Below are 57,671 nucleotides of genomic sequence, written 5' to 3' on the forward strand. Positions count from 1 at the left end.
AGCAGCAACGCGGCAATGGACAGCAACAACGCGCGGCGCGGTACGCCGTTGGCCGAGGTCCTGGCAAAACCGGCCGGGGCCTGGCCGTTCTGCGCCAGGCTGTAGAGCATCCGCCCGGTGCTGAAGATGCCGCCGTTGCAGGACGACAGCGCAGCGGTGATCACCACGAAGTTGATGATGCCGGCAGCCGTCTTGATACCCAGGCGCTCGAACGTCATCACGAACGGGCTGCCCTGGGTGCCGATCTCGTTCCATGGGTAGATCGACAGGATCACGAACAACGCGCCGACATAGAACAACAGGATCCGCCAGAACACCGAACCGATGGCGTTGGGAATGGTTTTCTGCGGGTTCTTCGCCTCACCCGCGGTCAGGCCGATCATCTCCACGCCCAGGTAGGCAAACATCACCATCTGCAGGGACATCAATACACCCTGCACCCCATTGGGCATGAACCCACCGTGGGTCCAGAGGTTGGAAATACCCAGGGCCACGCCGTCGTTGCCGAACCCGAAGGCGATGATGCCGACGCCGCCGATGACCATGGCGATGATGGTCACGATCTTGATCAGCGCAAACCAGAATTCGAACTCGCCGAAGGCCTTGACCGCGATCAGGTTGATCGAGCCCATGCTGACCAGTGCGGCCAGGGCCCAGATCCAGCGGGGCACGTCGGGGAACCAGATGCCCATGTACACCGCTACCGCGGTGATTTCCGCCACGCAGGTCACCAGCCACAGGAACCAGTAGTTCCAGCCGGTCAGGAAACCCGCCAGCGGGCCGAGGTAATCCTGGGCATAACGGCTGAACGAACCGGCCACTGGATTGTGCACGGCCATCTCGCCGAGGGCGCGCATGATCACCAGGATCGCCAGGCCGCCGATGATGTAGGACAGCATGATCGCCGGGCCGGCCATTTCGATGGCCTTGGCCGAACCGAGGAACAGTCCGACACCGATGCAAGCGCCAAGCGCCATCAGGCGGATATGCCGCTCGCCGAGTTCACGTTTGAGCGGACCGCCCTGAGCGGTCTCGCCATGGGGCAGATGATTGCCGACAGGCATAGGGATACAACTCCGTTTTGTTATTGGATTAGCCACCGGGTTTCCAAGGCCACAGGCCGATAAGCCTGCCACCTTGCCGAAACCGGGCCTGCCTCGTGGACAGACCGTCCCGGAAACCAGAACGTCAAGACCGGTGGGTCGTGCAGTATAAAAAGCCAAGGATAGAGAGTTTCACTGTAAAACTTTGGAAATTCAGGGATAAGCCACAGCAAAAGTCGGGTTTTTGGAGAAGCATTGACTGGGAATACAGAGGATTTAAGAGCACCGCCCCCCTGTGGCGAGGGGATTTATCCCCGTTGGGCTGCGTAGCAGCCCTGAAACCTGCTGATTCGGTGTGTCAGACAGATTGAGTGCTTTGGGGATGGGGCTGCTGCGCAGCCCAGCGGGGATAAATCCCCTCGCCACAGGGGACTACGCAGATTTCGGAATTTTCGCTCATACGTCTCAGCGTCGTGGAAACACCTACACGGCTAGGCTGCATTGACACCCCCTTCAAAGGAAGCAAGGAATGCATCCACGCCCCAATTCCCATCGCTTGCGCCGAGGTCGCTGTTCGGAGCAAGGGCGCGGCTACCTGGTAACGGCTGTCATTCATCGACGACGTCCAATATTCGCTGACTGGAAAGTTGGAAGATTGTTAGTAGCTGAATTTAAACGAGCCCATGACTCGGGCCAGGTCAACTCCTTGGCCTGGGTGGTGATGCCGGATCATTTCCATTGGCTGGTTCAAATCAACAATACCCCTCTGAGTCGAGTCATTGGTGCCACCAAAGCTCGATGCACACACAGCGTCAACAGTCGGACCGGGGCGTCCGGCCCGCTCTGGCAAAGCAGCTTCCACGACCATGCACTCCGCGACAATAAAGACATCCAGCCCTTCGCCCGCTACATCATTGCCAACCCGGTTCGCGCAGGGCTGGTAAGCCGAATTGGCGATTACCCGCTCTGGGATGCCATCTGGCTCTGAAGCTGTAGCGAGGGGATTTATCCCCGCTGGGGCGCGTAGCGGCCCTAAAACAGTCGACCGGATCTGCCTGATGTACCGAGGTAGTCTGGTTTTAGAGCCGCTGCGCAGCCCAGCGGGGATAAATCCCCTCGCCACAGGGGTTGCATAGTGCCTACAGGATTTCAGAGTGCCGGCCTGTCCACAATTTCCCTCCCCCACGCAAACCACCGTCTAAGCTTCAAGCAAGTCCGATCAATCTGCGTGAATGGATCAGTCGACTATGGGCGCTCTATGGCAAACCGATTCGAACAAACCTATGGTCCCGACTGAACGTATGGAAGAAGCGTCTACACCCCCAAAAAACGCCGCGCGCGGCATGGCTGGCGGGCGTTCTGGTTGCTGCTGCTGATTATCGTCGTGGTGGTCGGGCTCGCGGTGGCCAAGGAAATGCGCACCTCCAGGTTCCAGGCCAGGGAGATCAGCAAATACGCTGCCTCCCTGAGCTATTCGCTGCAACCGGGGCCCAGCGATGCCATTGTCTATCCCGGAGCCGGCCCATTCGACCGGCGGTTGGGCTACAGCTCGCTGGGGGAGTTCCTGCCGCGACTGCTCAAGCGCAACTACGTGATCCAGGCCCAGACCCGCTTTTCGCCAGCCTTGATGGACTACGTCGGAAAAGGCCTGTTCGTGCCCTATACGGAAAAGATCCAGGCCGGCCTGACCATCACCGATTGCCGCGCCGCGCCGCTGTATCAGTTCAAGTATCCACAACAGCTGTATGCCAGTTTCGACGCCATCCCTCCCGTGGTGGTGCAAAGCCTGCTGTTCATCGAAAACCGCTTCCTGCTCGATCCCCACCAGCCCCAGGCCAACCCGGCGGTAGACTGGCCGCGCTTCGGCATGGCGGCGTGGTCGCAAGTGGCCAAGCTGTTGAGCTTACCGGGGCAGTCCGCCGGGGGCAGCACCCTGGCGACGCAACTGGAAAAGTACCGTCACTCCCCCGATGGCCTGACCGTCTCGGGGAGTGAGAAGATCCGCCAGATGATTTCCGCCAGCGTGCGCGCCTATCGGAGCGGTCCGCAGACCCTCGAGGCGCGGCAGCGGATCGTGCGCGATTACCTCAACAGCGTGCCGCTTTCCGCCGTGCCGGGGCATGGAGAGGTCCATGGCATGGCCGAAGGTTTGCGGGTCTGGTACGGCGCCGACTTCAACCGCGCCAATGAGCAGTTGTTCAGCACCGCCACCGATCCGCGGAGCCTGGCGGAAAAGGGTCTGGCCTTGCGGCAGATGCTGTCGTTGATGATCGCTCAGCGGCGCCCTTCCCATTACCTGTCCAAGGGGCATGACGAGCTGGCGAGCCTGACGGACAGCCACATCCGGCTGCTGGCCCAGAACGGTGTGATCGACGCCGCCCTGGCCGATGCCGCCCTGGCGAGTCAGGTCAGTTATCGCGATTGGGTGCAGCAACCAACGATCCAGCCCAACGAAACCAACAAAGGCATCAGCGCCGCCCGCAGTCGGCTCGCCACGCTGCTCGACCGGCCGTTGTACGACCTCGACCGACTGGACCTGTCCGCCACCAGCACTTTGCAAAACGACTTGCAGACCCAGGCCACCGAGTACCTCAAGCGCCTGGCCGACCCGGCCTTCGCGACGGAGATCGGCCTCATGGGAGAACGCCTGCTCACCCCCACCAGCACCACCCAGGTGCGCTACAGCTTTACCCTGCTGGAACTGACCCCGGACGGTTCGCGCGTGCGGGTGCAGACCGATAGCACCGACCAGCCTTTCGACATCAACGAAGGCAGCAAACTCGAACTCGGTTCCACCGCCAAGTTGCGGGTACTCACCACCTATTTGCAGATCATTGCCGAACTGCACGACCGCTATGGCGCTGAAACTCCGGCGGCCCTGAAAAAAGTCGAGGTCGCCGAGCAGGATCGCCTGTCCCGCTGGGCCGTCGATTACCTGATCCAGAACAGCGACCGCAGCCTGCCGAAGATGCTCGAGGCGGCACTGGATCGTACGTACTCCGCCAGCCCCGGCGAGGCATTTTTTACCGGCGGCGGGCTGCACACCTTCCACAACTTCCGCAGCGAGGACAACGGCCGCAACCCCACCTTGCGCGATGCCCTGCGCGAGTCGATCAACCTGCCGTTCATCCGTCTCATGCGCGACCTGGTGCGCTACGCCACTTACGCCGGGCCCAACAACAGCGCAGAACTGCTCAAGGACGACAGCGACCCGCGGCGCCAGGAATACCTGGCCCAGTTCGCCGACCGCGAAGGCACCTCGTTCCTGCTCAGGTTCTGGAAGAAATATCAGAAGAAGGACACCAGCCAGCGCCTCGAAACCTTTCTCGACAGCATGCACCCCACGGCGATCCGCCTGGCCGCCGTGCACCGCTATTTCTTTCCCAACGACAGCCAGGACAGCTTCAACCGCTTCGTGCGTTCACATCTGCAATCGGCCAAGAACGCCGAGAAACTCACCGACGAACGCCTGGAGCGGCTCTACCAGAGCTACGGTCCCGGCGCCTATGACCTGCCGGACCAGGGCTTTATCGCCAAAGTCCACCCGCTCGATCTATGGTTGATGGGTTACCTGCTGAACAACCCGGACGCCAAGTTCAGCCAGATCGTCAAGGCCAGTGAGTTCGAACGCCAGGAAGTCTACAGTTGGCTGTTCAAAAGCCGGCACAAGAGCGCACGCGACAGTCGCATCCGCACCATGCTCGAGATCGAAGCGTTCCTGGATATCCACCAGCGCTGGCAGAAAGTCGGCTACCCATTCGACCATCTCGTGCCTTCGCTGGCCACGGCAATCGGCAGCTCCGGTGACCGCCCCGCCGCACTGGCAGAGCTGGTGGGCACCATTCTCAACGACGGTATCCGTCAACCGGCACTGCGGGTCGACAGCCTGCACTTCGCCGTCGATACCCCCTACGAAACGCAACTGATCAACGACCCGGATAAAGGCAAACGCGTGATGCCGGCGGAAGTGGCCCAGGCCCTGCGCGGTGCGTTGTCCCAGGTGGTGGATGCCGGCACCGCGAAACGGGTGGCCGGCAGTTTCAAACTGGCCGACGGTACGCCGTTGGCCATGGGCGGCAAGACCGGCACCGGCGACAACCGTATCGAAGCCATCGGCGCCGGTGGGCGCATCCTCAGTTCCAAGTCGATCAACCGCACGGCCACCTTCGTGTTCTACATCGGCGACAGCCATTTCGGCACCCTCACCGCCTATGTACCGGGGGCCTCGGCGCAGAACTTCAAGTTCACCTCGGCCTTGCCGGTGCAGGTGCTCAAGGGGATGGCGCCGTTTCTCACGCCCTACTTGCAGCCGGGCAGTCACACCCAGTGCACGCCGTTGGTGGCGCGCCAGGGCGTTTCGTCGCCAGGGTAGAACTACGGGCTCACCCGCGGTACCGCATCGAAGATCACCGTAAAGTCGGCGTTGAACAGGCCTGTCTGGTCGGGGAGCGGTATGGCCGAGGCATAGATGACCATCTCTGCCTGCGTACCTGGGGTGGACGTGGGGTCGTCCACCACCTCTTGGGGCGTGGAGGTCAGGGTGACGTTGTTGAACCGGACAAGCAGGGGAATGGCGCTGCTGCCGTTGGTCAGCGCTGGCTGGCCAGCCGGGAGATAGGCATGCACCGAACCGTCGGTGTTCTTCACATCGAAAGTCTGGCGTATCGGGGACAGTTGACTCTTCACAGCGTCCCAATACATGACCTCATCCTTGCCGAACTCCGGGTCTCGGGGCTGCACATGGAACTGCTGGGTCGGAATATTCGCAGTGATGTGAATCGACGAGCGAGCATCATCCGCCGCGCGCGCCGGCGAAGCACTCAGGGCAACGGCGCCCAGGGCCATTGCAGCTACCTTTTTATTGAACATGCCAAATACCTTTTCAGCCGTAGAAGAACAGGATGGGTCACGCAGAGATCCGCGGCACTGCGTCGTAGATCACGGTGAAGTCGCCGGTATAGAAGCCCGGCCGGCGCTGGACCGGCATGGCATCGGCACGAATCGTCATCTCGACCTGGGTACCGGGCGTGGAGGACGCATCGTCCACGACTTCCCGAGGCAGGCCATCCAGGCGGACTTTGTTGAACCGGACCCGCAACGGGATTCTGGCATTGCCGTTGGACAGGAACGCCGCGCCACCCTCGATGTAGGCGTGGATCGAACCTTCAGTGTGCTTCACGTCGAAGATCTGGCGCAAAATGCCCAGGTCGTCGTTCAACGGGTCGTAATGCATGACCTCGTGCTTGCCGAACTCGGGATCCCGTGGCTGGACATGGAACTGCTGGGTGGGAATGTTCGCCTTGATATGAATGGCGGACCGTGCATCATCGGCCCCGAAGGCCAGCGAAGGACTCAGGGTCGCGACGCCCAGGGCCATGACGGAAACAAATTGCTTGAGCATGCTTGCTACCTTTTTTCATCGTTATTGTTAAAGAAGCGTCCATGCCATTACTGCTAACCCGTGGCGAGGGAGCTTGTTCCCTCACCGCGCAGGTTCTTTACTGCCTCCGGTCGCCCTACGGCGCCGTGGCGTCGAACACCATGTGCACCGTGCCGTAGTAGTCGCCAGGCTTATAGTCGTCATCGGGCTTGATGGCGGCGATTTCCAGCGGCACCTGACGGCCCGGCCGTGCCTCGACGGCCGAGACCACCTGGGCGGAATCCAGGGTCAGTTCGACGCCGTTGAAGCGCACGCGCAAGTCGATGCGATCACGGCCATTGGACAGATAGGCCTCCTCCCCGAGGCGAGCCCCAATGGAGCCGTTGCTGTTTTTCACCTCGTAAGTAGCCCGCAACGGGCTCAGGTCCGAGGTGATGGTGCTGAACGGCAGGCGCTGCTCGCGCTGGACCAACTGCGGGTCGAGGGGCAACACATAAAAGTCGGCCGTCGGGATGGTCACGTAGAGTTCGAAGGTTTCCCGTTCGACAGCCCCCCAGGCCGAGGTCCAGGGCATCAGCAGGGCCGTCAATGCAAGGGGGCGTAGCCGTGTCTTGATCATTTTGATTTACCTCTTGGGTCAACGACGGTTCGGCGACGGTCACCGTCAGCCCTTGATCTCGACGTTCTGGGTCTTGCTGCCTTCGATCAGGGTGAAGCGATATTCACGCCCTGCTTCCTTGTCGAACGAGAACGTGCGGCCGGTCATGACGTGATGCTTGGTGGTCGGCCGGCATTCGTTCTCTTTCTTCGCTTCGCAGTCCTTGAACTCATCGACCACCACCACGCTGTTGCCGTTGTTGCGCAGCACGTAGCGATTGGCGTTGTTATCGATCACGGTGTCGAAGCGGGTGTCCTTGGGCCGTACGAAGAACACCGTGCCGTACCCCGCCAGTACCTTGACCCCGGCCGCCACGCGTTCCTTTTTATACGCTTCGCGCTCCTCCGCGCTGACGGCGAATTCGTCTTCCGCTTCCGGCACCACCGGCACGAAGCGCACACGGAAGTAACGCTCCTTGTCACGGTTGCCCATGAACAGCAACCGCGTGCCCTGCACACCGTTGGCCGGCACGATCAGGCGCGCCGGGCTGGCCATCAGACCATCCTTGGCCTGGGCACTGGCCTGGTTCTGCAGGGGCACCTCGCTGTAGGTGCCGTCTTCGTTGTAGATGATTTCCAGGATGTTCACCTTGACGAAAGCCGTCGACGTGCCGCCGTTGAACACCCGTTTCATGTACGTGGTCTTGTTGCCGTCCAGGTAGTCGTAGACCACCCCGACACCGATCTGCGGACCGGCCTGGGCCACGCCGCAAAACAGGGAAAAACCAACCCATGCCCATAGCTGTTTCATCACTTGCTTAACCTCATGCATTAAACGCAACTCACTAGAAATTTGGCCGGCAGGTCACTGGTGGCCTGTGTGGCTAATTCGTGTACTCAAACTAACCGTACAAACCGCTAGACTTCCGAATCCCAGATCACCGTGACACTGCCGGTGTAGGCCTTGGCGCCGCTGTCCAGCATCGCCTCGACGCTGCCCCGGGCCACTTCGAAGTGCAGCATTCCCAGCCTGCGATCGACATAAAAGCCCGGCTGGAACAGCTCGGTGCCGCTGCCGTCAAGCCGCAACGGGCGCTGGTTGACCGGTTGCCCAGCGGCGTCGGTCAGGCCTTCGGGCAACGTCACCTTGATGTCCACCGGCACGGCATGGCCGGTGCCGGTTTCCGCAATCGCGCAGGTATTGCCGCTGGCGTGCTGGCATTCGAGCCTCATCTTGAAACGAGAAGAGGTCGAGATATGGAAGCGCTGGTCGCGAAACAGCCGCGTCGGTTTGCTCCCGCTGTTCAGCCAGGCTTGCCAGCCTTCCTGGGGCACCAGTTCCACCCGGTTGCCACCCGGGGGCACCTCCACCTTGAGCGTGTGCTCGACGTCGAGTTTGAAATTGAGGGTGATCACCGATTCATTGGGGATCATCACGTCACCGAAGTCGAAGTCCTGCCTCGGACCGAGGCCATAGACCAGGGAGCCGGTGTATTGGCCGGACGACATCTTCAACGGGTTAGGGGTGCGCAGTTCGTAGGCGAAGTCCATGGAGGTGTATTCCATGCCCGGGATCAGGTAACGGGCCCTTTTGGCACAGCTCCCTTCGACCGGGGTTTTCCAGAAGAAGGAATAGGCACGGTCGTTCAAGCTCGATTGGCTGCTGGATCGACAAGGTGCAGGGGCGTACTTCCAGGTGGAGCCCCACAACATCGCATGAGCGGTCCCCATGTCCACCCCCCTCCGACCAGGTCGATCACGCTGACCGGCAGGTAGTACATCGAGCCGATGCCGGCGATGCGTACCTGGACGATTTCAGTCTCGCCCGTACCGGTATGAGTGATCTGCGCCAGACGCCAATTGGCAGGCACATGGAATATCGCCCCTTGCCGCAGATCCGCATGATTGGCCTGGATGGGCGCGTTGGAATAGGAGTTGATGTTCCACTGAAGGCTGGACATGTTCTCCCTTTCACAGTCGGCCGGGTAAAAGGCGCAATAACCCGAGACCGGCGTGGTATTGCGAAAGGTATTCTCGTTGGGCTTCGAGGGATCGGGCCTGAAGATTGCGGTGATCTCCTTGCTCACGGCATGAGCCGTCGATGCGCCGGCCAATAACATCACCGAAACCACACTACGCACTGCTACTGGTAGACCTTTCATCAATCCCTCACCTTCCTTTCGCCTCAGGCTGGCCAATCCATGCCCTTTAAACTTCCGAATCCCAGATCACCGTGACATCGCCGGCGTAACGCGTGGCCCCGGTGTCGAGCATCGCCTCGACACCGCTGCGGTCCACTTCGAAATGCAGCATCCCGAGCCGGCGATCGACGTAGATGCCGGGCTGGAACAATTCGGTGCCACTGCCGTCGCGCAACAGTCGTCGGCGATTGACCGGTTGCCCGGCGCCGTCCGTCACGCCATCGGGCAGGGTCACGCCGACGTTCACCGGCACGGTGTGGCCGGTATCGGTTTCGGCGATCGCACAGGTGTTGCCGCTGATGTACTGGCATTCGATTGCCATCTTGAAACGGGATGAGGCGGAAATATGAAAGCGCTGGTCACGGAACAGGCGCGTTGGCTTGCGTCCGCTGTTGAGCCAGGACTGCCAACCTTCCTGGGGCACCAGTTCCACGCGATTGCCGCCGGGGGGGACTTCGACCTTGAGGGTGTGTTCGACAGTCAGCTTGAAATCGAACGTGAGTATCGGATCGGAGGGGATCATGATATCGCCCATGTCCAGATCCTGGCCCGGCCCGATGCTGTAGGTCAAAGACCCCGTGTACAAACCACTCGACATTTTCAGGGGGTTCGGGGTGCGCAATTCGTAGGCGAAGTCCAGATAGTCGTAGACCAGGCTGGGGATCAGAAAACTACTCTTTTTGGAGCAAGGCGCTTCGACTCGGGTCTTCCAGAAAAACTTGTAAGTCGTCGCGTTCAAACCTCCGTGACCGGTATATCCGCAAGGTGAAGGGGGGTTCACCCAGCTATTCCCATAACCGCCCCATAACCGGTTGTGTGCCAGCGTAAGGTCTATGCTTGGATTACCTATCAGTTCGAGCACGCTCATCGGAAGGCGGTATCTCGAGCCGATTCCCGAAAAGCGTACTTCGATGGTTTCAGTTTCACCCGTACCGGCGTGAGTCACCTGGGCGGTACGCCAGTTGGCGGGTACCTTGAACGTCGCCCCTTGCCGGTAATCAGTGTGATTCGCCTGAATTGGGCCGACCGAACTGAAGCGGATAGGCAACTGAATACTGAATATCTTGGTGGCCGCGCAATCCGCCGGATAGAAGGTGCAATAGCCACTGACCGGGGTGGTATTGGTAAATTGATTCAGGTTTGGTTTCGAAGCATCGGGTCTGAATATCGCGCTGATATTCTGGTTCACGGCATTGGCAGCAGGCACGCAGGCAAGCAACAGCATCGAGACCACGCTGCTCACGGCTACCGATAAGGATTTCATTTATACAACCTCATACATCAAAGCCAATCCCTGCTAGTTTTTGGGAGAAAATTTCACAGTGGGAGCAAGGCTTGCCCGCGATGCAGGCGCCCCGGTCTTCACTCGAACGGCGTTATCGTTCATCGCGGGCAAGCCTTGCTCCCACAACTCATGAACGCTGCTTCGCCAGGTCGGCCGCGGCCAGTGAGCTATCGGCCAGGCTGTCCGGCGTGCAGCGCAGGTCGCCGATCATCAACACATCGCCTTCGTCGCTGGCGTTTTCCGGGTCGAGACGGAAGCGGCAGAACAACTCGTTGCCGTAGCGCACCTCAAGGGTCGGGGACGCGACATTCATCTCCATGGAGAAGAATCCGTCCGCCTCGCTGACGCCGCGGCTGGCGTGGTTGATCACGTGATGGCCCTTGAGCGGTTGCCCCTGTTCGTCCAGCAAGCGTCCGAGCACGGTCACGGTTTTCACCACGCTGACCTTGCGGTAATCGACGCCCCCCTTGTTCAGGTGATAACGGGTGCGTGCCGGCTCGATGCTCGCCGCCGGTGGATGCACACCCTCGAAGTCGAAGGTCACCATGCTGTTGCGGTAGGCGGTGATCGGCACGAAGTTACGGCCCGGATGCAAGGTGGTACTGCCGCCGGTCAGGTCGTCGGCGCGCAGGACGATGTCGTCCAGGTCGGTTTCCACGTCGACGATCATCCCCGCGCCACGGCCCTGGGGCAGACCGGTGAAGACGGCTTTCTCGCCGCCGACGGCCACGGTACTGCTCAGGTTCAGGCCGCCGGTGAGGTTGTCGTTATAGGACGAGCGCTGGAGGAAACCGTCGCCATAGAGCGACTCGGTGCTGAAGCTGGCGATGCCGGACAGGCCCACGCCATAGGTATCGGCCAGCGCTGTGCCGGAGACACTTTGCAGCACGTGATCCTGGAGGTCGCGGCGATAGGTCAGCGACGCATTGTTGTCCCGGTCACCTTCGCGAGACGTGCGGGTGCCGATGCTGCCCGACCAGTATTCCCCCGGCCCGCCCAATGCCACGCTGAAGCTCAGGTCCACGCCGCGATTGCGACGGTCGTTGGTGCTCGAGGTGCCGGGACGATCGAACACCGACAGCCGCCAGTTGGCATCGCTGCCACGCAACTTGCCGCGCTGGGTCCAGCCCAGGTCCAGGCCCGCGCCCTGGACATTGCCTTCGCTATAGGCCAGCCGGCCGTTGATGGAGGACTTGTTGTTCAAGCGATGATTGACCGACAGCGATGAGTTGCTGGTCTGGCCGACGAACACGTTGCGCTGCCGGATGCGGGTGCCGTCCGGCAGGGTCTCGTAGGTGTTGCGGGTGTCCAGCCAACTGCGATTGTGGCTGGCGACGAGACTGCCCTGGCCGTAGCTGTACAGGGCTTGCACGTCCATGCCGTTGCCGTACTGCTCGGTGTGGTAGACGTTGGCGTACAGACTGGTGTGGGAGGCCAGCGTCCAGTCCACCGACGTGCCGAGTTGCAGTTTGTCCTGCACCTGGCGCGTGGAACCGCCGACGATAACCCGTGGGTGCAGCAGGTAATTGACGCCAAACCCCGCCGTCGTGAACCCCGAGGGCTGGTCTTCCCAATTGCTCCAGAGCCGGGTTTCACGACCGGCGAACAGGTTGTAGCGCCAACGCTCCTCGGTGCTGCTCCAATTGTTCGGCTTGTAGACCAGTTCCTGACTGGTGGCAGTGGTTTGTCCGTCCTCGATCAGCCGCACTTCCACTTCATAGATGCCGCCGGGCAATGGGCGGGTGTCCAGGCTCTGCAAACCTGCGCTGACGGCCTGGGTATTGATCAGCAGGCCGCTGCGATAAATCTCCACCGAAGCCTGGCGGCTGGCGGTGACGTAAATGGGGTAGACGCTGGGCTTGGGGTTTTCGATCGCCAGGCTGTCCGAGCTGCCATACATCACGCCCAGAGCAGTGTCCGGGTTGGCGCCAAACGAGCGGATCTGGCGGTTCAAGCCATCGGAGCTGGGGGTGAAATACCCCAGCCGGAAAAAATGCCCTTCCAGTTCACGTTGGGTGAACAGCTCATAAACGGCGTGGTAGAGCTTGTCGTCCGGCCCACCCAGGCGCGAGAGCTGGAGGTCCATGGACTGGCTCCAGTTGCCCACGCTGGAACTGGCATTGAGGCCATAGCGGCCACCGGTGTCCTGTTCCTGGCCACCGTTGAGGTTGAGTTGGTTGTTGAAGATCAGGCCGAGGCTGCCCCCCTGGGGCTGGTCGTGATAGCGCTGGGTTTCGGTACCGCGCTCGACATCCCGAGTGAGGATCGACACCAGTGAGTTTTCAAGACTGTAGTGCACTGCAAGCAGCCCGGCGGTGCAGTTTTTTTCACAGGCACCTAACAGTTGTCCCTGTTTGAGTGTGTGCTCCCATTGGTCCCGCTCAGCGGCTTTGATCGTGCTGTCGTGGGTGTCGGTAAATTCCAGCAGGGTAATGCGATCATCCCGCGTCAAGACCACCATGGCTTCACCGAGATACTGTTGATTGAGCTCAATACGAACAGCCAATGGCACATCGAAGAAGTGGGCTTCAAACTCCGCCGGCAGACCCTTGGCCTGGGACAGCAGGCTTGTCGGTGTAGTACCGGGGGCAGTCGGCGCGGCCAATGCACTCGCGCATAACAACAGCGCAAGCGCACCCGCGATGGGTGTCATCGGTAACATCAACGGACTCTCATAATCAGCGAGCTTTCGGGGTGTTTCAGGTTCAGGCCGACCGGCTGGGGAGATCCGGCCGACCTGCTGCTGGCGAGGTGAGGCTCACCGGGTAACGAATAGCCTTACGGGCGCGGCACGGCGTCGAAGATGACGGTCATGTCGGCGGTGTACAGGCCGTTCTGGGTCGCGAGCGGTTTGGCCGGAACGATGGTCATCTCAGCCTGGGTGCCCGGGGTAGAGGTTGCATCGTCGACCACTTCCTGGGACAGGGCGGTCAGGGTGACGCCATTGAAGGTCGTGGTCAGGGCGATGGCATCGCTGCCGTTGTACAGCGAAGCCGGGCCGCCTTCGATGTAGGCATTGACCGAACCGTCGGTGTTCTTCACGTCGTAGGTCTGACGCAGCGAAGTCAGAGTGCCGCTGACCGTGTTGTAGGACATGGTCTCGTCCTTACCCCAGCTCCCGTCACGTGGCTGCACATGGAACTGCTGGGTCGGGATATTCGCGGTGATGTGGATGGACGAACGTGCGTCATCGAGAGCGAAAGCCAGCGAAGAACTCAGGGCCGCAGCGGTCAGGGAAGCGGCGGTTACGATTTTCATGAGCATTGTTAACACCTGTTCATAGCAATAAAGAGAGAAGGGCCGAAGTTGCACACCAATACAGCTTGGCGTACCCCTTCAACGCCGGTGCATGATCGTCGCTCTTTAATTAAAAATAAGCAGGAAAGTTCGTAGACTCATGTAGTAAATCGCGCATACAAAACGTCGAAAAATACGCACTTTTCGATAAAGCGTAACTTTTAATGTAAGAGACTTCCGACATTTTCACTAGTTGCCGCTAAAACACCCAGACAACCATCCGGTTTCGTCCCGCAGACATAAGGGATTCAGGTAAGGTCTTGTTTCATTTCAAGTATGACGCAACTGAGATATATCTTTTAACAAAGATATATCTATAGTCGAAGATATATCTGAAGTCAAAGATATATCTCGGTTCTATTTATGCAGAACAGAGAGCAGATAGATGACAGTTCCTTATCCTCCTTCCATTCGCGAACAGGGTCATCACGATGGCTTCGAACGGCGCCCGTCGGGCCGTGAGAGAGGTGGGCGCGGTCCACGGGTGTTCGCTGCCGGCGACCTTAAGTTGCTGCTGCTGGCACTGATCGCCGAAAAGCCTTGTCACGGTTATGAGCTGATACGCCAGATCGAGGCCATGTTCGACGGTGCCTATACCCCAAGCCCCGGCGTGATCTACCCCACCCTGACTCACCTGGAAATGAGTAAGATGGTCAGCGGAGACGCCAAGGGCGGGAAAAAATGCTACAGCGCCACCGACGTCGGACGCCTATTCCTTCAAGACCAGGCCGAGGCGCTGGACGGCGTGCGGATACGCATCGAAGCCAGCAAGCGCATCCTGCGCGAGCAGGATCGACCGGCTGAAATCCACGAAGCGGTGGGTAACCTGCGTCGTGCCCTGCAGAGACACCAGGATCGCTGGAGCCCGGAAGAAATCCAGCGGATACGCGATCTACTCAACGACACCGCCAAAGCCATCATGGACGGCCCTGCCCGTCCACCTGTTTCGGAGTCAAGCGATGACTGAAATCGATCCAAACACCATTCACCGCGTCAGCCACGAGATCAAGCGTCGTCGCCTGCAAGTCCTGCGGGTGGTGGACCTGACCCGCGCATGCGCCGCATCACCGTCGGTGGGCCGGAACTGGCCGGGTTCGTCAGCCTGGGCACGGATGATCATGTAAAACTGTTTTTCCCGCAGAACGCCGAGGAACGGGCCGCCCTGGAAACCTTCGATCCCAGCGCCGGCAAGGCCCAGAGCGCGCTGCCGGAAATGCGCGACTACACCCCGCGCCGCTACGACCTGGATACCCTGGAGCTGGACCTCGATTTCGTGCTCCACGGCGACGGCCCCGCCTCGACCTGGGCGGCCCAGGCCGAGCCAGGGCAGTACCTCCACATCGGAGGGCCACGGGGCTCGATGATCGTGCCGGACATCTTCGACAGCTACCTGCTGATCGGTGACGAAACCGCCCTCCCCGCCATCGCCCGTCGCCTCGAAGGCCTGGCGCCCAACCGGCGTGCGCTGGTGGTCGTGGAAGTGGAAAACGGTGCCGAGCAGCAGGTTTTGCAAAGTCCGGCCCAGGTCCACGTGATCTGGGTGCTGCGCGAAGGTCGCCACGACAGCCTGCTGACCACCGTTCGTCAACTGGAAGTGCCTGTCGGCAAGCTGTACGCCTGGGTCGCCACCGAAAGCAAGGTGTCGCGGCAGATTCGCAAGGTGTTGCTGGAGGAGAAAGGGTTGGACCAGAACTTCGTAAAAGCGGTGGGTTATTGGAAGGCGGATGGTAGCGAGGAGGAATGATCCTCCGACAAACCCGGCCTGCCACGGCAAGGCAGGTTTATCTGTGGCGAGGGGATTTATCCCCGCTGGGCTGCGAAGCAGCCCCAAAACCAGCCACCCCGGTGTGTCAGGCAGATTGAGTCTAGAGTGATGGGGCTGCTGCGCAGCCCAGCGGGGATAAATCCCCTCGCCACAGGTGTATCGTTGCCCGAAATTCATCAGGTATTTCCTATTTATGCTTTTCCTGATCGCCTACATCGCCAGCGTCGTGCTGATCAATTACGCCTTTTCTGCCGCACCGCACCTGGACATCATCTGGTCGGCCTGGGGTGGCCTGGTATTCATCCTGCGGGACATGGTGCAGACCCGGTTCGGTCATGGCGCCATCGCGGCGATGCTGGCGGCGCTGGTGCTGTCCTATGTCACCTCGGACCCGACCATCGCCCTGGCCAGCGCCACGGCGTTCGCGGTGTCCGAGTGCATCGACTGGCTGGTGTTCACGATCACCAAGCGTCCGTTGCATGATCGGTTGTGGATCAGCTCGGCGCTGAGCATTCCCCTGGACACGTTCATCTTCTTCGGCCTGATCGACGCCCTGACCCCACCGGTGGTGATCACCGCCCTGGCCTCGAAATTCGCCGGGGTCACTGCCGTCTGGCTGATCATGGCCTGGCGTTTGCGCAAACAGGCCGTCGCCGGCTGAAGCCAAACCCCGTGGTTCATGTAAAATGCCGCGCTTTCTCCCTATGGGAAGCTCGCCCGGCGTGCAACCCTCGATGATCCGCTCCTGTTTGAGGACCTTCAGATGACCCGTATCGGAACTCCCTTGTCGCCCACCGCGACCCGCGTTTTGTTGTGTGGCAGCGGTGAGCTGGGCAAGGAAGTGGTAATCGAATTGCAGCGCCTGGGCGTGGAAGTGATCGCCGTGGATCGCTACGCCAACGCACCCGCCATGCAAGTGGCCCATCGCAGCCATGTGATCAACATGCTCGACGGCGCCGCCCTGCGTGCCGTGATCGAGGCCGAGAAGCCGCACTTCATCGTGCCGGAAATCGAAGCCATCGCCACCGCTACCCTGGTGGAACTGGAAGCCGAAGGCTTCACCGTGATCCCTACCGCCCGCGCCGCGCAGTTGACCATGAACCGCGAAGGCATCCGTCGCCTGGCCGCCGAAGAGCTGGGCCTGCCGACCTCGCCGTACTTCTTCGCCGATACCGTGGAAGACTACCGCAAGGCCGTTGAAACCCTCGGTTTCCCGTGCGTGGTCAAGCCGGTGATGAGCTCGTCGGGCAAGGGCCAGAGCCTGCTGCGTGGCAACGACGACGTGCAGAAGGCCTGGGACTACGCCCAGGAAGGCGGCCGCGCCGGCAAGGGCCGGGTGATCATTGAAGGCTTTATCGACTTCGACTACGAAATCACCTTGCTGACCGTGCGTCATGTCGGCGGCACCACCTTCTGCGCGCCGGTCGGTCACCGCCAGGAGAAAGGCGATTATCAGGAATCCTGGCAGCCCCAGGCCATGAGCCCGGCGGCATTGGCCGAATCCGAGCGCGTCGCCAAGGCGGTGACCGAGGCTCTGGGAGGGCGTGGGATGTTCGGCGTCGAGCTGTTCATCAAGGGCGATCAGGTGTGGTTCAGCGAAGTCTCTCCGCGCCCTCACGACACTGGACTGGTGACGCTGATTTCCCAGGACCTATCGCAGTTCGCCCTGCACGCTCGCGCCATCCTCGGCCTGCCGATCCCGTTGATCCGTCAGTTCGGCCCGTCGGCCTCGGCGGTAATTCTGGTGGAAGGCCAGTCGACCCAGACCGCTTTCGCCAACCTGGGCGTGGCCCTGAGCGAACCGGACACCGCGCTGCGCCTGTTTGGCAAACCGGAAGTCAACGGCCAACGCCGCCTGGGCGTGGCCCTGGCCCGCGACGAGTCCATCGAAGCCGCCCGCGCCAAGGCGACCCGGGCTTCCCAGGCGGTGAAGATCGAGCTTTAAGTTTGGCGACTACCCTGCTGCATTGATCGTTCCCACGCTCCGCGTGGTAACGCCTCTGCGGACGCTCCGCGTTCGGCTCTTTGGGACGCGGAGCGTCCCGGGCTGCATTCCCACGCAGAGCGTGGGAACGATCAACAAGCTCAAAAAAAGGCGACACCCGCAAGGGTGTCGCCTTTTTCATGAGCGCCGATTGGGCTTATTCCGGCAGCTTGTACGCGATGACATAGTCACCCTGCTTGGTACCCAGGGAACCATGACCGCCAGCAACGACCAGCACGTATTGCTTGCCGTCCTTGCCAGTGTAGGTCATCGGCGTGGTCTGGGCGCCAGCGGGCAGGCGGCCTTCCCACAGTTGCTTGCCGTTTTTCACGTCATAGGCACGCAGGTACTGGTCAAGGGTGCCGCTCAGGAACGCCACGCCCCCGGCGGTGGTGAACGTGCCGCCCAGGCTCGGTACGCCCATGCTCAATGGGATCGGCACCGGCGAGCTGTCACGCACGGTACCGTTCTTGTGTTTCCACAGGGTCTTGTTGTTGGTCAGGTCGACCGCTGCCACATAGCCCCAGGCCGGCGCCTGGCATGGCAGGCCCATGGGCGACAGCAGCGCTTCGAGGATCACGCCATAGGGTGCGCCCTTGTTCGGCTGCACGCCTTCGGTTTCGCTCTTGCGACCCGGACCACCGGCCACTTCGGCCGCCGGTACCAGCTTCGACTTGAACGCCATGTAGCTCGGGTTGACGAAAGCGATCTGGCGCACCGGGTCTACCGAGATGCCGCCCCAGTCGAACACCCCGAAGTTACCCGGGTAAACAATGGAACCTTGCAGCGACGGCGGCGTGTACATGCCGTCATAGCGCAGCGACTTGAAGTCGATCCGGCAGAGCATCTGGTCGAATGGCGTCACGCCCCACATGTCGCGTTCCTTGAGGACCGGCGGCACGAAGTTCAGGTCGGACATCGGCTGGGTCGGCGAGGTGTGGTCGCCTTCCACCGCGCCTTGCGGCACCGGGATCTCCTTGATCGGGATGATCGGCTGGCCGTTGCTGCGGTCCAGCACGTAGATGCTGCCCTGTTTGGTCGAGGCCAGTACGGCCGGTTTCACGCCGTCGGCGGTCTTCATGTCCATCAGGGTCGGTTGACCGCCGACGTCCATGTCCCACAGGTCGTGGTGGGTGAACTGGAAGTACCAGCGCACCTTGCCGGTGGCGATGTCCAGCGCGGTCAGGCCGGCGGAGTATTTTTCCGATTCAGGGGTGCGCAAGCCACCGAACTGGTCGGGAGTCTGGTTGCCCATCGGCAGGTAGAGCATGCCGAGTTTTTCATCGACGCTGAACATGGACCACATGTTCGGCGAGTTGCGGGTGTAGGTCTGGCCCTCGGCAATCGGCATAGTGTCGTCCGGCTTGCCGCTGTCCCAGTTCCACACCAGCTTGCCGGTGTGCACGTCGTAGGCGCGGATGACGCCGCTGGGTTCGTCGGTGGAAACGTTGTCGGTGACATGACCGCCGATCACCACCAGGTTCTGGGTGACGGCCGGAGGCGAGGTGGAGTAGTAACCGCCCGCGGTGAAACCACCGATGTTGGCGCTCAGGTCGACCTGGCCTTTGTCACCGAAGTCTTCGCACATCTTGCCGGTGTCGGCATTGAGGGCGATCAGGCGGGTGTCGGCGGTCGGCAGGAAAATGCGACGCGGGCACACGGCGCTGGCCGGCGTGGTGCTGGCAGCACCGGTGGGGCTCTGCTCGGCAGAGGCGTACGCGGCGTCATCGTGATAGCTCACGCCACGGCAGGTCATGTGGGCCCAACCCTTGAAGTTTTCCGCCTTCTGGGTGGAAAGCTTCGGATCGAAACGCCAGATTTCCTTGCCGGTTTCAGGCTCCAGGGCAATCACCTGGCTGTGGGGAGTGCACACGTAGAGCATGCCGTTGACTTTCAACGGGGTGTTTTCAGCGGTGGTCTCGCCCGGGTCGTTCGGTCCCGGCAGGTCGCCGGTGCGATAGGTCCAGGCCGGTACCAGCTTACTGACGTTCTGCGGCGTGATCTGCGCCAGCGGCGAATAACGGTCGCCATGGGCGCTACGTCCATAGGAATTCCAGTCGCCGTCCGGCATTGCCGGCGCGGTGTTCGCCATGCCCGCTACGTTGTCGCGGTCCAGTTGCCCCTTGATTTCACCCGGGTTGGTGAACTGGCTGGCAAGTGCCGCGACACCGGCGATGACCACGGCGGCGCCCAGCGCACGAGTGCCCATGGGTGACGCATCGGCTGTCAGCAACGGACGGCGGAACCATGGCAACAACAGGACGATGCCCAAGGCGAACAGCATCGCCAGGCGCGGCACCAGTTGCCACCAGTCCAGGCCCACTTCCCACAAGGCCCATACCGTACTGGCGAACAGCACCAGCGCGTACAGGCCCAGGGCCGCGTGACGGGCCATGATCAACAGCACACCCGTCAGCGCCAAGCCGATACCGGCCAGCAGGTAATACCACGAACCGCCAAGCGTGCTCAGCTTGACCCCGCCGGCCAACAGGGCCAAGCCCATCAATAGAAGCAGAATGCCGAGCAGACTCGGTAGCAGACGGCCTCGGTTCAAAGCACCTTCAGTGCTCATAGTGTGATTCTCCGTGATATTTAAGGAGTCCCGCGCAAGTAATCACTGTAGATGACGATCTTGCGCAGGCATGGTTCAGTAAAAAGCTGACCCGCTATCAGCAGCCTCTTGTGGGAGCGAGCCTGCTCGCGACTGCGGTGGATCAGCCAACACGCCTGTTGCGTGTGACGCCGCAATCGCGAGCAGGCTCGCTCCCACATGAGGTTGCAGGCAAAGACAGCGCTATCTTTTAAATCCTGATACGTCAGAAGAACCGTTTCAGCAGGGGGCGCAAGAATAATGGCCCGCTACCAATAGAGAAAGCGCTTTTGCCGACATGAATCTTTTCGAATCCGGTAACAGTGTTGCCACTAGACTTCCAACACATGGGCGCCTCGGATAAGGTGCGCGGCTTATTCCTCTTCACGCAAATACCTCCATGACCGAACAGCACAACAACCCCCTGCACGGCGTGACGCTGGAGCAAATCCTCAACGCCCTGGTGCAGCACTACGAATGGTCGGGCCTGGCCGAACGCATCGATATCCGTTGCTTCAAGAGCGACCCGAGCATCAAGTCGAGCCTGACCTTCCTGCGCAAGACGCCGTGGGCGCGGGAGAAAGTCGAGCGGCTGTATATCAAGCTGATGCGTACCAAGCGGCCGGTCTGACTCATGAACCTTCGACAGCGCTTCGTATCCGTGGCGGCGCTGCTGGGCTGGGCGGGATTGAGCATCCAGCTGTATCTGATCCTGCTGGGGCGCTGGGAACTGGGCGCGAGCCTGCTGGGCGGCCTGGTGAATGTCTTCAGCTTCTTCACGGTATTGACCAATACATTGGTGGCCGTGGTGCTGACGTGTGAAGTGACCCGCCGCGAATCGGCAGCCCGACGCTGGTTCCTGCGCCCCGCCGTCAGCAGTGGTATCGCCGCGAGCATCGCCCTGGTCGGCCTGGCTTATAACCTGCTGCTGCGCCATCTGTGGCAACCCGAAGGCTGGCAGTTCGTGGCCGACGAACTGTTGCACGACGTGATGCCACTGCTGTTCATCGCCTATTGGTGGCGGTACGTACCCAAAGGCACCCTGCGCCTGTGGCATATCGGACTGTGGGTGATTTACCCCGTGGTGTACTTCGCCCATGTCCTGTTGCGGGGGAGTTTCCTCGGGGCGTACCCCTACCCTTTCATCGACGTGGCAACGCTGGGTTATCCACAGGTGTTCATCAATGCCGGGGAGATATTGCTGGGGTTTATCGGGATCGCGCTGGGGGTGGTGGGATTGGATCGGTGGATGGGGCAACGGTATTAGAAGACTGCCACAGAGGACTTGTACTCAAGACCTCCCCGGCAACATCCACACCAGCCCACTGGCCTTCGCCCGCTCATGACACAACGCCAATACGCTACGCCGCTCATCGTTGTCCATGCTGCGCCAACGGGTGATCTCGGACACGGTGCGCTGGCAGCCGGTGCAGACATCGTCATCGTCCAGCGAGCAGATGCTCACGCAGGGCGAAGGCACCGGGCGTTCGGGGGTGTTCATGAGTCTTGCTCAGCCAGGTCGCGGGCGTAGCGCTGCGCGTTGTGGACGTAATGCGCCGCGCTGGCCTCGAGCATCTTCTTCTGGGCCTCGGTCAGTTCCCGGACGACCTTGCCAGGCGAGCCCATCACCAGCGAACCGTCGGGGATTTCCTTGTTTTCGCCGATCAACGCGTTGGCGCCGATGATGCAGTTCTTGCCGATCTTCGCGCCGTTGAGAATCACCGCATTGATGCCGATGAGGCTGTAATCCCCCACCGTGCAACCGTGGAGCATGGCGTTATGGCCAATGGTCACACCGGTGCCGATGGTCAGTGGAAAACCCATGTCGGTGTGCATCACCGTGCCGTCCTGCACGTTGCTGTCCTTGCCGATCAGGATCAACTCGTTATCGCCGCGCAGCACGGCGTTGAACCAGACACTGGCGCCTTCTTCGAGGCGGACCTTGCCCACCAGCGTGGCGTTGGGGGCGACCCAGCTCTGTGGGTGGGTTTCGACACGGGCATCGCCCAGGCGGTATTTCATGAGGATCCTCGGGCTCAGGTATTGATGAAGCTTCTGGGTGGTTTGTGCAGGTCAATGCCGGCGTCGAACAGCAGGTTCACCAGCTCGACGATCATGATCGCCGTCAGCCCCCAGATCTTGTACTCGCCAAAACGGTAGCTGGGCACGTACCAGCTGCAGCCCTGGTAATCGATGCGATGGGTGTGTTCGCGGGGATCCTTGCGGAAAAAGTCCAGCGGTACATTGAAGACTGCGGCGATCTCGGCATCGTTGGCCTGATACTCGACGAAATCCGGAATCACTCCGACATAGGGCGTGACCTTGATGCCATGCAACGAAATCAACGGGCTGAGGGGGCCGATCACTTCCACCAGGCCGGGGGGCAGACCGATTTCCTCTTCGGCTTCGCGCAGGGCGGTGAACACCAGGTCCGGGTCCTCCGGATCGCGCCGTCCGCCGGGGAAGGCCACTTCGCCGCCATGGGTCGAGAGCCCGCTGGCGCGCAAGGTCAGTACCAGCTCCGGCTCGTCACTGCGGGTGATCGGCACCAGCACCGCGGCTTCAGGGAAACGTCGGTCGGCCTGCAGATCACGCGGGGTATGGTTGCTTACTCGATGCAGTAGCTCGTCCAGCATGAGACTTCTCGATTCATTCGCTGCCTTGCATCATGCACCAATCGTTCAAGCCGCCCAACCCCCGGACCGCGTCGTGTCGCGAAACGACAACTTGCCGACACCCGTCCCGCACGCCAAGATAGGCGCAGCATTCAGGAACCCAAGCATGAAATTCTGCAGCCAGTGCGGTAACCCGGTGACCCAGCGCATACCCGAAGGCGACTCGCGCCTGCGCTTTGTCTGCGACACCTGCCACACCATCCACTACCAGAACCCCAACATCGTGGCCGGTTGCGTACCGACCTGGGGCAGCAAAGTCCTGCTGTGCCGCCGCGCCATCGAGCCGCGACGCGGTTACTGGACGCTGCCGGCGGGCTTCATGGAAAACGGCGAAACCGTCGAACAGGCCGCCGAACGCGAAACCGCCGAGGAAGCCTGCGCCCGGGTGCGAAATTTAAGCATCTATACGTTGATCGACGTACCGCACATCAGCCAGGTGCATGTATTCTTTCGCGCCGAGCTGGTGGATGAGGATTTCGCCGCCGGACCCGAGAGCCTGGAAGTGAAACTGTTCGAAGAAGCGGACATTCCCTGGGACGAACTGGCTTTTCGCACAGTGGGCCGGACCCTGGAATACTTCTATGCTGATCGACGAACCGAGCATTACCCGGTGCGATCCGAATCGATCCCACCCCTGGCTCAGCCTGCCAAGACCTGAAAAACCATATCGTCACGACCTTTAGGGATACCGTTTCAATGCGCTGGTTGCTTGTGCTGTTCTGCTTGTCGTTCGCTGCTGTGTCCCAGGCTTCTGCGGTGGGGACCTACGACGGCAAGGTCATCGAAAAAGTGCTGGTGCTCAAGTCCGCCCATCAATTGCAATTGATCAATGACGGCAAACCACTCAAGACCTACCGTATTTCCCTCGGCAAGGGTGCCAAGAAAGGCCCCAAGCTGATCCAGGGCGACAAGCGCACCCCTGAAGGTTTCTATTGGATCGACTGGCGCAAGGTCAGTGATCGCTTCTACCTGTCGATGCACATCTCCTACCCCAACATCAGCGACGCCGCCCGCGCCCGGCGCGAAGGCGTGGAGCCTGGGAACATGATCATGATCCACGGCACGCCTGATTCCGAAGAAACCCCTGAACAGCTGTTCCACACCCTGGACTGGACCGATGGCTGCATCGCCATGCGCAACGTCGACATGCGCGAAGTCTGGAACCTGGTGCCGGATGGCACGATGATCGAGATTCGGCCGTAGCCTCTGTCTCTTATGTGGCAAGCGCTTGTTGAGGCATGGAAGCCTTGTTGCGACATGAAAGCTTTTGTGGCGAGGGGATTCAGCGAAACGTCGCACCGCCCCGCTGGGCTGCGCAGCGTCCCTAAAGCCAAACAACCCGGTGCGTCAGGCAGATTGAGTCGCTTGCTTTGGGGCCGCTGCGCGCCCCAGCGGGGATAAATCCCCTCGCCACAGGGGGGCCACACATATGTGAACACCCCCCTGTGGGAGCGAGCCTGCTCGCAATGGCGCCGGCCCTTACGCCATCAAGCCCGTAGCTCCACCCGATCCAGCGCCTTGTCCGCCAACAGCGCGCCCAACTCAATCATCTGCGCCACCCCCAGCGCCACATGCCGCCGCGAGCCGTCGAGGTCGAAGGCCAGGTCGCTGAGCATGGCATTGGCCGAGGCCAGGGTTTCGCTGAGGTTGGCTAGCAGGACTTCGGTGTCGACAGCATCGGTAACGGTGAACAACTGCAGGGAGGGCTTGGGTTCTGACGAGTTGTCCTCGGGTTTGAGGTAATGGTCCAGCGCACGATCAGCGGCTTCTTGCAGCTTTTCGGGGGCGTAGTCGCCGTAGGGGAAATTGGATGCGGGTTTGTCATTTTTCAAAGGGAAAACTCCTTGAATTAATGGAGCCCAGGACAAATCGTCCGGGCCTGTGCCCTGTGATTCTTCGGACGGTCAAACCCGGTCGCTGAATTGGCAGCGACACCCACAGGCTAGAGCCGCCGCTTCCGAGGGACAACCTTAAAAACTTGTCGGAAACTTCGGTGCGTCTGACAGACCGCGTGCCGGATCGTAGATCGGGCTGACAGGGGGTGATGTGCACGGCTCGTTTTGTTGCGCGAACGCCTTCCCTGTGGGAGCGAGCCTGCTCGCGATAGCGGTGGGTCAGTTTGAAAAGTGCTGCATGAACCGACGCCATCGCGAGCAGGCTCGCTCCCACAGGGGGAACACGTACGCTCAAAAAGCAGGTCGGCGGCAAAGCCGCCTTGCTTTTGCTTTTGCTTTTGCTTTTGCTTTTGCTTTTGCTTTTGATCTTCAGGCCCCGTTAACCACGCTGGCCGAACGCAGGTATTGCGTAGTGGGTACCCCGGCATGGATGCCGGGGTAGCCGCGCTGGGCCATGGATGGCCCTTCGCGGCGGGCCCACGGAGCAATGCCGGAGTGAGGGCACACCGAGCCTAGGCGAGGTGCCGAGTGGTGGGGCTAAGACCTTTTGGTTACTTTTGGGGCGTCTGCCAAAAGTAACCCGCTGTAAGAGCGGAACCATAAGTCGCCGTTACCGAAGAAATGGATATACACACCATCCAACTCTCCCTCAAAACAACCGCCGGTCGGCATAAAAAAATAAATCCAACCCCCCATCACCAAAGCGCAAATACCACTTCCCTCAAAGTCCCCCTCAGCAGCTACGGTCCTCTTCCACCAAAACGACCAAAAGTAATACCACTTGAAATCCACTCCAAAAAATCCCCCCGACAATCCCAGAAACCTTAAGGCAACCCTCATTGACATGGTATTCAAGTGGTATTAACTTCCACCCCATCACCGAGCGACAACACCCCCAACAACCGCATCGGACACCCCATGAACGACATCCTGGCCCTGCGCCCCGACGACACCCAAGCCACACCGCTCTACCTGCAACTGGCCCGCAACCTGGAAGCCGCAATACACGCAGGCCAATGGAAAGCCGAACAAGCCATGCCGTCCGAACGCAGCTTGAGCGAACAACTGGGCATTTCCCGAGTCACCGCCCGCAAAGCACTGGAAGTGTTATTCGACCAAGGCCTGATCCGCCGCAACCAAGGCTCAGGCACGTTCATCACCCCGCGCCTGGAACAACCGCTGTCACGCCTCAGCGGCTTCAGCGAGATGTTGCGGCTCAAGGGTTTCGTGCCCGGCTCCCAGTGGCTGGAACGGGAAATCACCCCGCCCACCCACGAAGAACTGATCCGCCTGGGCCTTTCACCCACCGACAAGGTCGCGCGGCTCAAGCGCCTGCGTAAGGCCGACGACACGGTCATGGCCATCGAAATGAGCACCCTGCCCGCCGCCATCATCCCCAAGCCCCAGGCCATTGGCGCTTCGCTCTACGAATTTCTCGACAGCATCGGCAAACCGGTGGTGCGCGCCCTGCAGCACATCCAGGCCATCAACGCCTCGGACGAGTTCGCCACCCTGGTGGGTATCGCCCCAGGCACCGCCATGCTGCTGATGACCCGGGTCGGCTACCTGGAGGACAACACGCCCATCGAAGTCACCGACACCTACTGCCGCAACGATTACTACGACTTTGTCGCCGAGCTCCGGCGCTAGCAGCGCTGCCTCCCCAGACATCAGAGACTGCCCATGTCCGAAGACAACATCCTCACCGCCCACGGCTGGGTTCGCGGCCTCCTGATCCACGCCCACGGCAAGGTCGTGTCCGTCGAAGGCCAACCCTGCGATCCGGCCGACAATGACTTGCCTTACCTGCTGCCCGGCTTCATCGACCTGCATGTCCACGGCGGCGGCGGCAAGGACATCATGGAAGGCGCCCCGGCGTTCGACACGATCGCCCGCACCCATGTGCGCTTTGGTACGACCTCGCTGTTGGCGACCACCATGACCGCGCCAGGCGAAGAGATCACCCGCGTGCTCAAGGCCCTGGGCGAGTTCTGTGAGCAACGGCAGAACGGCAGCGCCCGGATGCTCGGCGTGCATCTGGAAGGTCCCTACATCAACCCCGGCAAACTCGGCGCGCAACCGAACTTCGCCCACACCGCGTTGATGGCCGAAGTGGAAGGTTATCTGGCCCTGGCGCCGATCCGGGTGATCACCATCGCCCCGGAAATCGCCGGCCACGATGCCTTGATCCGCACCCTCAGTGCCCGTGGCGTGCGCATGCAGATCGGCCATACCCTGGGCAGCTACGAAGAAGGCGTCGCCGCACTGGCCGCCGGCGCCAGCAGCTTCACCCATTTGTACAACGCCATGAGCGCGCTGCATCACCGCGAGCCGGGCATTGTCGGCGCGGCGCTGGCCCACGCCCGCTATGCCGAGCTGATCCCGGACCTGCTGCACGTGCACCCCGGCGCCATGCGCGTGGCCTTGCGCGCGATCCCATGCCTGTATTGCGTCACCGACTCCACCGCCGCCGCCGGCATGCCCGACGGCGAGTACAAACTGGGCAGCCACACCGTAACCAAATGCCTGGGCGGCGTGCGGCTGGCCGATGGCACCCTGGCCGGCAGCACCCTGACCATGGACCAGGCCCTGCGTAACCTGGTGAAAATCGGCCTGCCCATCGCCGAAGCCTCGCAACGCCTGTCTCAATTTCCTGCCGACTACCTCGGCCTGCCCGAGCGCGGACGTCTGCAACCGGGCGCCTGGGCCGACTGCGTGCGCCTTGACCGTTCCCTGACCCTGACCGACGTGATGGTCGAAGGAGAAGCCATTGACTTCCAAAATGCTTGAAGAGGCCCTCGCCGCCTGCGAAGCCGTCGAACGCCAGTTGCAGCAACTGGACCCGGCCCTGCAGGAAATCGCCGGACGCCTGCGCCGTCAGCCGCCGCAAGTGGCAATGACCATCGCCCGCGGCAGTTCCGACCACGCCGCCAGCTACTTCGCCTACCTGACCATGCAGCAATTGGGCTTGCCGGTGGCGTCGTTGCCGATGTCGGTGGTGACCATGCAGCAGGCGCCGCTCAAGGTCAGCGGCCAGGTGGCATTCGGCTTTTCCCAGTCGGGCCAGAGCCCGGACCTGGTGAACAGCCTGCGCCTGTTGCGCAAGCGCGGCGCCTTGAGCGTGGCCCTGGTCAACGCGCTCGATTCGCCTCTGGAAGCAGCGTGTGAGTTCAGCGTGCCGCTGTGCGCCGGTGTCGAAAGCAGCGTCGCCGCTACCAAGAGCTTCATCGCCACCCTCAGCGCCAGCGCACGGTTGGTGGCCCAATGGAAGGACGACGCCGAACTACTGGAGGCCGGCAGCGCCCTGCCCGAAGGTTTGCGCGAGGCCGCTCGCCAGGATTGGAGTACCGCCGTCGAGGCCCTGCGCAATTGCCAGCGGCTGATGGTGATCGGCCGTGGCGCCGGATTCGCCATCGCCCAGGAAGCGGCGCTCAAGTTCAAGGAAACCTCGGCGATCCAGGCCGAAGCCTTCAGCAGCGCCGAGGTGCGTCACGGGCCGATGGCGCTGATCGATGAAAACTACCCGCTGCTGGTGCTCGCCCCTCGCGGTGCCGAGCAGGCCGGCGTATTGAGCCTGGCCGCCGACATGCGCCAGCGCGGCGCCCGGGTCTTGCTGGCAGCGCCCGATGACATCGCCGAACGCGACCTGACCCTGACCCGCGCCGAACACCCGGCCCTGGACCCGATCCTGGCGATCCAGAGCTTTTACGGGATGGCCGCCCACCTCTCCGTGGCCCGGGGCCTGAACCCCGACCAACCGCGGCACCTGAGCAAAGTCACCCGTACGCACTGATTAATGACAGCCTGATGAGAGCGCGCCATGCCCAACAATAATAAAGAGTTGACCCTCAGCGCCCCGCTCAGCGGGCCGGTGCTCACCCTCGCCAATGTGCCGGACGCCGTGTTCGCCAGCGGCGCCATGGGCGACGGGATCGCCATCGATCCGCTGAACGACACCCTCTACGCACCCTGCGACGGCGAAGTGATCCATGTCGCCCGCACCGGCCACGCCGTGACCCTGCGGGCCGACAATGGGGCCGAACTGCTGCTGCACCTGGGGCTGGACACCGTCGAGCTGCGTGGCGACGGGTTTTCCATGCTGGTCAAGGAAGGTGCACGGGTCAGTAACGGCCAGCCGTTGCTGCGTTATGACGTGGACAAAGTGGCGCGGCGTTGCAAGAGCCTGGTCAGTCTGTTGGTCATCACCAATGGCGAGCGCTTTCAGGCGCGGCCCGTCACCCTCAAGGGCGTAAAGGTCGGCGAGCCGCTGCTGCATGTCATCGCCGTGGCTACAGGCTCGTCAACGGACGAACCTCAGGACGTCGGCATCGAGGTCTTCGGCCAGATCCGCATCGCCCATCGCGGCGGCTTGCACGCGCGGCCGGCGGCCTTGATACGCCAGACCGCCCAGGGCTTCAAGAGTCGCTCGCAATTGCATTTCGGCGGCAAGTCGGCCTCCTGCGACAGCCTCATGGGGATGATGAGCCTTGCGATCAGCGAGCAGGCAGAAGTGCAGGTCAGTTGCCGTGGCAACGATGCCGAAGCGGCACTGCAAGCATTGTTGACGACCCTGTCCACCGCCCTGGCCGAAGACGCCCACGCCGCAGCGCCTGCACTCAAACCCCATGCTCGTCCTGCCGAAGACGGCGTGCTGCACGGCGTATGCGCCGCCCCCGGCCTTGTGGCCGGGCCGCTGGTCCGGTTGAATGGCATTCAGTTGCCCGAGGACGCGGGCGGTCACAACGTCGAAGATCAGCGCCAGCAATTGAGCAGTGCCTTGGCCCACGTCAGCCGCGATATTCACCTGACCCTGGACAACGCCAAGGCCCGGCGCCACAGCGACGAGGAAGCGATTTTCAGCGCCCATCTGGCGTTGCTGGACGACCCGATCCTGCTCGATGCCGCCCACCTCTGCATCGACCAGGGCAGCGCCGCGACTCACGCCTGGAACCAGTCCATCGACGCGCAATGCCGGGTGCTGGAGCAACTGGGCAGCACACTGCTGGCCGAGCGCGCCAACGACCTGCGCGACCTGCGCCAACGGGTCCTGCGGGCATTGCTGGGGGAAAGCTGGCAATTCGACGTGCCGGCGGGCGCGATTGTCGCGGCCCAGGAACTGACCCCGTCGGACCTGCTGCAACTCAGTGCCCAAGGCGTCGCCGGCGTGTGCATGGTCGAGGGCGGCGCCACTTCTCACGTGGCCATCCTGGCCCGAGGCAAAGGGATGCCGTGCCTGGTGGCGCTGGACGCGGCGCTGTTGGAACAGGAACAAGGCCAGTCGGTGGTGCTGGATGCCGACGAAGGCCGTCTCGAATTGCGACCCAGCGCCGAGCGCATGACCCAGGTGCAACAGGCACATGCCCAGCGAGCCGCCCGTCGCGCTCGACAACAAGCCCAGGCCCACGCACCGGCCCGCACCGTTGATGGCGTGACGGTCGAAGTGGCGGCCAACGTCGCCTCCAGCGCCGATGCGGCCGAGGCCCTGGCTAACGGCGCTGACGGTGTCGGGCTGCTGCGTACCGAATTCCTGTTCGTTGACCGCCGCACCGCTCCGGACGAAGAAGAACAGCGCCAAAGCTACCAAGCCGTGCTCGACGCCATGGGCGACAAGCCGGTGATCATCCGCACCATCGATGTCGGCGGCGACAAACAGTTGGACTACCTGCCGCTGCCGCCCGAAGCCAACCCGGTGCTGGGCCTGCGGGGTATTCGCCTGGCCCAGGTGCGCCCGGAATTGCTCGACCAGCAACTGCGAGCGTTGCTGCAAACCCGTCCACTGGACCGCTGCCGGATCCTGTTGCCCATGGTCACCGAAGTCGACGAACTGCTGCACATCCGCCAGCGCCTCGATGCACTGGGCCGTGAACTGGGCCTGAGCGAACGGCCGCAACTGGGGGTGATGATCGAAGTGCCGGCGGCCGCCTTGCTGGCCGAACAACTGGCCGAGCACGCGGACTTCCTGTCCATCGGCACCAACGACCTCTCGCAGTACACCCTTGCCATGGACCGCGACCACGCCGGCCTCGCCGCCCGGGTCGATGCCCTGCACCCGGCACTGCTGCGGCTGATCGCCCAGGCCTGCGCCGGCGCGGCCCGGCATGGGCGCTGGATCGGCGTGTGCGGCGCCCTGGCCTCCGATCCTTTGGCGACGCCGGTGCTGGTGGGGCTGGGTGTGCGCGAACTGTCGGTCAGCCCGGCGCAGATCGGCGAGATCAAAGCCCGCGTGCGCGATCTTGACGCCGTCAAGTGCGCTTGCCTCAGCGCCGAATTGCTGGGGCTGGGCAGTGCCGCTGCCGTGCGCCAGGCCTGTCATCAACACTGGCCCCTGGGCTGAGTACGTCGAAGAACAATAAGGGAGAACCGCCATGTACCAGCATTTCATCGAAGGACTGCAACGTCTCGGCCGGGCGCTGATGCTGCCCATCGCCATCCTGCCCATCGCCGGCCTGTTGCTGCGCCTGGGCGACACCGATCTTCTGAACATCGCCATCATCCATGATGCCGGGCAGGCCATTTTCACCAACCTGGCGATGATCTTCGCCATTGGCATCGCCGTGGGCTTCGCCCGGGACAATAACGGCACGGCGGGGCTGGCCGGGGCCATCGGTTATCTGGTGATGATCGCCACGCTGAAGGTGCTCGACGCCAGCATCAACATGGGCATGCTCGCCGGGATCATCAGCGGCCTGCTCGCGGGGGCACTGTATAACCGGTTCAAGGACATCAAGCTGCCGGAGTACCTGGCGTTCTTCGGCGGCCGGCGCTTCGTGCCGATCGTCACCGGCTTCAGCGCGGTGGGCCTGGGAGTGGCGTTCGGCCTGGTCTGGCCGCCGATCCAGCAAGGCATCAACAGCTTCGGCGCGCTGTTGATGGAAAGCGGCAGCCTGGGGGCATTCGTATTCGGGGTGTTCAACCGGCTGCTGATCGTCACCGGTCTGCACCACATCCTCAACAACATGGCCTGGTTCATCTTCGGCAGCTTCACCGACCCGCACACCGGTGCGGTGGTGACCGGCGATCTGACCCGCTATTTTGCCGGCGACCCCAACGGCGGCCAGTTCATGACCGGCATGTTCCCGGTGATGCTTTTCGGCCTGCCCGCCGCGTGCCTGGCGATGTACCGCAACGCCCTGCCCCAAAGGCGCAAAGTCATGGGCGGGATTCTGTTGTCCATGGCCCTGACCTCGTTTCTCACCGGCGTCACCGAGCCGGTGGAATTTGCCTTCATGTTCCTCGCGCCACTGCTGTTCCTGTTGCATGCCTTGCTCACCGGGCTGTCGATGGCGATTACCGACTGGCTGAACATCCGCCTGGGCTTTACCTTCTCCGGCGGTTTCATCGACATGGTCCTGGGCTGGGGCAAGTCGAACAACGGCTGGTTGGTGGTGCCGGTGGGCCTGGCCTATGCGGTGATCTACTACACCGTGTTCGACTTCTGCATCCGCCGCTTCGACCTCAAGACCCCCGGTCGTGAAGACGTCCCGACCGCAGACAAACCGGTCTTTACCCAGAATGAACGAGCCGGGGCCTACATCGCAGCGCTCGGTGGCGCCGACAACCTGATCACCGTCGGCGCCTGCACCACGCGCCTGCGACTGGACATGGTCGATCGCAACAAGGCCTCCGATGCACAACTCAAGGCCCTGGGCGCCATGGCCGTGGTACGCCCCGGCAACGGCGGCAGCCTACAGGTGGTGGTTGGGCCGATGGCCGACAGCATCGCCGACGAGATCCGCCTGGCCTTGCCAATGGCCGTCTCGATCGACAACCCGGTGAGTGAACCGGTGCAGGCCGAGTCAACCTCGTTTAGCACCGAGCAGGTCGGGCAATGGCTGGACGCACTGGGCGGCAAGGACAATGTGTTGGCCTTGGAATGCGTCGCCCAAACGCGGCTACGGGTGCAGCTCGAAGACGCCCGACGGTTATCCGAGACGGATCTGAGAGCCCTGGGTTGCCAAGGTGTCAGCCAGATGGAAGGCGGCATCTGGCATGTGCTGGTGGGAAATCGGGCCAGTGCAATGGGTGAAGCGCTAAGGGCAATGCTGAACAACCGTAAAACCTGCGCGCAATCCCTCTAACGATCTCCGCCGGAGCAGCTTGTTACAAGATTGGATCCCAAAAAACGGCTGAAAAACCCGCCGTCGCCTATTCTTTGGACTCACGCGGCGGACCGAGGCGCGCCCCAGCGGCGCCCTCCCGACGCGATCAATCACCAAACCTGTCACGTCGAAGAATAGGTAGTCATGACGTATGTGATTCGACTGGCCCCTCATTCCAGCTGAGGCATTCAATCATGACTAGAAAAAGCACTTTCATACGGGCGGCGACTGTCGCGGCGGTACTTGTAGGCGCCTGGCAAACAGGCCCTTATGCGTGGGCAGCGACCCAAGGCTCTCAGGACCCGAAAGCAGAGCCCTGGTACCAAGCCTGGCTCAAGGTCACGGCGAATCCAGACGTGGATATTCGCAAAACCACACCATCGTTGCGCTGGCGTACCGACATGGACACGCTCTACCGGGGAGATACAACGGGCCAGGGTCTCAGCGCTTTTCAGGACGGTCTGCTGCCCAAAGCCGCGGGCATCCCCGAGAGCGAATGGATATACAACTGGTACAACCATGCGGGTGGCTCCGCCGGGACGGTGTTCAGCAGCACGACGCGCAGTCAGTTCATCGCCCAGCACTACGCCAGCGAGTGGGTGTACGAATTCAAGGCCCCCCATGGGATCGATCAGGAGCAATCAGGAGGCCCCTTCCCCCGCGAGGTGGAAATCAGCTTCCCAGGTGGGGTCAAGGGGTCCTTCATCAATAAGGCCTGCAAGGCAACGAACCTGGCCAATTGCGTGACGAATCCGGACTACCGGGAACCCACCGGCCACGAGACGATGCAGCAGGTTGCTGCGATTCCCATCGATTGGAATCGGCTGGAGCCTCCAGAAGGACTGGCCTGGGTAACGACCAAGGAACCCCTCTGGGCCGTCGGCTCTACGACAATCAACCCCGTGCAGGGCGCGGATGCGCTCAGCCAGGGGTTGCAGGCCTGGAACACTCTCCCGCCGAATTTGAGACTGGCCACCCAGCCGGAGTCTCCCTTGGCTCAATCGGTCGTCGTAGCGTTTCACGACTATGGCGAAGCCAAGCTCTGGGCCACCGAGCAAGCCTCGAACGGCGGCTGGGTCTATGAAGTCAGGCCCAACACCGTGGCGGTTGATCTATCAGGACGTAGCACCGGCGCACGTGAGGGCGCCTACGCATTCATCGGTGGCATCAAGGGCGGGCTGTTGATGAATGCTCGGCGGTTCGAGAAAGGTGTGAGCGAACCGGTCGAGTGCATCGGTATCGAGAAAGAGGTTTGTCGCCTGGAGCGTCGGCATCAGTAGATGGGCCCGGCGTCGCCGCAGGTCGGGACGTCATTGTCTGGTCGGGCGTCATCGCGAGCAGGCTCGCTCCCACAAGGGATTTGCGGTGCTCATAGAAGTCGTGACCTGCACCCTACCCTGTGGGAGCGAGCCTGCTCGCGAAGAGGCCGCCACTGACTGCAACAAACCGTCCACCCAATAAAAACCCGCTGAATCAATCAGCGGGTTTCTCATTTCCACGGGCAGAGGATCAGAAATCCTCCAACCGCCACACCTCATACGCCGGTGTCTCGTAGGGATGGCTCTGTTTCAAGGCCTCCACCACTACGCGAATCAACTCATCGGCCACCACAAGCTCCACCTTCCACTCCTCGACCTGCTCAACCTGACCCACTTCGCCCATGAACGGCTGGCTGCCGTCCAAGGGGCGAAACTGGCCCAGACCCAGCACTTGCCAGGCGCAGTGGTCATAGTCGCCGATCCGTCCGCCACCGGCAGCGAATACGGCGGTTTTGACCTCTTCCACATGGCTGGCCGGGACAAAGAAGCAGAGCTTGTACACGCCTTTAGTTCACCCAGACGCGAGCGTTGCGGAACATGCGCATCCATGGCGCGTCTTCGTTCCAGTCATCCGAACGCCACGAGTTCTGCACCGCGCGGAATACCCGCTCAGGGTGCGGCATCATGATGGTCACGCGGCCGTCGCGGCTGGTCAGGCCGGTAATCCCGCGCGGCGAGCCGTTCGGGTTGGCCGGGTAGGCTTCGGTGACCTTGCCGTGGTTGTCGACGAACCGCAGCGACACGCAACCGGACAGGTCGGCTTCGAGCAACGCCTCTTCGCTTTCGAATTCGGCGTGACCTTCACCGTGGGCGATGGCGATCGGCATGCGCGAACCGGCCATGCCTTGCAGGAAGATCGAGTTCGACTCCTGCACCTGGACCATCGCCACGCGGGCTTCGAACTGCTCGGAACGGTTGCGCACGAAGTGCGGCCAGAACTCGCTGCCCGGGATCAGCTCGTGGAGGTTGGACATCATCTGGCAACCGTTGCACACACCCAGGGTGAAGCTGTCGGTGCGCTCGAAGAAGCCTTGGAACGCATCGCGGGCGCGGCTGTTGAACAGCGCCGACTTGGCCCAGCCTTCACCGGCACCCAGCACGTCGCCGTAGGAGAAGCCGCCACAGGCCACCATGCCCTTGAAGTCATTAAGGTCGACACGGCCCGCGAGGATGTCGCTCATGTGCACGTCGATCGCGTTGAAACCGGCACGGTCGAATGCCGCCGCCATTTCCACCTGGCCGTTGACGCCCTGCTCACGCAGTACCGCCACTTGTGGACGAATGCCTTTCTTGATGTAAGGCGCGGCCACGTCCAGGTTGACGTCGTAGCTGAGCTTGGCGCTCAGGCCCGGGTTGTCTTCTTCCAGCAGTACGTCGAATTCCTGATCGGCGCAATCGGCGTTGTCCCGCAGACGCTGGATCTGGTAGCTGGTTTCAGCCCACTGGCGCTGCAACAGGCGACGCTGGCCTTCGAAGACGGTATCGCCATTGAAGGTGATGTTGACGTGGGCGTTGTTGATCGGCTGGCCGATCACCGAGACGCAATCGGCCAGGCCCGCCGCGCTGAACTGGGCGAGGATGTCCGGCGTGGCGTCCTGGCGAACCTGGATCACCGCACCCAGTTCTTCGTTAAACAGGATGGCCGGGATTTCGGCGGCGGATTCCGCCACGCTGTCGAGGGTCAGGCTCAGGCCGCAGTGACCGGCGAAGGCCATTTCCATCACGGTGGTCAGCAGGCCTCCATCGGAACGGTCGTGGTAGGCCAGCAGGTGGCCGTCGGCATTGAGGCCCTGGATGACGGCGAAGAACGCTTTCAGGTCCTCGGCATCGTCGACGTCAGGCGCTTGCTTGCCGAGCTTGCCATGCACCTGGGCCAGGATCGAGGCGCCCATGCGGTTCTGGCCACGGCCCAGGTCGATCAGGATCAGGTCGGTGGTGCCCTTGTCCATGCGCAGTTGCGGGGTCAGGGTCTGGCGGATGTCGGTAACCGGGGCGAAACCGGTCACGATCAGCGACAGCGGCGAGGTCACGCTCTTGTCCACGCCGTCTTCGTTCCAGCGCGTGGCCATGGACATGGAGTCCTTGCCCACCGGAATGGTGATGCCCAGCTCCGGGCACAGCTCCATGCCGACAGCCTTGACGGTGTCGTACAGGCGGGCGTCTTCGCCCGGATGACCGGCGGCGGACATCCAGTTGGCCGACAGCTTGATGTCGGAAATCTTGCCGATGCGCGAGGCCGCGAGGTTGGTCAGCGCCTCACCAATCGCCATGCGGCCCGACGCCGGAGCGTCCAGCAGGGCCAGCGGTGTGCGCTCGCCCATGGCCATGGCTTCACCGGTATAGACGTCGAAACTGGTGGCGGTCACGGCGACGTCAGCCACCGGCACCTGCCACGGGCCGACCATCTGGTCACGGGCCACGAGGCCAGTGATGGTGCGGTCACCGATGGTGATCAGGAAGCTCTTGCTCGCCACGGCCGGGTGGTGCAGGACACGCTCGATGGAATCGGCGATGTCGAGGGTGGACGGATCGAAATCGTCGCCCAGCTCGGTTTCGCGAACGGCCGAACGGTGCATGCGCGGGGCTTTGCCCAGCAGCACTTCCAGTGGCATGTCCACCGGGCTGTTGCCGAAGTGACTGTCGGTGACGGTCAGTTGCGGCTCGGCAGTGGCTTCGCCGACCACGGCGAACGGGCAGCGCTCACGCTCGCAGATGGCCTGGAAGCGCTCGAAGTCGGCCGGGCCGACTGCCAGGACGTAACGTTCCTGGGACTCGTTGCTCCAGATTTCATGCGGGGCCATGCCCGGCTCGTCGTTCGGAATGTTGCGCAGCTCGAAGCGGCCACCACGGCCACCGTCGTTGACCAGTTCCGGGAAGGCGTTGGACAGGCCGCCCGCGCCCACGTCGTGGATGAAGCTGATCGGGTTCTTGTCACCCAACTGCCAGCAACGGTCGATGACTTCCTGGCAACGGCGTTCCATTTCCGGGTTTTCCCGCTGGACCGACGCGAAATCCAGGTCCGCCGAGCTGGTGCCAGTGGCCATGGAGGATGCCGCGCCGCCGCCCAGGCCGATCAGCATGGCCGGGCCGCCGAGGACGATCAGCTTGGAGCCGACCACGATCTCGCCTTTTTGCACGTGTTCGGCGCGAATGTTGCCCATGCCGCCAGCGAGCATGATCGGCTTGTGGTAGCCGCGCACTTCTTCGCCACGGGGGGTGGTGATGGATTGTTCGAAGGTACGGAAGTAGCCCGTCAGGGCCGGACGGCCGAATTCGTTGTTGAACGCGGCGCCACCCAGCGGGCCCTCGATCATGATGTCGAGGGCGTTGACGATGCGCTCAGGCTTGCCGTACGGCTTTTCCCACGGTTGCTCGAAGCCCGGAATCTGCAGGTTCGACACGGTGAAACCGGTCAGGCCGGCCTTGGGCTTGGCGCCGCGACCGGTTGCACCTTCGTCGCGGATCTCGCCACCGGAACCGGTGGACGCGCCCGGGAACGGCGCAATCGCGGTCGGGTGGTTGTGGGTCTCGACCTTCATCAGGATGTGCACCGGCTCCTGGACCGCACCGTACTGGCGGGTCTCGGGATTCGGGAAGAAGCGGCCGGCAACGCTGCCGACAATCACCGAAGCGTTGTCCTTGTAAGCAGACAGAACGCCTTCGCTGTGCATCTGGTAGGTGTTCTTGATCATGCCAAACAGGCTTTTTTCCTGGCTCTGGCCGTCAATGTCCCAACTGGCGTTGAAGATCTTGTGGCGGCAGTGCTCGGAGTTGGCCTGGGCAAACATCATCAGTTCGATGTCGTGGGGGTTGCGCTTCAAGCCCTGGAAGGCGTTGACCAGGTAATCGATCTCGTCTTCGGCCAGGGCCAGGCCCAGCTCGGCATTGGCTTTTTCCAGCGCGGCACGACCACCGCCCAGCACGTCGATGGCGGTCAGTGGCTTGGGCTCGGCGTGGCTGAACAGACCGGAGGCCTGCTCCAGGTTGCCCAGCACGACCTGGGTCATGCGGTCATGCAGGCTGTCGGCGATCAGTTGGGCCTCGGCCTCGCTGAACTCACCGGCGACATAAAAGGCAATGCCGCGCTCCAGGCGCTGGATTTTCGCCAGGCCGCAGTTGCGGGCGATGTCGCTGGCCTTGCTCGACCACGGCGAAATGGTGCCGAAGCGCGGCAGTACCAGGAACAGGCGACCAGCCGGCTCCTGGACGGGAACGCTGGGACCGTATTTCAGAAGGCGCGCGAGCACCTGCTGTTCGTCGCCGGTCAAACCGCCGGTGACTTCGGCGAAGTGAGCGAATTCAGCATACAAGCCACTGACAGCCGAAACCTTCTGGCTCAGTTGCTCAAGGAGTTTGCTGTGGCGAAAGGCAGAAAGGGCAGGAGCGCCGCGCAGGATCAACATCTTCGGGACAGCCTCGGGAAGGGGGTGTGCTTTGAGGCCGTGCATTCTAGCCTAAACCGTCGGCAACGGCACCCGAAACGGCATCAGCGATGCTGGCCGAATGTCGGTCTTTGCGCCAAACCCCTTGTCGAACGTCCGTTCCAATGTGCCTGCACAGATATTTTTAATCGACATAAAACCCGCCGCACGCCGGCCGGCTTGTGTTGCAGACATGTTTTGCAACCGCTAGCAGACTGGCCTTTCGCTGTCGAGATATGGCGGTAAGGGCCGTTTGCGTATACTGCGCAGATGTTTTCCCCAACGGCTTTGCGTCCGCGGTACGCCAGATGGCTGATCGCAACCGGACTCTTCCTGGTGCTCAGTGGTTGTGTTGAGAAACCCAACACACTGGAGCGCGTAAAGGAGGATGGCGTGCTGCGGGTGGTTACCCGAAACAGCCCCGCCACCTACTTTGAGGATCGCAACGGTGAAACCGGCTTCGAATATGAGCTGGTGAAGCGTTTCGCCGACGATTTGGGTGTGGAACTGAAAATCGAGACCGCCGACAACCTCGACGACCTGTTCAGCCAGATCGGCAAACCCAACGGCCCGGTACTGGCCGCCGCCGGCCTGGTCAGCAGCGAGGCGCGCAAGAAACAGGTACGGTTCTCCCATTCCTACCTGGAAGTCACGCCCCAGGTCATCTATCGCAACGGCCAGTCGCGCCCCACCGACGCGGCGGCCCTGGCGGGCAAGAAGATCATGGTGCTCAAGGGCAGCACCCACGCCGAGCAACTGGCGCAACTGAAACAGCAGTATCCGGGCATCGAATACGAAGAATCCGACGCCGTTGAAGTGGTCGACCTGTTGCGCATGGTCGATGAGGGCCAGATCGACCTGACCCTGGTGGACTCCAACGAAGTGGCAATGAACCAGGTGTACTTCCCCAACGTCCGCGTGGCCTTCGACCTGGGTGATGCCCGCAGCCAGAGCTGGGCGGTGGGCCCCGGCGAAGACAACAGCCTGCTCAACGAAATCAACGCTTATCTCGACAAAGTGCAGAAGAACGGCACCCTGCAACGCCTGAAAGATCGCTATTACGGACACGTCGATGTCCTCGGCTACATGGGCGCCACCACCTTTGCCCAGCATTTGCAGCAACGGTTGCCCAAGTACGAGCAGCACTTCAAGGCCTATGCCAAGCAGGAAAAAGTCGATTGGCGCCTGTTGGCCGCCATTGGCTACCAGGAATCGCTGTGGCAACCGGCGGTCACGTCCAAGACCGGTGTGCGCGGCCTGATGATGCTGACCCAGAACACCGCCCAGGCCATGGGCGTGTCCAACCGCCTGGATCCGAAGCAAAGCATCATGGGCGGCGCCAAGTACCTGGCCTACATGAAGGATCAATTGGACGAGAGCATCCAGGAGCCGGACCGTACCTGGTTCGCCCTTGCCGCCTATAACGTCGGCAGCGGTCATCTGGACGACGCCCGCAAGCTGGCGGCCAAGGAAGGGCTGAATCCGAACAAGTGGCTGGACGTGAAGAAGATCCTGCCGCGCCTGTCCCAGAAACAGTGGTACAGCAAGACCCGCTACGGCTACGCCCGGGGCGGCGAGCCGGTGCATTTCGTCGCCAACATCCGCCGCTACTACGACATCCTGACCTGGGTCACGCAACCGCAGCTCGAAGGCAACCAGGTGGCCGAAGGCAACCTGCATGTGCCGGGCGTCGACAAGAGCAAGCCGAATCAGGAAAGCCCGCAGCTCTGACGGCACCACACCAGCCAAATGTGGGGGGACTTGCTGTGGGAGCAAAGCTTGCTCGCGATACAGGCGCCGCGTCTATCAGAAGGACTGCATCCACTTCATCGCGGGCAAGCCTTGCTCCCACAGGGGCCTGACAGTGATATCAGGGCCTGGCGGCCGCCAGGATCAGCGCCTTCATCTCCGCCACCGCCGACTTGAACCCGACAAACAAGGCATGGGCCACCAGCGCATGGCCAATGTTCAGCTCGTTGACGCCCTTGATGGCCGCCACGGCTTCGACGTTGTGGTAGTGCAGGCCATGGCCGGCGTTGACGATCAGGCCTTGGGCCAGGCCGAACGCGACCCCGTCAGCCACTCGTTGCAGTTCGTCGGCCACATCCGTGGGGGTTTCGGCATCGGCGTAGCGGCCGGTGTGCAGTTCGACGGCTGGGGCACCGACCCGCTTGGAGGCCTCGATCTGCCGCTCGTCGGCATCGATGAACAACGACACCTCGGCGCCGGTTTTCGACAGCCGCTCCACCGCCGCCCTGATCCGCGCTTCCTGCCCTGCCACGTCGAGGCCGCCTTCGGTGGTCAGTTCCTGGCGCGTTTCCGGTACCAGGCAGATGTGCGCCGGGCGGATACGCTCGGCGAATGCCATCATTTCTTCGGTTACGCCCATCTCGAAATTCATGCGGGTCTGCAACACATCCTTGAGCAGCAGCACATCGCGTTCCTGGATATGACGACGGTCTTCGCGCAGGTGCACGGTGATGCCGTCGGCGCCCGCCTCTTCGGCGTCCAGTGCGGCCTTGACCGGATCCGGGTAGCGGGTACCGCGGGCCTGGCGCAGGGTGGCGACATGGTCGATGTTCACGCCGAGAAGAATGCGATTGCTGGTGCTCACGAAAAGCGCTCCTTGAATGGACAGAGATTCGGCCCACAGCATACGGGTTGATCAGGGCTTGCGAAACAACTCGCGACTGACCAGCGGCTTGCCGCCCAGGTGAACCGCCAAAGCCTGGCGCATCAGGCGCTTGGCCGCGGACAAGGCGCCCGGCGCGCTCCAGTCAGCCTCGGCCATGGCCAGCAGTTCGACGCCGTTGAACAAACCGGGCTGCAGCAGGTAGACGCGCTCCAGGCCAGCATCCACCTGCAAGCGGTACAGGCCATCGGCGGCAATGGGCTCGCCGTGCAGGTCGGCGTCTAGGGCGAAACCGTAGCCCAGGTCATCCAGCAGCCGCCATTCGAAGGATCGCAACAGAGGCTCCAGCGGCCGGCCTTCGGCCAGGGCCAGCAGCGTCGCGGCGTAGTGGTCGAAGACAGCGGGATGGGGATCTTCGGCGGGCAACAGGCGGATCAGCAGTTCGTTGAGGTACAGGCCGCTGAACAAGGCTTCGCCGTTGAGCCAGGCCGCGACTCCGTTGCTTTCCATGCGCCCGACATTCTTCAACTCGCCCCGCCCCCGGAATTCGACCTCCAGGGGCACGAACGGCCGCGCCAGCGTCCCGGCCTTGCCCCGCGCCCCGCGCAACACCGCCCGCAACCGCCCTTGCGGCGTGAGGAAATCCACCAGGGCACTGCTTTCGCGGTAGGCGCGCGAATGCAGGACGTAGGCGGCTTGGGCGATGGGATGGGTGGGGGACATGGAGGTCGCAGTTCTCGATAAGGAAACGCAGTATTACCAACACCCCAGAAACCACTGTGGGAGCAAGGCTGGTGGAGCAAGGCTTGCCCGCGATGAACACAACCCGGTCTTCTTGAAACCGAGTCGCTTGTATCGCGAGCAAGCTTTGCTCCCACCAGACCCGCTCCCACAAGGTCCGCGGTGTACTGCCGGACGGATTACAAGTCGCCGTAACCCAGCGAGCGCAACGCCCGTTCATCATCCGACCAGCCGCCCTTCACCTTGACCCACAGGTTGAGCATGATCTTGGAGTCGAACAGCAGCTCCATGTCCTTGCGTGCCTCGGTGCCAATGCGCTTGATGCGCTCGCCTTTGTCACCAATGATGATTTTCTTCTGGCCGTCACGTTCGACGAGGATCAACGCGTGGATGTGCAGGGTCTTGCCCTGCTGCTTGAACTCTTCGATTTCCACGGTGATCTGGTACGGCAGCTCGGCGCCCAATTGGCGCATGATTTTCTCGCGCACCAGTTCAGCGGCGAGGAAACGGCTGCTGCGGTCGGTGATCTGGTCTTCGGGGAAGAAGTGATCGTTTTCCGGCAGGTGCTCGGCAATCACCCGCTCCAGCGCATCGAGGTTATGGCCGTGCTGGGCCGAAATCGGGATGATCTGGGCGTTGGGCAGCTGTTCCTGCAACCAGGTCAGGTGCGGCATCAGCTCAGCCTTGTCCTCGATGCGATCGGTCTTGTTCAGCGCCACGATCAGCGGGCCGGTCACGTACTGGACGCGTTCGAGGACCATCTGGTCTTCTTCGGTCCACTTGGTACGGTCGACCACGAAGATCACCACGTCGACGTCTTTCAACGCCGCCGAAGCGGTCTTGTTCATGTAGCGGTTCAGGGCCTTTTCGCCACCCTTGTGCATGCCCGGGGTGTCGACGTAGATAGCCTGCACGTCGCCTTCGGTCTTGATACCCAGCATATTGTGGCGGGTGGTCTGGGGCTTGCGCGAGGTGATCGCCAGTTTCTGGCCCAGGATATGGTTCAGCAATGTGGACTTGCCCACGTTCGGCCGGCCAACGATGGCGACATAGCCGCAACGGGTAACAGTTGTATCAGTCATTGCCATTCTCCACGCCCAGGGCGATCAATGCTGCAGCGGCCGCCACCTGTTCGGCGATACGACGGCTCACGCCCTGGCCACGGCTTTTTTCATTCAGTAGGACCACTTCGCATTCGACGAAGAAGGTTCGGCAGTGCGGCTCGCCCTGGATATCCACGACTTCGTAGCGCGGCAGCTCGCAACTGCGCGATTGCAGGAATTCCTGCAAACGGGTTTTCGGATCCTTGTTGGTGTCCACCAGCGTCAGGCTGTCGATTTCGGAGGTCAGCCAGGCCAGCACGCGCTCACGGGCCTTCTCCATGCCTGAGTCCAGGTAGATCGCACCGATCAGGGCTTCCAAGGCATCGGCCAGAATCGACTCGCGACGAAAACCGCCGCTTTTCAACTCGCCGGAGCCCAAGCGCAGATAGTCGCCCAGGTCGAAACCACGGGCCAGTACGGCCAGGGTCTCACCTTTTACCAGCCGTGCGCGCAAACGCGACAACTGGCCTTCGCGAGCCAGCGGGAAGCGTTCGAACAGCGCCTCGCCGGCGACGAAATTGAGGATGGCATCACCGAGGAATTCCAGGCGTTCGTTGTTGCGCCCGGCAAAACTGCGGTGAGTGAGGGCCAGGAGCATCAGCTCCGGGTCCTTGAAGGTGTAGCCGAGCTGGCGCTCGAGGCGGCTTAAAGAAACGCTCACGGTTTACCCACGCTGAGTTCGTGGCTGGATTCCACCGCCAGGTCGGCAAGGCGCCGTTGGCTTGGGACAATTAACGCTGTGTTCAAAAATGACGTCCTGGCTATCGTTGGCGCCTTGTACAGGCTCCAGAAATGCATTCGGCGCTGTGTTCAACAGCGCCGTGTGTGTTTACTTGATCAGGCCAACCCGCGAGAAGTTCGGCAGGTGTCCGAGTTTGGGTTCCGGCCAGCTCATCCAGACCGCGAAGGCCTTGCCGACGATATTGCGGTCGGGGACCATGCCCAGCATGTCCTTGGGAATGTTCGGATCATCCCAGTACCGGCTGTCGTTGGAGTTGTCGCGGTTGTCGCCCATCATGAAATAGTGCTCGGCCGGCACGGTCCACGAATGGTCCGGCGTCGCGCGGTAGCGGCTCATTTCCTTGCGGATCAGGTGCTCGACCTCGCCGAGTTTTTCCTGGTAGAGCTCGGCGCTGCCCAGGGTGCCCGGCTCGGAGCCGAGCAGTTGTTCGGCCACCAGTTCGCCATTCACGTACAGACGCTTGTCGGCGGTGTAACGGATCTTGTCGCCCGGCAGGCCGACCACACGCTTGATGTAGTTGACGTTAGGGTCGCTGGGAAAGCGGAACACCATCACGTCGCCGCGCTGCGGATCACCCACCTCGATGATTTTCTTGTCGATCACCGGCAGGCGGATCCCGTAGGAGAACTTGTTCACCAGGATGAAATCGCCCACGTCCAGGGTCGGCTTCATCGAGCCGGACGGGATCTGGAACGGCTCCACCAGGAACGAACGCAGCACCAGCACGATGAACAGCACCGGAAAGAACGACTTGCCGTATTCGACCAGCAGCGGTTCCTTGTTGAGTTTCTCGACCACCACACCATCGGGCTGGCTGACGCTGCCCTGATAAGAGGCGATGGCCGCCCGGCGCCGAGGCGCCAGGAACAACAGATCAATCAACGCCAACAGACCGCAGACAAACACGGCGATAACCAGCAACAGCGGGAAATTTAGCGACATAGGACCTAACTATCCAACCTGAGCACCGCAAGGAAGGCTTCCTGTGGAATCTCCACGTTGCCGACCTGCTTCATGCGTTTTTTACCGGCCTTCTGCTTTTCCAACAGCTTGCGCTTACGGCTGACGTCGCCGCCGTAGCATTTGGCCAATACGTTCTTTCTGAGCGCCTTGACGGTTGTACGCGCCACAATCTGCCCGCCAATGGCGGCCTGGATTGCCACGTCGAACATCTGCCGCGGAATCAGTTCCTTCATCTTCTCGGTCAATGCACGACCTTTGTAGTGCGCGTTGTCACGGTGCACGATCAATGCCAGGGCATCGACCTTCTCACCGTTGATCAGCACATCCAGCTTCACCAGATTAGCCGATTGGTAACGATCGAAATGATAATCCAGCGAAGCATAGCCGCGACTGGTGGATTTCAGGCGATCGAAGAAGTCCAGCACCACTTCGTTCATCGGCAGGTCATAGGTCACCTGGACCTGCGAGCCGAGGAACAGCATGTCGTGCTGCACACCGCGCTTCTCGATGCACAGGGTAATGACGTTGCCCAGGTGCTCCTGAGGCACAAGAATGTTGGCCCGCACGATCGGTTCGCGCATGTCTTCGATAGCCGACAGGTCCGGTAGCTTGGACGGGTTGTCGACGTAGATGGTTTCACCGTTCTTGAGCAGCAGCTCGAAGATTACCGTCGGCGCGGTGGTGATCAGGTCCAGGTCGTACTCGCGCTCCAGGCGCTCCTGGATGATTTCCATGTGCAGCATGCCCAGGAACCCGCAGCGGAAGCCGAAGCCCAGGGCGTCGGAGCTTTCCGGGGTATATTGCAACGACGAGTCGTTCAGGGTCAGCTTCTGCAGCGCTTCGCGGAAATCCTCGAAGTCGTCGGAACTGACCGGGAACAGGCCGGCGTAGACCTGGGGCTGGATACGTTTGAAACCCGGCAGCACATCGACGTCCGGGGTGGAACTCAGGGTCAGGGTGTCGCCGACCGGTGCTCCGTGGATGTCCTTGATGCCGGCGATGATGAAGCCCACTTCACCGGCCTTGAGGTCGGCGGTGGCGGTGTGTTTCGGGTTGAATACACCGACGCTGTCCACCAGGTGGACCTTGCCGGTGGACTTGACCAGGATCTTGTCGCCCTTCTTCACGCGGCCGTGGCGCACGCGAACCAGGGACACCACGCCCAGGTAGTTGTCGAACCAGGAGTCGATGATCAACGCTTGCAGCGGATCTTCGATGTTGCCGGTCGGCGCGGGGATGGTGGTCACCAGGCGCTCAAGCACTTCGTCCACACCCAGGCCGGTCTTGGCGCTGCAGGTGACCGCGTCGGTGGCGTCGATACCGATGATCTTCTCGATCTCATCCTTGACGCGCTCCGGCTCGGCCTGGGGCAGGTCGATCTTGTTCAGGACCGGCATGACCTCCAGGCCCTGCTCGATGGCCGTGTAGCAGTTGGCAACCGATTGAGCCTCTACACCCTGGCCTGCATCGACCACCAGCAACGCACCTTCACAGGCCGCCAGCGAACGGCTGACTTCGTAGGTGAAGTCGACGTGGCCCGGGGTGTCAATGAAGTTCAGCTGATAGGTGACGCCGTCTTTGGCCTTGTAATAGAGGGTGACGCTGTGGGCCTTGATGGTAATCCCGCGTTCACGCTCGAGGTCCATGGAGTCCAGGACCTGGGCTTCCATCTCACGCTCGGTCAGGCCGCCGCACATCTGGATGAAGCGATCAGCCAGCGTCGACTTGCCATGGTCAATGTGGGCGATGATGGAGAAATTGCGGATATGACTCAAATCACTCACGGATCAACACTCAAAAAGGCTGCAGGCAAAGCCCGCCGAAAAATAGCCGGGAATTGTACCTGATACAGCGCGCAAGCGTCACGTTCGCCTGTCGATGAGCTCTTGTGGCGAGGGAGCTTGCCCCCGCTGGCTGCGAAGCGGCCCTGGATTTATCCGCCATGGCGATATGTCAGGCAGGCTGCTGGGGACTGCTGCGCAGTCCAGCGGGAGCAAGCTCCCTCGCCACAGAAGCCCGCTCACCATAAGAAATTGGGATCACCCAGCCCGGCGCAACAGCCAGAGCCCGGCCAACGCACAGACGCCCGTCGGCACCAGCACCGCGAACAGTGGCGAGAAACCGAACACCAGGCTCGATGGCCCCAGCAGGTCCTGGGCAATGCGGAAGGTGAAGCCCACCAGAACCCCGGTGAACACTCGCTGACCGAGGGTTACCGAACGCAGCGGACCAAAGATGAAGGAGATGGCCATCAGCACGAGGGCGGCGGTGACCAGTGGTTGCAATACCTTGACCCAAAAAGCCAGCCAGTAGCGACCGTTGTTCAATCCCTGGTCAGCCAGGTAGTGGATATACCCCCACAGGCCGGTAATCGACAGGGATTCCGGCGCCATGACGACCGTGCTGAGCAACTGCGGGCTGATCGCCACATCCCAACGCTCCTGCGGGGACGCGACCACCTCGGTGTTCTTTTCATGGAACAGGGTGGTGGTGACATCGCTCAATTGCCAATGATCCTCGGCAAACTGGGCGCGCTTGGCGAAACTCGACGACAACATGTGCCGTTGTTCGTCGAAGCGATACCGGGTCACGCCATAGAGAATGCCGTTGGGCTGGACCGAGTTGATGTGGATGAATTCATCGCCCTGACGGTGCCACAGACCATGCTTGGCGCTTTGTGCATCCCCGCCGCCCTGGGCCAGGGAGCGGTTGGCCTGGGCAGTGTTCTCGGTGGCCGGGGCGACGTACTCGCCGATCAGGACGCCGACCAGCATCAGCACCAGCATCGGCTTCATCACCGCCCAGACAATCCGACCGACGGAAACGCCGGCGGCACGCATGATGGTCAGTTCGCTGTTGCTGGCCAGGCTGCCCAGACCGATCAGGCAACCGATCAGCGCCGCCATCGGCAGCATGTCGTACAGGCGCCTTGGTGCGGTCAGCAGCACGTAGCTCGCCACGTCCGCCAGGGTGTAGGTATCGCTGACGTCGCTCATTTCATCGATGAAGGCAAACAGGGTCGCCAGGCCAAGGATGATCCCCAGTACCGCAAGGATCGCCATGAACACGCTGCTGCCGATGTAGCGGTCGAGCTTAACCACGGGCCACCTCCAGCGCGCTGCGGCGGCTCGCCAGTTTCAGGCACAGCGGCTCCCAGTAGAGCAGCCCCAGGCCAATGGCCAGGAAAATCGAATGCACCCACCACAGGCCCAATGCCGGCGGGATCTTGCCTTTTTCCAAAGCACTGCGGGCGGTAATGAGGATGGTCAGGTAAGCCATATACAGGAGAATCGCCGGAAGCAGCTTGAGGAAACGACCCTGGCGCGGATTGACCCGTGCCAGCGGGACCGCCATGAGGGTCACGATGAACACCAGCAGCGGCAGCGACAGGCGCCATTGCAGCTCGGTACGCGCGCGGATGTCAGTGTTGCCCAGCAGGCTGGCGGTCGGCATCGCGTCGCGGTCGGTGACCTCCTCACTGGCCTCGGGCTTGGGCAGCAGCACGCCATAGGTGTCGTACTTGATGGCGCGGTAATCGGCTTGGCCCGGCTTGCCGTCGTAGCGATAGCCGTTTTCGAGGATCAGGTAGCGGTTGCCGTCGGGATTGATTTCCTGGCGCCCTTTCTCGGCCACCAGCACGGAAATGCCGCGATCCTTCTGGGTGTTGGAAGACAGGTTCTTTTGCGTGATAAAGACGCCGGCGAGATTGATCCGGTCATCCGAAAGCTGTTCGGTATAGGTGACGCGCGTGCCGTCGCGCAGGGCCTGGAAGCGCCCCGGCACCAGGGTGTCGAACTCGGTCAGGGCGTCCTGCTGGTTGATCAGCAACTGGAACTGGTTGGCCCCCTGGGGCGCCAGGCTCAGGCTCAACCAGGCCACCATCAACGCAACCAGCGTGGCCGGGAACAGGGTAATGCGAAACAGCCGCTGCTGACTCATGCCGGTGGCCGACAGGACAGTCATTTCGCTGTCCAGGTACAGGCGCCCATAGGCCAGCAGAATGCCGAGGAACAGCCCCAGCGGCAGGATCAATTGCAGGAAGCCTGGCAGGCGGAACCCATGATCAGGAACAGGGAGCCTGGATCCAGCGCGCCGGAAGCGGCCTGGGCGAGATACTTGATGAAGCGCCCGCTCATGATGATGACCAGCAGCACGGCACTGACCGCGCTCAGGGTCAGCAGAACTTCGCGGGATAGATATCGAAAGACGATCAAACCAGACACTCCAGGATTGTCAGGCTAGGGGCCAAACAAGCAATCGAGCCACTCGCCATCACGAGTCGCCGAAAAAAGAGCCGCATTATCCTGTGATTGGAGGCGCCTGTCACTTCGCACGCTTTAAACCGGTCCCCAAAGCCATAAAGATAGCTGTACCAAGGGTTGTCAGCCTCGGGGGCCGGGGTTCAAACTGCGGCCTTTGTCGCCGGCGCGATACCGTGACGTTGCCTCACTCGACACGTGTGGCAGGGAGCTTGCTCCCGCTACAGTCGGCGCCCGACATCTTGACCATTCATTCAGGGATCCGGACATGGAACTGGTTGTAAAAAGCGTTAGCCCAGAAACGTTGAAAACCGCCACCCTGGTGGTTGCCGTCGGCGAAGCCCGCAAGCTCGGCGTCGTCGCCTCCCAGCTCGACGCCCTGTGCGGCGGCGCCATCAGCGCCGTGCTCAAACGCGGCGACCTCGCCGGCAAGGTCGGCCAGAGCCTGTTGCTGCACAGCCTGCCCAACCTCAAGGCCGAGCGCGTGCTGCTGGTCGGCGTGGGCAAGGAGAGCGAACTGGGCGACCGTCCGTTTCGCAAGATCATCGCCGGCGTGCTGGGCACCCTCAAGGGCCTGGGTGGCAGCGATGCCGCACTGGCGCTGGACGAGTTGGTGGTCAAAGGCCGCGACAGCTACGGCAAGACCCGCCTGCTGGCCGAAACCCTGGTGGACGGCGAATACCAGTTCGACCAGTTCAAGAGCCAGAAGGCCGAACCCCGCGCCCTGAAAAAAATCACCCTGCTGACCATCAAGGCCGCCCAGGCCGAAGTCCAGCGCGCCGTGACCCACGCCACCGCCATCGCCAATGGCATGGCCTTCACCCGCGACCTGGGCAACCTGCCGCCGAACATCTGCCACCCGACGTTTCTCGGCGAACAGGCCAAGGCCCTGGGCAAGCAATTCAAGGGCCTGAAGGTCGAAGTCTTCGACGAGAAGAAAATCAAGGAGCTGGGCATGGGCTCCTTCTATTCCGTCGGCCAGGGCAGCGCCCAGCCGCCACGCCTGATCGTCATGCAATACAACGGCGGCAAGAAATCCGAGAAGCCTTACGCGCTGGTGGGCAAGGGCATCACCTTCGACACCGGTGGCATCAGCCTCAAGCCCGGCGCCGGCATGGATGAAATGAAATACGACATGGGCGGCGCTGCCAGCGTGTTCGGCACCCTGCGGGCCGTGCTCGAGCTGCAACTGCCGATCAACCTGGTGTGCATCCTGGCCTGCGCCGAGAACATGCCCAGCGGCACAGCCTCGCGCCCGGGCGACATCGTCACGACGATGAGCGGCCAGACCGTGGAAATCCTCAACACCGACGCCGAAGGCCGCCTGGTGCTGTGCGACGCCCTCACCTACTCCGAGCGCTTCAAGCCGCAAGCGGTGATCGACATCGCGACCCTGACCGGCGCTTGCGTGGTCGCCCTCGGCGCCCACACCTCGGGCCTGCTGGGCAATAACGACGAATTGATCGGCCAACTGCTCAGCGCCGGCCAGCAAGCCGACGACCGCGCCTGGCAATTGCCACTGTTCGACGAGTATCAGGAACAGCTGGACAGCCCGTTCGCCGACATCGCCAACATCGGCGGCCCGAAAGCCGGGACCATCACCGCGGCGTGCTTCCTGTCGCGCTTCACCAAGAACCTGAACTGGGCGCACCTGGACATCGCCGGTACGGCCTGGACCAGCGGTGGCAAGGATAAAGGCGCGACCGGTCGTCCGGTTCCGCTGCTGACCCAGTACCTGCTGGACCGCGCCAAGGCCTGACACCCATGATTGCCGATGGCGCCGTCCGCGGGCGGCGTCACCGGCAGCTCAGGAACCGCAATGACCAAAGTCGATTTCTATATCCTGCCCAGCGCCGATCCATCGGCCCGGCTGGATTTCGCCTGCAAGCTCACCGAAAAAGCCTGGCGCATGGGCCACCGCATCTATCTGCATTGCAGCGATGCCGCCCAGCGCGACGCGCTTGATGCACGCCTGTGGGCCTTCAAGGGCGAGAGCTTCGTGCCTCATGGCCCGGCCGAAAGCGAACCCGAAGGGCTGATCGTGCTGGGGCTGGGGGATGACTGCGGCCAACACCAGGACCTGCTGGTCAACCTCGATCTGAAAGTACCGGCCTTTGCTCCGCGCTTCGCCCGTGTGGCGGAAGTGGTGGTGGAGGATCCGGCCATCCGGCAAGCCGCGCGGGAGAGTTTCCGTTTCTACCGCGAACAGGGCTATCCTCTGCAAGACCACCGTTTACAGCGACTCTGAGCCTACGATGGACACTCCAAAACCACCGCAAAAGCCTCCACACCTGCTGGACGACCTCGAGTCGATCCGCCAACTGCTCGGCGACGACACCCTGCAACCGCCGTTGCTGACCGACACGGTCGTGCATGAGCCTGTGCATGAAGAACAGATCCCCCTGTTGTTCGAGCCGATCACCGGCCAGCCCGAACCCAAGCCGGCGCCCAAGGCCGAACCCAAGGGGCCCGATGCCCTGCTGCATCTGGACACCGAATTGCGCGCCGCCGCGCAACTGATCATGCAGGACGTCATCGACGACTTCGCCCCGCACATCGAGACCGAGATCAAACGTCGGCTGGATGCCAGGATGGAACGGCTGCTGAGCCAGTACGAGTAATTTTTCTGCCTCACAGCGAACACCTTGTGGGAGCCGAGCTTGCTCGCGATGGCGGCGGCACATCCAGCATTGGATGCAACTGATCCGCCGCCATCGCGAGCAAGCTCGGCTCCCACAGGGTTCAACGGTGTCCATAAACTCTGCGCCCGGCGCCTCCCGCCAGTGGCTTGCATCTGCCCCGCCCGCTATACTTCCCGGCTTTTCCTTAATAAATGCCAATAGGGTCCCGCCGCGCATGGATAAGACCTACCAGCCGCACGCCATTGAAACTTCCTGGTACAACACCTGGGAGTCCGAGAATTATTTCGCTCCGCAAGGCGCGGGCGATTCCTACACCATCATGATCCCGCCACCGAATGTCACCGGCAGCCTGCACATGGGCCACGGCTTCAATAACGCGATCATGGACGCCCTGATCCGTTTCCGTCGCATGCAAGGTCGCAACACCTTGTGGCAGCCGGGCACCGACCACGCCGGCATCGCCACGCAAATGCTGGTGGAACGCCGCCTCGAAGCCCAGGGCCAGAATCGCCACGACCTGGGCCGCGAGAAGTTCCTCGAGAAAGTCTGGGAATGGAAAGACGAGTCCGGTGGCAACATCAGCCGCCAGATCCGCCGCCTCGGCTCGTCCGTTGACTGGAGCCGCGAGCGCTTCACCATGGACGACGGCCTCTCGGAAGCGGTGAAGGAAGCCTTCGTGCGCCTGCATGAAGACGGGCTGATCTATCGCGGCAAGCGCCTGGTCAACTGGGACACCAAGCTGCACACCGCCATTTCCGACCTCGAAGTGGAAAACCACGACGAGAAAGGTTTCCTGTGGAACCTGAAGTACCCATTGGCCGATGGCGCCAAGACCGCCGAAGGCAAGGATTACCTGATCGTCGCCACCACCCGTCCGGAAACCATGCTGGGCGACTCGGCCGTGGCGGTGAACCCGAACGACGAGCGCTACAAGGCCCTGATCGGCAAGTTCGTGGAGCTGCCCCTGGTCGGCCGTCGTATCCCGATCATCGGTGACGATTACTGCGATCCTGAATTCGGCACCGGCTGCGTGAAAATCACCCCGGCCCACGATTTCAACGACTACGAAGTCGGCAAGCGCCACAACCTGCCGCTGCTGAACATCTTCGACAAGAACGCCAACGTTTTGCCGGCAGCCCAGGTGTTCAACCTGGACGGCACGCTGAACGAGAGCATCGACGGCCAGATCCCGGCCGAATACGCCGGCCTCGACCGCTTCGAAGCGCGCAAGCAGATCGTCGCCGCGTTCGATGCCGCCGGCCTGCTGGTCAGCGTCGACGACCATGCCCTGAAGGTGCCGAAAGGCGACCGTTCCGGCACCGTCATCGAGCCGTGGCTGACCGACCAGTGGTACGTCTCCACCAAGCCGCTGGCCGAGCCGGCGATTGCCGCCGTGGAAGACGGCCGCATCCAGTTCGTGCCCAAGCAATACGAGAACATGTACTTCTCGTGGATGCGCGACATCCAGGATTGGTGCATCAGCCGCCAGCTGTGGTGGGGCCATCGCATCCCGGCCTGGTACGACGAGTCGGGCAAGGTCTACGTCGGTCGCGACGAGGCCGAAGTCCGCGCCAAGCACAACCTGGGCCCGGACGTTGCGCTGCAACAGGACAACGACGTCCTCGACACCTGGTTCAGCTCGGGCCTGTGGACCTTCTCGACCCTGGGCTGGCCGCAACAGACCGAGTTCCTGAAGACTTTCCACTCCACCGACGTGCTGGTCACCGGTTTCGACATCATTTTCTTCTGGGTCGCCCGGATGATCATGCTGACCATGCACCTGATCAAGAACCCCGACGGCACGCCGCAGGTTCCGTTCAAGACCGTCTACGTCCACGGCCTGGTGCGCGATGGCCAGGGCCAGAAGATGTCCAAGTCCAAGGGCAACGTCCTCGACCCGCTGGACATCATCGACGGCATCGACCTGGAAACCCTGGTGCAGAAACGCACCTCCGGGCTGATGCAGCCAAAACTGGCGAAGAAGATCGAGAAAGCCACCCGCGAAGAATTCGCCGAGGGCATCGCCAGTTACGGCACCGACGCCCTGCGCTTCACCTTCTGCTCCCTGGCGTCCACCGGTCGCGACATCAAGTTCGACATGGGTCGCGTCGAAGGCTATCGCAACTTCTGCAACAAGATCTGGAACGCCGCGCGCTACGTGCTGGACAAAGGCGAAGACTGCGGCCAGAACGGCGAAGCCTACGAGTTGACCCTGGCCGACCGCTGGATCATTTCCCAGCTGCAACGCACCGAAGCCGAAGTGACCCGCCAACTGGATCAGTTCCGTTTCGACCTGGCCGCACAGGCCTTGTACGAGTTCATCTGGAACCAGTATTGCGACTGGTACCTGGAACTGTCCAAGCCGGTGCTGTGGGACGACAACGCACCGGTCGAACGCCAGCGCGGCACTCGTCGGACCCTGGTTCGGGTATTGGAAGTGGCCCTGCGTCTGGCGCACCCGTTCATGCCGTTCATCACCGAGGAAATCTGGCAGCGCATCGCGCCGCTGGCAGGCGCCCAAGGCAAGACGATCATGCTGCAACCGTGGCCTGTGGCCAACGAGAGCCGCATCGACCCGGCGGCCGAAGACGACATCGAATGGCTCAAGACCTTCATGCTCGGCCTGCGCAACATCCGCGCCGAGATGAACATCGGCCCGGGCAAGCCGCTGACGCTGTTCCTGAAGAACGCCAGCGCCGAAGACCTGCGCCGCCTCGAGGAAAACGAAGCGCTGCTCAAGAAACTGGCGAAGCTCGAATCGGTAACGGTCCTGGCTGCCGGCGAAGAAGCACCACTGTCTGCCACCGCTCTGGTCGGTGAGATGGAAGTGCTGGTGCCGATGGCCGGCCTGATCGACAAGGCCGCCGAGCTGGCGCGCCTGGACAAGGAAATCCTGCGTCTGAAGGGCGAAGTGCAGCGGGTCGGCGGCAAGCTGTCCAACGCCGGCTTCGTCGACAAGGCCCCGGCCGAGGTCATCGAGAAGGAACGGGCCAAACTGGCCGAGGCGGAACAGGCCTTGGGCAAGCTGGCCGAGCAACATGCGCGGATTGCCAGTCTGTAACGGCAAGCTGCAATGAACGAAGGAGGCCTGATGGCCTCCTTTTTTCTGCCCGCCATTTCCTCCAAACGCTGAACAAACCTTGTGGGAGCGAGCCTGCTCGCGATGACGGCAGTAAATTCACCACAGATGCAGCCTGACACACCGCTATCGCGAGCAGGCTCGCTCCCACATTTAATCGGCGCAAGCCTCAAGACGGTGCGGGATGTGGGACAATGCCCGCCACTTTTTGAGCCAGCCCCGAATCGACCCGCCCATGACCGCGCCCCGCCCCCCAGACCCGCACGCCAGAAGCCCAAGCCCGCCGCCGAAACCAAGGCCGTCGTGCCCCGCGAGAAAGCCAGCCTGCACCCGCGCAATCGCCATCAGGGCCGCTACGACTTCCCGGCATTGATCAAGGGCACACCGGAACTGGCCAGGTTCGTGATCATCAACCCCTATGGCAAGGAAAGTATCGACTTCGCCAGCCCTGAGGCCGTGCGGGTGTTCAACCGGGCGCTGCTCAAGTCCTTCTATGGCATTGCCCACTGGGACATTCCGGCCGACTACCTGTGCCCTCCGGTGCCGGGTCGTGCGGACTACGTGCACTTCCTCGCCGACCTGCTCGCCAGCCATAACGAAGGGGAAATTCCTCGGGGGGCGGCGGTGAAGGTGCTGGACGTCGGCACCGGCGCCAACTGTGTGTATCCGCTGATCGGTTACAGCGACTATCGCTGGCACTTCCTGGGCTCGGAGATCGACCCGACGGCCATCGCCTCGGCCAAGGCCATCGTCCAGTCCAATGGGTTGGCCAAGGTGATCCAACTGCGCCAACAAACCAATCGCAAGCAGATCCTGCTGGGCCTGCTCGACGAAGCCGAGCGGTTCGACCTGACGATGTGCAATCCACCGTTCCACGCGTCCCTGGAGGAGGCCACCCGCGGCAGCCAGCGTAAGTGGCGCGCCCTGGGCAAGGCCGATCCGAAACGCAAGTTGCCAGTCCTGAATTTCGGCGGTCAGGCCGCCGAGCTTTGGTGCGAGGGGGGAGAAGTCCGCTTCGTGACCCAACTGATCGGAGAAAGCGCGCAGTTGGCCCGGCAGGTCCTGTGGTTCAGTACCCTGGTGTCGAAGGTTTCGAATCTGCCGGCGATTCAGGCGGCACTGAAGAAGGCCGGCGTGGTGCACAGCGAAGTGGTGGAGATGTCCCAAGGACAAAAGCAGAGCCGCTTCGTGGCCTGGACGTTCCATACCGAGGCCCAGCAGCAGGCCTGGCGTCAGGCGCGATGGGTTCGCAAGGACTGAACGGGGCTTATTGCACCGACCACTTTATTCAGGACAACAAAAAACCGTGCCCGGACTGCTCCGCTGCACGGTTTTCTTAAGCGTCTTACTTGGCGTTGATCGAATCAACCAGGCCTTTGGCCGGAACCAGTTTGACGACTTTCTTTGCAGCGATTTCGATGGCAGCGCCAGTCGAAGGGTTGCGGCCGGTACGGGCAGGACGTTCGGTGACTTTCAGCTTGCCGATACCTGGCAAGGTGATTTCGCCGCCGCTTTCCAGCTGATCGGCAACGATTTGGCCCAACTGGTCCAGAGCGTTACGCGCGGTGGTTTTCGGCGCGTCGATAGCTTCAGCAATGTCAGCGATCAGTTGGTCTTTAGTAAGAGCCATGTAGTGTTCCTTCCCTATCAAATTCATATGGATTGCAGAGTGCAGTGTCAGCCATCGAGCCCGATCTCCTCGGATCAGACACCCTCGGTCATCACCACGACGGGTCGGGGTAATAGATGCCGAAATCCGGGTTTGGTTCGACCTGACAAATGCTGAATGCACGCTTAACGCAGTGCCTTCGCGTAAGACCGGGCAAAACTAGCACAACGCCTGTGAAATATCCGCCCTTAGCTACCCATTTGGTCAGCTTTATTGCGCTAAATCGGTAAAAAAATGCATATAGGCCGTCGGACGGCTCCGAAATCCCCTTCGCAGCGCTCCAAAACCAGTGATTGCGGTACACTGGGCGCTTTTCAGGGGAGCGTGCCCTCCTCTCTTTCATCAGCCGAGAAGCCCATGCCGATCCGTCATTGCATCGTCCACCTGATCGACAAAAAACCCGACGGCACCCCTGCTGTGCTCCATGCCCGGGACTCCGAACTGGCAGAGTCCACGGCCATCGAAAACATGCTTGCCGACCTCAACGAGAGCTACAACGCCAAACAAGGCAAGGCCTGGGGTTTTTTCCATGCCGAGTCCGGGGCACATCCGTTCAGCGGCTGGCTGAAGGAATATCTGGACGGCGGCAAGGATTTCACCGCGTTCAGTCGCGTGGCGGTGGAGCACCTGCAGAAGCTGATGGAAGAGTCCAACCTGTCGGTGGGCGGCCACGTGCTGTTCGCCCATTATCAACAGGGCATGACCGACTACCTGGCCATCGCCCTGCTGCACCACAGCGAAGGCGTGGCGGTCACCGATGAGCTGGACGTCACCCCGTCCCGTCACCTTGACCTGGGCCAGTTGCACCTGGCGGCGCGGATCAACGTGTCGGAATGGCAGAACAATAAACAGTCCAAGCAGTACATTTCCTTCATCAAGGGCAAGAACGGCAAGAAGGTCTCGGAATACTTCCGCGACTTCATCGGCTGCCAGGAAGGTGTCGACGGCCCCGGCGAAACCCGCACACTGCTCAAGGCCTTCAGCGACTTCGTCGAAAGCGAGGACCTGCCGGAAGACGATGCCCGGGAAAAGACCAAGACCCTGGTGGATTACGCCAGCAGCCAGGCCAAGCTCGGCGAACCCATGGGCCTGGAAGAACTGTCCGAGCTGATCGACGAGGATCGCCCGAAAGCTTTCTACGATCACATCCGCAACAAGGACTACGGCCTGTCGCCGGAAATCCCGGCGGATAAACGCACCCTCAATCAGTTCCGCCGCTTCACCGGCCGCGCCGAAGGCTTGTCCATCAGCTTCGAAGCACACCTGCTGGGGTCCAAGATCGAATATGAC

43 protein-coding genes and 5 pseudogenes (2 of these 48 running past the window's edge) are annotated in these 57,671 nt (G+C 61.9%); 23 read left to right on the top strand and 25 right to left on the bottom strand.

Annotated elements, in window-relative coordinates; all coding sequences use genetic code 11:
* Positions 1-1,064 carry the 5' portion of an amino acid permease gene (locus PCOSP_RS23375; RefSeq protein WP_464709607.1) on the bottom strand. The gene continues 358 nt to the left of window position 1, outside the view, so the window shows 1,064 of its 1,422 coding nt (coding positions 1-1,064); its start codon is at positions 1,062-1,064; its stop codon lies beyond the left edge, outside the window.
* 508 nt (positions 1,065-1,572) lie between these two features.
* Here PCOSP_RS23375 and PCOSP_RS23380 point away from each other — a divergent pair.
* The gene (locus PCOSP_RS23380; RefSeq protein ID WP_464709608.1) at positions 1,573-2,031 is read left to right on the top strand and encodes an REP-associated tyrosine transposase; all 459 of its coding nucleotides are present in this window, start codon (positions 1,573-1,575) and stop codon (positions 2,029-2,031) included.
* Between the two features lie 259 nt (positions 2,032-2,290).
* Positions 2,291-5,415: pseudogene (locus tag PCOSP_RS23385) on the top strand (transglycosylase domain-containing protein).
* Between the two features lie 2 nt (positions 5,416-5,417).
* Here the strand turns inward: PCOSP_RS23385 and PCOSP_RS23390 are convergent.
* The 8 genes and pseudogenes from PCOSP_RS23390 to PCOSP_RS23425 form a co-directional block, all read right to left on the bottom strand.
* Positions 5,418-5,912 (bottom strand): CS1 type fimbrial major subunit, encoded by a 495-nt coding sequence (locus PCOSP_RS23390; RefSeq protein ID WP_139645090.1) that lies wholly within the window; start codon positions 5,910-5,912, stop codon positions 5,418-5,420.
* Positions 5,913-5,949: 37 nt separating this feature from the next.
* The gene (locus PCOSP_RS23395) at positions 5,950-6,444 is read right to left on the bottom strand and encodes a CS1 type fimbrial major subunit (protein ID WP_139645088.1); all 495 of its coding nucleotides are present in this window, start codon (positions 6,442-6,444) and stop codon (positions 5,950-5,952) included.
* A gap of 115 nt (positions 6,445-6,559) precedes the next feature.
* Entirely contained in the window at positions 6,560-7,042 is a 483-nt protein-coding gene (locus PCOSP_RS23400; RefSeq protein WP_139645086.1) for a CS1 type fimbrial major subunit, read from the bottom strand.
* A 45-nt stretch (positions 7,043-7,087) separates the two neighbouring features.
* Positions 7,088-7,831, bottom strand: a complete 744-nt coding sequence (locus PCOSP_RS23405; RefSeq protein ID WP_175363055.1) for a molecular chaperone — start codon at positions 7,829-7,831, stop codon at positions 7,088-7,090.
* Between the two features lie 107 nt (positions 7,832-7,938).
* Positions 7,939-9,182 (bottom strand): annotated as a pseudogene (locus tag PCOSP_RS23410) (hypothetical protein).
* Between the two features lie 46 nt (positions 9,183-9,228).
* The gene (locus PCOSP_RS23415) at positions 9,229-10,485 is read right to left on the bottom strand and encodes a hypothetical protein (RefSeq protein WP_139645080.1); all 1,257 of its coding nucleotides are present in this window, start codon (positions 10,483-10,485) and stop codon (positions 9,229-9,231) included.
* A gap of 148 nt (positions 10,486-10,633) precedes the next feature.
* Entirely contained in the window at positions 10,634-13,168 is a 2,535-nt protein-coding gene (locus PCOSP_RS23420; RefSeq protein WP_464709609.1) for a CS1-pili formation C-terminal domain-containing protein, read from the bottom strand.
* A gap of 116 nt (positions 13,169-13,284) precedes the next feature.
* The gene (locus PCOSP_RS23425) at positions 13,285-13,770 is read right to left on the bottom strand and encodes a CS1 type fimbrial major subunit (protein WP_139645076.1); all 486 of its coding nucleotides are present in this window, start codon (positions 13,768-13,770) and stop codon (positions 13,285-13,287) included.
* A 418-nt stretch (positions 13,771-14,188) separates the two neighbouring features.
* On the opposite strand from PCOSP_RS23425, the gene PCOSP_RS23430 reads away from it, so the two are divergent.
* From PCOSP_RS23430 to purT, 4 genes and pseudogenes are all read left to right on the top strand, one after another.
* Complete coding sequence (locus PCOSP_RS23430; protein WP_139645074.1) at positions 14,189-14,770, top strand: PadR family transcriptional regulator; 582 nt, start codon at positions 14,189-14,191, stop codon at positions 14,768-14,770.
* Positions 14,763-15,547: pseudogene (locus PCOSP_RS23435) on the top strand (siderophore-interacting protein). The gene PCOSP_RS23430 and the pseudogene PCOSP_RS23435 overlap by 8 nt, the downstream one beginning before the upstream one ends.
* Before the next feature lie 214 nt (positions 15,548-15,761).
* Positions 15,762-16,229, top strand: a complete 468-nt coding sequence (locus tag PCOSP_RS23440) for a preQ0 transporter (RefSeq protein ID WP_139645070.1) — start codon at positions 15,762-15,764, stop codon at positions 16,227-16,229.
* Between the two features lie 102 nt (positions 16,230-16,331).
* Positions 16,332-17,513, top strand: a complete 1,182-nt coding sequence (gene purT / locus PCOSP_RS23445; protein ID WP_175362982.1) for a formate-dependent phosphoribosylglycinamide formyltransferase — start codon at positions 16,332-16,334, stop codon at positions 17,511-17,513.
* A 196-nt stretch (positions 17,514-17,709) separates the two neighbouring features.
* Here purT and PCOSP_RS23450 read toward each other — a convergent pair whose 3' ends face one another.
* Positions 17,710-20,124, bottom strand: a complete 2,415-nt coding sequence (locus PCOSP_RS23450) for a glucose/quinate/shikimate family membrane-bound PQQ-dependent dehydrogenase (protein WP_139645066.1) — start codon at positions 20,122-20,124, stop codon at positions 17,710-17,712.
* 418 nt (positions 20,125-20,542) lie between these two features.
* Between PCOSP_RS23450 and PCOSP_RS23455 the strand changes: the two genes are divergently transcribed.
* Both PCOSP_RS23455 and PCOSP_RS23460 read left to right on the top strand, forming a co-directional pair.
* Positions 20,543-20,773: a VF530 family protein gene (locus PCOSP_RS23455; RefSeq protein WP_024780901.1), complete on the top strand. Its 231-nt coding sequence runs from the start codon at positions 20,543-20,545 to the stop codon at positions 20,771-20,773.
* Positions 20,774-20,776: 3 nt separating this feature from the next.
* Complete coding sequence (locus PCOSP_RS23460) at positions 20,777-21,409, top strand: Pr6Pr family membrane protein (protein ID WP_175362980.1); 633 nt, start codon at positions 20,777-20,779, stop codon at positions 21,407-21,409.
* A 24-nt stretch (positions 21,410-21,433) separates the two neighbouring features.
* Here PCOSP_RS23460 and PCOSP_RS23465 read toward each other — a convergent pair whose 3' ends face one another.
* From PCOSP_RS23465 to PCOSP_RS23475, 3 genes are read right to left on the bottom strand one after another with little or no spacing between them, the layout of a single operon-like run.
* Positions 21,434-21,643, bottom strand: a complete 210-nt coding sequence (locus PCOSP_RS23465) for a DUF1289 domain-containing protein (RefSeq protein WP_139645062.1) — start codon at positions 21,641-21,643, stop codon at positions 21,434-21,436.
* Positions 21,640-22,164 carry a gamma carbonic anhydrase family protein gene (locus PCOSP_RS23470; RefSeq protein ID WP_139645060.1) on the bottom strand — a complete coding sequence of 175 codons (525 nt, stop codon included), beginning with the start codon at positions 22,162-22,164 and terminating at the stop codon, positions 21,640-21,642. Before PCOSP_RS23470 ends, PCOSP_RS23465 begins: the two co-directional genes overlap by 4 nt.
* Positions 22,165-22,178: 14 nt before the next feature.
* Positions 22,179-22,778: a CoA pyrophosphatase gene (locus tag PCOSP_RS23475; protein ID WP_041023011.1), complete on the bottom strand. Its 600-nt coding sequence runs from the start codon at positions 22,776-22,778 to the stop codon at positions 22,179-22,181.
* 145 nt (positions 22,779-22,923) lie between these two features.
* On the opposite strand from PCOSP_RS23475, the gene PCOSP_RS23480 reads away from it, so the two are divergent.
* Both PCOSP_RS23480 and PCOSP_RS23485 read left to right on the top strand, forming a co-directional pair.
* Complete coding sequence (locus tag PCOSP_RS23480; protein WP_139645058.1) at positions 22,924-23,475, top strand: NUDIX hydrolase; 552 nt, start codon at positions 22,924-22,926, stop codon at positions 23,473-23,475.
* 38 nt (positions 23,476-23,513) lie between these two features.
* Positions 23,514-24,020, top strand: a complete 507-nt coding sequence (locus tag PCOSP_RS23485) for a L,D-transpeptidase family protein (protein ID WP_139645056.1) — start codon at positions 23,514-23,516, stop codon at positions 24,018-24,020.
* Positions 24,021-24,304: 284 nt separating this feature from the next.
* On the opposite strand, the gene PCOSP_RS23490 is transcribed toward PCOSP_RS23485, so the two are convergent.
* Entirely contained in the window at positions 24,305-24,649 is a 345-nt protein-coding gene (locus PCOSP_RS23490; protein ID WP_175362979.1) for a DUF6124 family protein, read from the bottom strand.
* Positions 24,650-25,630: 981 nt separating this feature from the next.
* Here PCOSP_RS23490 and PCOSP_RS23495 point away from each other — a divergent pair.
* From PCOSP_RS23495 to PCOSP_RS23520, 6 genes are all read left to right on the top strand, one after another.
* On the top strand, positions 25,631-26,362 hold the full coding sequence (locus PCOSP_RS23495) for a GntR family transcriptional regulator (RefSeq protein ID WP_139645049.1): 732 nt from the start codon (positions 25,631-25,633) through the stop codon (positions 26,360-26,362).
* Between the two features lie 33 nt (positions 26,363-26,395).
* Positions 26,396-27,502 carry an N-acetylglucosamine-6-phosphate deacetylase gene (gene nagA, locus PCOSP_RS23500; RefSeq protein WP_464709611.1) on the top strand — a complete coding sequence of 369 codons (1,107 nt, stop codon included), beginning with the start codon at positions 26,396-26,398 and terminating at the stop codon, positions 27,500-27,502.
* Positions 27,483-28,505, top strand: a complete 1,023-nt coding sequence (locus PCOSP_RS23505) for an SIS domain-containing protein (protein WP_175386924.1) — start codon at positions 27,483-27,485, stop codon at positions 28,503-28,505. The genes nagA and PCOSP_RS23505 overlap by 20 nt, the downstream gene beginning before the upstream one ends.
* Before the next feature lie 27 nt (positions 28,506-28,532).
* The gene (gene ptsP, locus PCOSP_RS23510; RefSeq protein WP_464709612.1) at positions 28,533-31,046 is read left to right on the top strand and encodes a phosphoenolpyruvate--protein phosphotransferase; all 2,514 of its coding nucleotides are present in this window, start codon (positions 28,533-28,535) and stop codon (positions 31,044-31,046) included.
* 31 nt (positions 31,047-31,077) lie between these two features.
* Positions 31,078-32,790 (top strand): N-acetylglucosamine-specific PTS transporter subunit IIBC, encoded by a 1,713-nt coding sequence (gene nagE / locus PCOSP_RS23515; protein ID WP_464709613.1) that lies wholly within the window; start codon positions 31,078-31,080, stop codon positions 32,788-32,790.
* Between the two features lie 422 nt (positions 32,791-33,212).
* Complete coding sequence (locus tag PCOSP_RS23520) at positions 33,213-34,091, top strand: scabin-related ADP-ribosyltransferase (protein WP_464709614.1); 879 nt, start codon at positions 33,213-33,215, stop codon at positions 34,089-34,091.
* 229 nt (positions 34,092-34,320) lie between these two features.
* Here PCOSP_RS23520 and PCOSP_RS23525 read toward each other — a convergent pair whose 3' ends face one another.
* Both PCOSP_RS23525 and purL read right to left on the bottom strand, forming a co-directional pair.
* Complete coding sequence (locus tag PCOSP_RS23525) at positions 34,321-34,632, bottom strand: YqfO family protein (RefSeq protein WP_139645036.1); 312 nt, start codon at positions 34,630-34,632, stop codon at positions 34,321-34,323.
* Between the two features lie 4 nt (positions 34,633-34,636).
* Positions 34,637-38,533 (bottom strand): phosphoribosylformylglycinamidine synthase, encoded by a 3,897-nt coding sequence (gene purL, locus PCOSP_RS23530; protein WP_139645034.1) that lies wholly within the window; start codon positions 38,531-38,533, stop codon positions 34,637-34,639.
* A gap of 288 nt (positions 38,534-38,821) precedes the next feature.
* On the opposite strand from purL, the gene mltF reads away from it, so the two are divergent.
* Positions 38,822-40,282: a membrane-bound lytic murein transglycosylase MltF gene (gene mltF / locus PCOSP_RS23535; protein ID WP_139645032.1), complete on the top strand. Its 1,461-nt coding sequence runs from the start codon at positions 38,822-38,824 to the stop codon at positions 40,280-40,282.
* Between the two features lie 139 nt (positions 40,283-40,421).
* On the opposite strand, the gene pdxJ is transcribed toward mltF, so the two are convergent.
* The 8 genes and pseudogenes from pdxJ to lptF all read right to left on the bottom strand — a co-directional run bounded on the left by pdxJ (position 40,422) and on the right by lptF (position 48,946).
* Complete coding sequence (pdxJ, locus tag PCOSP_RS23540; RefSeq protein WP_175363662.1) at positions 40,422-41,165, bottom strand: pyridoxine 5'-phosphate synthase; 744 nt, start codon at positions 41,163-41,165, stop codon at positions 40,422-40,424.
* A 51-nt stretch (positions 41,166-41,216) separates the two neighbouring features.
* Complete coding sequence (gene recO / locus PCOSP_RS23545) at positions 41,217-41,906, bottom strand: DNA repair protein RecO (RefSeq protein ID WP_139645026.1); 690 nt, start codon at positions 41,904-41,906, stop codon at positions 41,217-41,219.
* 197 nt (positions 41,907-42,103) lie between these two features.
* A complete protein-coding gene (era, locus tag PCOSP_RS23550; RefSeq protein ID WP_024777649.1) occupies positions 42,104-43,006 on the bottom strand; it encodes a GTPase Era in 903 nt (300 codons plus the stop codon).
* Positions 42,999-43,688: a ribonuclease III gene (rnc, locus tag PCOSP_RS23555; protein WP_041022961.1), complete on the bottom strand. Its 690-nt coding sequence runs from the start codon at positions 43,686-43,688 to the stop codon at positions 42,999-43,001. Before rnc ends, era begins: the two co-directional genes overlap by 8 nt.
* A 168-nt stretch (positions 43,689-43,856) precedes the next feature.
* The gene (gene lepB, locus PCOSP_RS23560) at positions 43,857-44,711 is read right to left on the bottom strand and encodes a signal peptidase I (RefSeq protein ID WP_041022962.1); all 855 of its coding nucleotides are present in this window, start codon (positions 44,709-44,711) and stop codon (positions 43,857-43,859) included.
* Positions 44,712-44,716: 5 nt separating this feature from the next.
* On the bottom strand, positions 44,717-46,516 hold the full coding sequence (gene lepA / locus PCOSP_RS23565; protein ID WP_024777646.1) for a translation elongation factor 4: 1,800 nt from the start codon (positions 46,514-46,516) through the stop codon (positions 44,717-44,719).
* A 255-nt stretch (positions 46,517-46,771) separates the two neighbouring features.
* Positions 46,772-47,833, bottom strand: a complete 1,062-nt coding sequence (gene lptG, locus PCOSP_RS23570; protein ID WP_139645024.1) for an LPS export ABC transporter permease LptG — start codon at positions 47,831-47,833, stop codon at positions 46,772-46,774.
* Positions 47,826-48,946, bottom strand: a pseudogene (gene lptF / locus PCOSP_RS23575) (LPS export ABC transporter permease LptF). Before lptF ends, lptG begins: the two are co-directional and overlap by 8 nt.
* 313 nt (positions 48,947-49,259) lie before the next feature.
* Between lptF and PCOSP_RS23580 the strand changes: the two are divergent.
* The 5 genes and pseudogenes from PCOSP_RS23580 (at position 49,260) to rlmF (ending at position 55,972) form a co-directional block, all read left to right on the top strand.
* Complete coding sequence (locus tag PCOSP_RS23580) at positions 49,260-50,750, top strand: leucyl aminopeptidase (protein ID WP_464709616.1); 1,491 nt, start codon at positions 49,260-49,262, stop codon at positions 50,748-50,750.
* Between the two features lie 60 nt (positions 50,751-50,810).
* Complete coding sequence (locus PCOSP_RS23585) at positions 50,811-51,239, top strand: DNA polymerase III subunit chi (RefSeq protein ID WP_175363658.1); 429 nt, start codon at positions 50,811-50,813, stop codon at positions 51,237-51,239.
* Between the two features lie 7 nt (positions 51,240-51,246).
* Positions 51,247-51,612 carry a DNA polymerase III subunit chi gene (locus PCOSP_RS23590; protein WP_139645016.1) on the top strand — a complete coding sequence of 122 codons (366 nt, stop codon included), beginning with the start codon at positions 51,247-51,249 and terminating at the stop codon, positions 51,610-51,612.
* Between the two features lie 235 nt (positions 51,613-51,847).
* Positions 51,848-54,694: a valine--tRNA ligase gene (locus tag PCOSP_RS23595; RefSeq protein WP_464709618.1), complete on the top strand. Its 2,847-nt coding sequence runs from the start codon at positions 51,848-51,850 to the stop codon at positions 54,692-54,694.
* Between the two features lie 253 nt (positions 54,695-54,947).
* Positions 54,948-55,972: pseudogene (gene rlmF / locus PCOSP_RS23600) on the top strand (23S rRNA (adenine(1618)-N(6))-methyltransferase RlmF).
* 85 nt (positions 55,973-56,057) lie between these two features.
* On the opposite strand, the gene PCOSP_RS23605 reads toward rlmF, so the two are convergent.
* A complete protein-coding gene (locus PCOSP_RS23605) occupies positions 56,058-56,342 on the bottom strand; it encodes an HU family DNA-binding protein (RefSeq protein ID WP_024777638.1) in 285 nt (94 codons plus the stop codon).
* A 396-nt stretch (positions 56,343-56,738) separates the two neighbouring features.
* Between PCOSP_RS23605 and yejK the strand changes: the two genes are divergently transcribed.
* A protein-coding gene (gene yejK / locus PCOSP_RS23610) for a nucleoid-associated protein YejK (RefSeq protein ID WP_014340016.1) crosses the window boundary here: on the top strand, positions 56,739-57,671 show its 5' portion. It continues 72 nt past the right edge of the window; only the first 933 of its 1,005 coding nucleotides appear in the window; its start codon is at positions 56,739-56,741; the stop codon falls past the right edge of the window.

The sequence above is a fragment of the Pseudomonas sp. MAFF 730105 genome, from assembly GCF_055380705.1.

Excerpts from the sequence above, each read along its gene's own strand:
- PCOSP_RS23470 (WP_139645060.1), bottom strand. The coding sequence starts at position 22,164 with ATGAAATACCGCCTGGGCGATGCCCGTGTCGAAACCCACCCACAGAGC.
- PCOSP_RS23405 (WP_175363055.1), bottom strand. The coding sequence starts at position 7,831 with ATGAAACAGCTATGGGCATGGGTTGGTTTTTCCCTGTTTTGCGGCGTG.
- PCOSP_RS23380 (WP_464709608.1), top strand. The coding sequence starts at position 1,573 with ATGCATCCACGCCCCAATTCCCATCGCTTGCGCCGAGGTCGCTGTTCG.
- PCOSP_RS23460 (WP_175362980.1), top strand. The coding sequence starts at position 20,777 with ATGAACCTTCGACAGCGCTTCGTATCCGTGGCGGCGCTGCTGGGCTGG.
- PCOSP_RS23415 (WP_139645080.1), bottom strand. The coding sequence starts at position 10,485 with ATGAAATCCTTATCGGTAGCCGTGAGCAGCGTGGTCTCGATGCTGTTG.
- PCOSP_RS23455 (WP_024780901.1), top strand. The coding sequence starts at position 20,543 with ATGACCGAACAGCACAACAACCCCCTGCACGGCGTGACGCTGGAGCAA.
- PCOSP_RS23480 (WP_139645058.1), top strand. The coding sequence starts at position 22,924 with ATGAAATTCTGCAGCCAGTGCGGTAACCCGGTGACCCAGCGCATACCC.
- PCOSP_RS23485 (WP_139645056.1), top strand. The coding sequence starts at position 23,514 with ATGCGCTGGTTGCTTGTGCTGTTCTGCTTGTCGTTCGCTGCTGTGTCC.
- ptsP (WP_464709612.1), top strand. The coding sequence starts at position 28,533 with ATGCCCAACAATAATAAAGAGTTGACCCTCAGCGCCCCGCTCAGCGGG.
- PCOSP_RS23465 (WP_139645062.1), bottom strand. The coding sequence starts at position 21,643 with ATGAACACCCCCGAACGCCCGGTGCCTTCGCCCTGCGTGAGCATCTGC.
- PCOSP_RS23450 (WP_139645066.1), bottom strand. The coding sequence starts at position 20,124 with ATGAGCACTGAAGGTGCTTTGAACCGAGGCCGTCTGCTACCGAGTCTG.
- nagE (WP_464709613.1), top strand. The coding sequence starts at position 31,078 with ATGTACCAGCATTTCATCGAAGGACTGCAACGTCTCGGCCGGGCGCTG.
- purT (WP_175362982.1), top strand. The coding sequence starts at position 16,332 with ATGACCCGTATCGGAACTCCCTTGTCGCCCACCGCGACCCGCGTTTTG.
- mltF (WP_139645032.1), top strand. The coding sequence starts at position 38,822 with ATGTTTTCCCCAACGGCTTTGCGTCCGCGGTACGCCAGATGGCTGATC.
- PCOSP_RS23430 (WP_139645074.1), top strand. The coding sequence starts at position 14,189 with ATGACAGTTCCTTATCCTCCTTCCATTCGCGAACAGGGTCATCACGAT.
- recO (WP_139645026.1), bottom strand. The coding sequence starts at position 41,906 with ATGTCCCCCACCCATCCCATCGCCCAAGCCGCCTACGTCCTGCATTCG.
- PCOSP_RS23395 (WP_139645088.1), bottom strand. The coding sequence starts at position 6,444 with ATGCTCAAGCAATTTGTTTCCGTCATGGCCCTGGGCGTCGCGACCCTG.
- purL (WP_139645034.1), bottom strand. The coding sequence starts at position 38,533 with ATGTTGATCCTGCGCGGCGCTCCTGCCCTTTCTGCCTTTCGCCACAGC.
- PCOSP_RS23440 (WP_139645070.1), top strand. The coding sequence starts at position 15,762 with ATGCTTTTCCTGATCGCCTACATCGCCAGCGTCGTGCTGATCAATTAC.
- PCOSP_RS23495 (WP_139645049.1), top strand. The coding sequence starts at position 25,631 with ATGAACGACATCCTGGCCCTGCGCCCCGACGACACCCAAGCCACACCG.
- PCOSP_RS23520 (WP_464709614.1), top strand. The coding sequence starts at position 33,213 with ATGGACACGCTCTACCGGGGAGATACAACGGGCCAGGGTCTCAGCGCT.
- PCOSP_RS23590 (WP_139645016.1), top strand. The coding sequence starts at position 51,247 with ATGGACACTCCAAAACCACCGCAAAAGCCTCCACACCTGCTGGACGAC.
- PCOSP_RS23400 (WP_139645086.1), bottom strand. The coding sequence starts at position 7,042 with ATGATCAAGACACGGCTACGCCCCCTTGCATTGACGGCCCTGCTGATG.
- PCOSP_RS23595 (WP_464709618.1), top strand. The coding sequence starts at position 51,848 with ATGGATAAGACCTACCAGCCGCACGCCATTGAAACTTCCTGGTACAAC.
- PCOSP_RS23585 (WP_175363658.1), top strand. The coding sequence starts at position 50,811 with ATGACCAAAGTCGATTTCTATATCCTGCCCAGCGCCGATCCATCGGCC.
- PCOSP_RS23420 (WP_464709609.1), bottom strand. The coding sequence starts at position 13,168 with ATGTTACCGATGACACCCATCGCGGGTGCGCTTGCGCTGTTGTTATGC.
- PCOSP_RS23605 (WP_024777638.1), bottom strand. The coding sequence starts at position 56,342 with ATGGCTCTTACTAAAGACCAACTGATCGCTGACATTGCTGAAGCTATC.
- era (WP_024777649.1), bottom strand. The coding sequence starts at position 43,006 with ATGACTGATACAACTGTTACCCGTTGCGGCTATGTCGCCATCGTTGGC.
- lepB (WP_041022962.1), bottom strand. The coding sequence starts at position 44,711 with ATGTCGCTAAATTTCCCGCTGTTGCTGGTTATCGCCGTGTTTGTCTGC.
- PCOSP_RS23390 (WP_139645090.1), bottom strand. The coding sequence starts at position 5,912 with ATGTTCAATAAAAAGGTAGCTGCAATGGCCCTGGGCGCCGTTGCCCTG.
- PCOSP_RS23475 (WP_041023011.1), bottom strand. The coding sequence starts at position 22,778 with ATGCTGGACGAGCTACTGCATCGAGTAAGCAACCATACCCCGCGTGAT.
- nagA (WP_464709611.1), top strand. The coding sequence starts at position 26,396 with ATGTCCGAAGACAACATCCTCACCGCCCACGGCTGGGTTCGCGGCCTC.
- PCOSP_RS23425 (WP_139645076.1), bottom strand. The coding sequence starts at position 13,770 with ATGCTCATGAAAATCGTAACCGCCGCTTCCCTGACCGCTGCGGCCCTG.
- PCOSP_RS23580 (WP_464709616.1), top strand. The coding sequence starts at position 49,260 with ATGGAACTGGTTGTAAAAAGCGTTAGCCCAGAAACGTTGAAAACCGCC.